We start from the raw sequence: 52,547 nt of genomic DNA on the forward strand, positions 1-52,547 counted from the left end.
TGCGGCATCCTGTTCGCCCTGGTCGAGTTCTTCCACTGGCCGCTGCCCGACGGCGATCCGGCCCGCCCGTGGTCCGGGCGGGCCGTCAGAGGCGTTCGGGGACCGGGTTGCCGACGGCCTCGATGGCACGGCGGACCGGGACCTTCAGCAGGACGACGAAGCCGATCACGAAGAACACCAGCAGCGAGATGATCGCCGAGCGGTAGCTGCCGGTGAGCTGGTAGGCGAGGCCGAAGACGAGCGGGCCCATCCAGCTGGTGCCGCGGTCGCTGATCTTGTAGAAGCTGAAGTACTCGGCCTCCCGGCCCGGCGGTATGAGGTGGGAGAAGAGGGAGCGGGAGAGCGCCTGGCTGCCGCCGAGCACCAGGCCGATCATGCAGGCCAGGACGTAGAACCAGACGGGCTGGTGGGCCGGCATGAAGTAGCCGAGGGCGAGGGTGACGACCCAGCCGACCAGGGAGCCGAGGATGGTCCGCTTGGCGCCGTACCGGTGGGCGATCCGGCCGAGCAGCAGGGCGCCGCCGATCGCCACGACCTGGACCAGCAGCACGGCGGTGACCAGCGAGGTCTGCTCCATGCCGAGTTCCTCGCTGCCGTAGAGCGAGGCCTGGGAGACGACGGTCTGGATGCCGTCGTTGTAGCAGAGGAAGGCGGCGAGGTAGAGCAGGGTCAGCGGGTGCTCGCGCATGCCGCGCAGGGTGCGGGCGAGTTCGCGCAGGCTGCCGCCGACGGGCTTGCCGTCGGGCTTGCCGCCCTCGGCGGCGGAGGCCTCCGCGGCCGGGGCGATGCCCGCCCGGGAGGGCAGCCGCAGCATCGGGACGATGGTGAACAGCGCCCACCACAGGCCGGCCGAGGCGAGGCAGATCCGTACGGCGGTGCCGGAGTCCAGGCCGAACGCGTCGTGGCCCTGGAACAGCGCCAGGTTGGCGATCAGCAGCAGCCCGCCGCCCGCGTAGCCGTAGGCCCAGCCCTTGGAGGAGACCTTGTCGCGCTCGTCGGGGGAGGCCAGGCCGGGCAGGTAGGCGTAGGAGAGCGCGACCGAGACGGCGTACGAGATGTTGGCGACCACCAGCAGCGCGCCGCCGAGGAGGTAGCGGTCGCCGCCGAGGAAGAACATCCCCATCGTGGCGAGCGAGCCGATGTACGCGAAACCGCACATCAGCTCCTTGTGCCGCCCGGTGCGGTCGGCGACGGTGCCGCTCAGCAGCATCACGGCGACCGACAGCAGCACGGAGAAGGACACCGTGTACGGGAAGAACGATCCTGCGCGGATCGTCAGGCCGAGCGGGTGCACGTTGCCGGCCGCGTCGGCGGCCTCCTTGGCGACGGTGGTCAGGTACGGGCCGAGGAAGACCGTCAGGACGGTGGCCGAGAACGCCGCGTTGGCCCAGTCGTTGATGTACCAGCCGAACTGCATCCGGCGCAGGGACCGCCCGTCGTCGGCGGGGGCCGGGGTGGACGGGGCCGGGGTGGCGGAGGGGTCGGTCGGTGGGTCGTCCGGCTGGTGCGTCGCCGGGTTCGTGGTGCTCATGGGGTTCCCATCACCGTGCTGGAGCCCGTGCTGCCGTCCGTCCAGCAGCCGCGCTCGCCGAGGACGTCCCGCAGGACGTCGATGCGATCGGCCATGATGCCATCCACACCCAGGTCGAGGAGAGCCCTGATCCGTGTGGGATCGTCCACAGTCCAGACGTGCACCTGGAGGCCGAGCCGGTGGGCGGTGCGGACGAAGGCCCGGTCGACGACCCGTACGCCCCGGTGTCGCTCCGGCACCTGTGCGCACAGCCCGGCGAAGGGTGCCCCGGGTGCGGAGGGCCGCAGGAACGATTCGGCCAGCGAGCGCAGTCGGAGCCGCGCCACCTCGCGCGGGCCGAGCGAGGTGGCCAGCCGCGGACCGGCGGCGGCGCGGACGGCGGCCAGCCGGGAGTCGGAGAAGCCGCCGACGCAGACCCGGTCCCAGGCGTCGGTCCGGCGGATCGCCTCGACCAGCGGGCCGACGGCCGGTGCCGCCTTGACGTCGATGTTGAAGCGGGCCCCGGGGAAGGCGCCGAGCAGGTCCTCCAGCAGCGGCACCGGCTCCGTCCCGCCGATCCGGGCCCGCCTGACGGCCTCCCAGGGCAGCTCCGCCACCGCCCCCGCGCGGTCGGTGACCCGGTCGAGGCGGGAGTCGTGGAAGGCCACCAGGACGCCGTCGGCGGTCGCGTGGACGTCCGTCTCCAGGTAGCGGTACCCGAGCGCGACGGCGGCCTCGAAGGCGGCGAGGGAGTTCTCGGGGCGCCCGAGGTCACCTCCCCGGTGGGCGAAGGCGAGCGGCCCGGGATGGTCGAGGAAGGGGTGCATGTGGTGCTCCGAGCTGCGGACCAGTACCAGCGCGTTACAGTATTACGTACCCTGTCAAGCAGTAACGATGTGGTCTACCGCCGGCCCTCCCCGCGCGGGGCGACCTGCACGACGGCGTGCCGCCCGTCGGTGCGCCACGGCGTCCCGGTGCCGTCGAGCCGGGCCAGGGCCGCCGCGTCCAGGCCGACGACCACGTCCGACTTCAGCGTCCGCAGCGCCGCCACGGCCGAGGGGAAGTGCCCCGCCGCCCCGGCGAACGGGGTGGTCGGCGGCCAGAGCCGGTCGCCCACCAGACGGCGGTAGTTGAGGTCCCCCTTGACGATCGTGAGCGCCGCACCGGCGAACTCGGCGCGCAGGTCGGCCGGCAGGTCGTGGAACGGCAGCGGCGCGCAGAAGAACGGGTGCGTACGGACCTCGAGCGCGCCCCCGCCCAGCGCCCGCCACAACCGGCCCCCGACCGCCGCGGCGGCCGGGAAGGGCGCGCCGCGCAGCCGCCCGACCGCGGCGAGGACATCGGCCATCGTCGCGTCCGACACGAAGTACGGCTGCGGCTTCACGTACAGCACGACCCGCGCCGCCAGGCCGTGGGTCAGCAGATGGTCGATCAGCACCAGGTCCGGCAGCAGCTCCCGGCCCGCGTTGTCCGCCACGACGCACACCGGGCCGCCCTCGCCCCCGGCCCGCTCCAGCGCGGCCCGCAGCAGGGCGCCGTCGTCGGCGGCCAGGTCCGGGGCCGCCGCCCCCTCCGCCCCCGCGGTGATCCGGAAGCTGAGGTCCGCCCGGTTGCCCCACAGCGCGGAGGACACCAGCGCCCGCGCCCGCCGGGGCTCCGGCAGGCCGTCGAGCCCGTCCAGCGCGGCCAGCTCCTCGTCCACCGCCGCTCCGCCCAACTCGGCGCCCTTGAAGGGCGCGAAGGGATCGACGCCCTGCCACGCGCCGGGCCGGAAGTACCCGGTGGCCTCCAGCAGCCGGCGGTAGAAGTAGCTCTCCGCCCACAGGAACGGCGCCTCGCCCCACGGCCGGCCCCACAGGCCCTCGCCCCAGGCCAGCCACCGCTCGCCGTCCGGGGCGTCCGGCCCCAGTGGCTCCAGCACCCCGGCGGTGCTCTCCGCCAGCAGCCGCTCGACCGCCGCCCGCTCGCCGGGGCCGTACGGCAGCGCGTCGAGCACCTGCCGGACGAGCCTCGGGTGGCGCTCGTGGAACACCCCGTGGGCGAAGGAGCCGGGGACGTCGCTGCGGATCACCGGCGGAGCGCCCGCCGGGCCCGGGCTCGACGGGCTCGACGGGCTCGACGGGCTCGACGGGGTCGACGGGCTCGACGGGGTCGGCTTCGACAACACGATGGGGGCTCGTCTCTCTCGTCCTCGACGGCCGGAGCCACTGGCACGGCCGGGTCCGGGTGGGCCCGGGACCAGGTGGGGCCGAGTCTAGGACGTGTCGGTCAGCCGCCCCCTCCGGCGCGGACGTCCCGGCGCAGGCCGAGGATCTCCGCGACGGCGTCCAGCCACCGGGCGAGCAGCTGGTCGCCGTCCACGGTGGTGACGGTGGTGGCCGCCGAGCCCAGCCAGTCGCGGGCGAGCCGGGCCGGCTCCGGGCCCGGCAGCGGCTCGGCGAGGTCCGCGGCGTAGCGGGCACCGCCGCCGCGCACCACCTCGGCGAGGAAGGCGATCGACCGGGGGAGCACCCCCAGGCGGTCGGCGGCCAGGGCGGCCGCGATGGCGCCCTCGCCGAACAGCGCGGACCGGTGCGGGCCGGCGAAGGCCAGGCCGTAGCGGAGCATGGCGGGGACGTCGAGCTGCCGCAGTTCGTCGTCGCCGCGGGGGCGGAACCGGTCGTCGGGGTTCATCGGACCGTCACCGTGTAGGTGTTGCGCACGACCTGTTTCCTGTTCTCTTCGGTGGGGGCGGGGAGGTTGCAGTAACCGCGGAAGCAGTTGAGGAGGGTGACGGCGGTGGTCCCGCGGCCCTTGGCCTCGAAGGTGTAGAAGCGGGTGCCGCCGACGCCGTCCGCCGTCCTCGACCGCTCCGGGACATCGAGCTTCTCCTCGATCTGCGCCGCGACCGCGGCGTCCGGGGCCGGGGCCACGACGCTCCAGCGGTCGCCGATCGAGGCGTTGTCCGGGACGGCGATGGTGAAGCGCTCGCCGACCGCGACGCTGACCGAGCGCTCCTGGGCGTCGAGAACCCGGCCCCGGTTCGGCCCGTCCTGCCCGCAGGCCGTCAGGCCGAAGGCCAGAACGGCCACCAGCGCCGGCACCCGCACCAGAGCCGGCACCCGCACCAGAGCGGGCACCCGCGTCCGCACGCGGGCCGGAGCCCGCACCGGCGTTCCCGTCGACATCCGTACCACCCCGGTCACTTCGGGAGGTGGACGGCGTAGGCGGTGGGCAGCCGGTCGTCCGAGGCCCCGGCCATGCGGCCGTTGACGAAGTCGTCCTCGCTGACCCAGGTGGTGGTGCCCCACGGGTTGTAGATCTGCAGCATGTCGCCCTCCTGGCCGACGATCATCATGGCGTGGCCGGAGCGCTTGCCGTCCTTGTCGTAGCCCTCGACCCCGACCGGCACCGGCTTGCCGTCGGCGACGGCCTTCTCGATGTCCGGCAGCAGTTCGCGCCGGGCGTCGGAGTCCGGCATCGGCTTGTAGTCGAAGTCGGCGCCGGTGTGCGGGCTGACCTCCTTCTCCAGCACCTTCTCCTTGCCGTCCGCCCCCATGCCGTCCCAGTTCGCGCCGCCGCCGCCCTCCTCGTGCACCCGGTGCTGCTCGGCCAGCAGCCGCTGCCGGAAGGCCGCCGGGTCGTCCTCCTGGCCGGACGGGCCGCCGGTGAGGTCCAGCGCGTAGAGCGGGTCGACCATCGCCCGGGCGGTGACGGTGGAGGAGGCGACGCAGGTGCCCTCGGTGTCCGCCTGCTGCCAGGCGGCGCCGTCGAAGGTCACCCCGTCGGTGTTGACGTTGGAGCCGTTGTCCCGGTGCCCGCCGCTGGTGGTGTCGTCGTCCTCGGTGTACACGGGCGTCAGGTGGGTCCGGAGCCACTCCGGGTCCTTGCCGTGGATCTTGCCCTGGAAGGCGCGGATCTCGTCCAGGTTGTGGCCGGAGGCCAGCGCCTTCATCAGATAGGCGCGCTCCTGCGGGGACTTGGAGTCGGCGAGCAGCTTCTCGAAGTCCGCCCGGTCCTTGTCGTTCATCTTGTCGAGGTACTCGCCGGACCGCTTCATGTCGTTGGCGGTCAGCAGCTCGTTCAGCTCGGTCGGACCGTCCGGACCGGAGGTCTCGGCCAGCACCAGCTTGTCCGCGGCGGTGACCCCGTTGGTCTTCATCCGGCCCGCGCGGGCCTCGGAGGCCAGCTTGTTCAGGTCGCGGGCCGCCGCCCGGGCCGCCTCGTCGGCGCGCTTGGCGGCGCTCAGCATCGCGTCGACCTGGGGTATCGCGGCCTGCTGCGCCTTCTTGCGGGCCGCCTCCTCGTCGTCGTCCTCGAACCAGTCGTCGAACCAGCCGTCCTCGCCGCCCAGCGAGCCCAGCACCTCCTGCAGGGCGGACCGTGCGGCGCCGTCCTGGCCCTGGGCGTTGCGCAGCGCGTCCGCGAGGCGGAGCAGGGCGATCCCGCCGTTGTGGAGCGCGGTGGTCTGCTGGTCGACGGCGCGGGCGGCGGCCGCCACCACCTCGCCGGCCTTCGCGCCGGTGGAACCGGTCCAGACGTCCGGCAGCCCGGAGGTGGCGACCGCCTGGACCTCCTGGTGCAGCTGGTCGGAGTCGGCTGCCGCGTTCTTGTAACGGTTGCCGGTGGCCTCGATGGTGCCCGGGTCCCCGACCGGCGCGTGGACCGCGAGGGCGCCCTTGATCGCCGAGATCAGGTCGTTCTTGCTGTCCGCCGAGCGGACGTCCTTCAGCCGTTCGCCCAGCGCCTTGCAGCGCTGCGTGGTGGATTCGCCTGCCATGGCGGCTCGTTCGCCCCTCTGTTCCCGTTGCGCGTGGTGCCGTTCCCGCCGTTGCCCGGCGGGAGGGCGTCGGTTGCCCGCTCGGCCGCTCGGCCGCTGCCGGCGAGTCGCGGCGTACGCCGGTGGGCGGGCCCGCCCGATCGGGCCTCAGCCGAAGGGCCGGTACTCGCCGCTGCCGGAGGCGGCCACGAGGCTCTTCACCACGGCGCCGTCGGCCGACTGGTAGCCGGCCGAGGAGCCGCGCACCTTGCCGGCCAGCTCGCTCAGCGCGCTCTTGATCGTCGCGGTCTCCGCCTGCCAGGCGGTGCTGAAGTTCCGGTACGCCGGGTCGACGTCCTCGCCCCCGAACACGTCCGGGCCGTAGCAGACCGGATCGCTGATCGCCGTGCCGATCGTGTCCTCGTCCCCGGAGGCCTTGTCCAGTGCCTTCGCCTGGTCCTCGGCCCCGCCGGCCCGGATCGCGTACCCCGACCCCTGCGCCATGGTTCACCCCTCGTGCGTCCCCCGTGCCGTCCGCGCGACGGCGTCCGAGCACCCTACGGGCCCTCCGTCACCCGGGCAATTCGTATCGTGCCTGGTGGGGGCGCTGTTGCCGATTCATGACACACCGTCGACCGGCCGGTGACCGGGGCCGCCCGCCCGGTGTACGGGGCCGCCCGCCCGGCGAGCGGCGCGGCCGTCCGGTCAGCGCGGCGCCGGTGTCCCGTCAGCGGTGACAGCGTCCTGCCCGCGGCCTGTCCGCTCGCTGCCGGTGTCCTGCAAGTGGCGTGCCCCAGGCTGGTGTCGGAACAAGGCAACCCATGGGAGGTCACCATGTCGAACAGCATCCGTCCGCGCCGCGGCCCGCGCACCACCTCGGTCCTGGTCTCCGGTGCGGGGATCGCCGGCACCGCCCTCGCCCACTGGCTGAACCGGTACGGCTTCCGCGTCACCGTCGTGGAGCGGGCCCCCTCGCTGCGCGGCGGCGGGCAGGCCGTGGACATCCGTGGCACCGCCCTGACGGTGATCGAACGGATGGGGCTGCTGGAGGAGGTCCGGGCCCGGCGCACCGGCCTGCTCGGAATGTCCGTGGTCGACGGGGACGGCCGGGAGCTGCGCCGCACCACCGAGTGGACGGCCACCGGCGGGCCGATCGGAGGCCCCGACGTGGAGATCCTGCGCGACGAACTCGCCGAGCTGATCGTCGGAGCGGAGACGGGCACCGAGCAGGGGACGGGCACCGGACCGGAGGCGGGCGCCGGAACGGCCGGGCCCGGCGTCGAGTACCGCTTCGGCGACTCGATCGAGACCCTGGTGCAGCACACGGAGGGCGTCGACGTCCGGTTCCGCGGCGGTGCCGAGCGGTCCTTCGACCTGGTCGTCGGCGCCGACGGCCTGCACTCGAACACCCGCCGCCTCGTCTTCGGCCCCGAGGAGGACTACCTCCAGCCCATCGGCACCTACGTCGCCGGCTGGAGCGCGCCCAACCACCTCGGCCTCGACCGCTGGGAGGTCGCCCACCAGGACGGCGACGACCCGAACTGGTTCTGCATGGCGATGACCGTCCGCGACAACAGCGAACTGCGGGTCTTCGTCGGCTTCCACACCGACGAGCCGCTCGCCGACATGCTCCCGCGCGACCCGGACCGGCAGCGCCGGCTGGTGGCCGAGCGCTCCGCCCACGCTCGCTGGGCGCTGCCGGACTTCCTCCGCGCGATGTGGGAGACCGACGCCTTCCACTACGACGTCATCGCCCAGATCCGGATGGAGAGCTGGTCCAAGGGCCGGGTCGCCCTGCTCGGCGACGCCGGCTACTGTTGCTCCCCGGCCACCGGTCAGGGCACCAGCGTGGCCCTGACCGCCGCCTACGTCCTGGCGGGCGAACTGCACGCGGCCGACGGCGACCACCGCACGGCCTACCCGGCCTACGAGCGGCGGCTGCGCGACCACGTGGCCGCCAACCAGGCGATCCTCGAACTGACCGGGGACCGGAAGGCCCGGTCCGAGACCGTCGCGAACCTCGGACCGGCCGACCCGGCGCTGGAGGCGGTGTTCCGGGCGGCCCTGGACTACGACCTGCCGGTGTACTGACCGCCCGTCACACCCCCGCGCGCCGGCCCGTGCCGGGCGGCCCGCAACCGGCCGTCCGGACACGGCCGTCCGGGCACGGGCCGCCCGGCCGCGTCGGCTACTGCGCGACCGGTGGGGAGAGCTCCGCGGCCAGCCGGCACAGCTCCGGGCCGTACTCGGGGTTGGCGAGCGCGGCGGCGAACTGGGCGCGCAGGTAGGCGGCCGGGTTGCCGGTGTCGTACCAGGTGCCGGCGATGACCTGCCCGTAGACCGCGCGCCGGGCCGCGTAGGCGTTGATGGCGTCGGTCAGGTACACCTCGTCCTCGGGCTTCTCGTGCCAGCGGAGCGTCAGTTCGCGCAGCTCGTCGACGATGCCGGGGGTGATGACGTAGCCGCCGATGGCCGCGTACGAGGAGGGGGCGTCGACCGGCTTCGGCTTCTCGACCAGGCCGGTGATCCGCAGCGAGCCGCCGCCGAGGTCCTCCTTCACCACCGGCACGCCGTAGCGGTAGGAGTCCTCGGGCTCCATCGGCATCAGCGCGAGCACCGGCGCGTTGGTCTGCTCGTACGCCCGGATCAGCTGCTGCGCGCGGGGGACCTCCGCCACGAAGACGTCGTCCGGCCAGAGCACCAGGCAGGGCTCGTCGCCGAAGTGGCGGGCGGCGTTGAGCACCGGGGTGCCGTTGCCGTACGGGCCGTGCTGGTAGAGGTAGCTGATGTGGCCCTTGCGGGACAGCTCGCCGACCTCCTCCACCGCCGCCGCGAAGGCCGCCTTGCCGTCCCTGCGCAGCTGTTCGACCAGGACGGGGTTGGGGCGGAAGTGCTCCTGGATCAGCCCCTTGTCGCCGTTGACGACGATGGTGATGTCGGTGATGCCGCTCTCGATCAGCTCGCGCACGGTGTGCTCGATCACCGGCTTGTCGCCGACCGGGAGCATCTCCTTCGGCGTGGCCTTGGTCAGCGGCAGGAGGCGGGAGCCGAGGCCGGCGGCGGGGATGACGGCTCGGCGGATCGTCCTGGGGGCCATGTGACGCTCTCTCGTTTCGTCGGTGGTGCAGCGCCGTGGTGACGCGGCGTCACGACCGACGCTATCAAGGCTCGGCGTCACGTTCAGTGGACGGCTGTCGTACGGGAGTTGGACCCCCGGCGGCCGTCCGCTGTCGCCCCCCCCGGCAGGCATCGCCGGACCTCGCCGTACCTCGCGGGCCGCAGCCGTGCCCGGCCCGGGGCCTTGCGCCCGCGGCCCGCGGCCCGTGGCGTGTGGCAGATTCTCCGTCGGAGGATGTCGAGACCGCGGCGCCCGCTCCGACCACCCGTCGACAGCGGCCCCGCGAGGGCCCCACGAACCCGAGGAGGACGAGATGAAGTTCCTGATCAGCCTGCACCTGAACCCGGCCGTGCTGGACGCGCTGACGGACGAGGAGAAGGCGGCGATCGGCGCCGGGCACGGCCGGTTCATCGAGGAACTGAAGGAGTCCGGCGAGCTGATCCTCACCCAGGCGCTGGTCGACCCGTCGCAGGCCGCCGTGGTGACCGTCCGCAACGGTCAGCCGGTGGTGACGGACGGGCCGTTCCTGGAGGCCAAGGAGTTCCTGGGCGGCTTCTACCTGGTCGACTGCGAGGACAGGGCGCGGGCGATCGAACTGGCCGCCCGCATCCCGGACTCCGCGATCGAGGGGCTGGGCGTCGAGGTGCGCCAGGTGATGTTCTCCGACGGACACTTGGAGGCATGACACAGCCGGACTTCGAGGACCTGCTGCGTGGGCTCACGCCGCAGGTCCTCGGCACGTTGGTACGACGGTACGGCCGCTTCGAGGGCTGCGAGGACGCGGTGCAGGAGGCCGTCCTCGCCGCCGCCGTGCAGTGGCCGTCCGAGGGGGTGCCGGACAACCCGCGCGGCTGGCTGGTGACGGTCGCCTCGCGGCGGCTGATCGACCGGCTGCGCGGCGACCGCGCGCGGCGCGAGCGGGAGTGGGCGACGGCGGCCGCCGAGGTGGTGCCGCAGGAGGTGCCGGACACCGACGACACGCTGCTCCTGCTGTTCCTGTGCTGCCACCCGGCGCTGACCGCCGCCTCGCAGACCGCCCTGACGCTGCGGGCGGTCGGCGGACTGACCACGGCCGAGATCGCCCGCGCGTTCCTGGTGCCGGAGGCGACGATGGCGGCCCGGATCACCCGGGCCAAGCAGCGGATCAGGGCCGCCGGGGGCTCGTTCGGGGAGCCCGGGCGGGCCCTGCCGGTGAAGGAGCGGGAGGAGCGGCTGCGGGTCGTCCTGCAGGTGCTCTACCTGATCTTCAACGAGGGCTACACCGCCTCCTCGGGCGGCGAACTGCACCGCCCGGACCTCGCCCGCGAGGCGATCCGGCTGACCCGGACGGTGCGCGCCCTGCTGCCGGAGGACGACGAGGTCACCGGGCTGCTCGCGCTGATGCTGCTCAACCACGCCCGCCGCGCGGCCCGCACGACGGCCTCCGGCGACCTGGTGCCGCTGGCCGAGCAGGACCGCGCGGCGTGGGACCGCGAGCTGATCGAGGAGGGAACGGCGCTGGTCAAGGCGGCGCTGGCGGGCCCGGGGCTCGGGCCGTACCAGCTCCAGGCCGCGATCGCCGCCACCCACGCCGACGCGGCCACCGCCGAGTCCACCGACTGGCGGCAGGTGTACGCCCTGTACCTGATCCTGGAGCGGATCGCCCCCAACCCGATGGTCACCCTCAACCGGGCGGTCGCCCTCGCCGAGACCGCGGGCCCGCGGGCCGGACTGGACCTCCTCGCCACCCTGGACGCGGACTCCCGGATGACCGGCCACCACCGGCTGCTGTCCGTCCGGGCGCACCTGCTGGAGCGGTCCGGCGACGCGGCGGGGGCGTACGAGCACTACCGGCGCGCCGCCCGGGGCACCGCGAGCCTCGCGGAGCGCCGGTACCTGGAGGCGCGGGCCGCCCGGGTGCGCCCGGCCGGGTGACCCCCGTCGGCTCCACCTCCCGGTCGCGCCGCGCCCCGGTGGAGCCCCGCCACGGTGGAGCCCCGCCCCGCCGTGACAGCGGCCTGGCAGGGCGCCGACGGCACGCCGACAGCCGGCCGACAGCGCCCGGTGGAAACCTCGGTGACGCCCGATCAGCACGTCGAACGAGAGAGCCGCCCGTGCCCCGACCCCGCCTCGCCACCGCCCTCCGCGCCGCCACCGCGGCCATCGCCGCGCTCCTGCCGGCCGGTCTGACCCCGGCCACCGCCACGGCGGCCGTGCCCGGCCCGCCGGTGCCGCGACTGGAGTGGCGGCAGACCTGCGCCGTGCCGCTGCCCGGGCCGGACCGGTTCGACTGCGACACCGCCCAGGTGCCACTGGACCACCGGGCCCCGCAGGGGGAGACCATCCGGCTCGCGCTGATCCGCCACCGCGCCACCGACCCGGCGCACCGCATCGGCACGCTGTTCTTCAACCCGGGCGGGCCGGGCATCCCCGCGACCCTGGCGCTGCCCGCCGTGTACGGCCTCTTCCCCGCGCGGGTGCGCGAGCGGTTCGACATCGTCGGCTTCGACCCGCGCGGCGTCGGCGGTTCCACCACCCTGGACTGCTTCCCGGACCCGGCCGCCGAAGCGGGCCTGCTCGCCGGGCTGCCGGCGGGCTTCCCGGTCGGCCCGGAGCAGCAGTCCGTGTGGGCCGGCACCTACGCGCGCTTCGGCCGGCAGTGCGCCGAGAGCGACCGGACCGGCCTGGCCGCCCACCTGTCCACCGCGGACGTCGCCCGCGACCTGGACCTGCTGCGCCGGGCGGTCGGCGACCGCCGGCTCAGCTACCTGGGCACCTCGTACGGGACGCTGCTCGGCGCCACCTACGCCAACCTGTTCCCCGACCGGGTCCGCGCGATGGTGCTGGACAGCGCCGTCGACCCGGTCGCCTGGACGACCGGCCGCGGCCCGGGGGACGGGGCACTCACCCCGTTCCTGCGCACCGGCAGCGACCTCGCCGCGGCCCGGGCGCTCGACGCCTTCCTCGACGCCTGCGCCGCCGCCGGCCCGGAGGGCTGCGCCTTCGCGGCGGGCGACGCCCCGGCGACCCGTGCCAAGTACGCCCGGCTGCTCGACCGGCTGCGCCGCACCCCGGTCGCGGTCGGTCCGCCGCAGCAGGCCGTGACGTACGACCTCGCCTCGGCGGTCTCGGCCGTCTCCACCCTGCTGTACACGGCCCAGCCGGTGGCCGGGCTCCCCGACAGCGGCTGGCCGGCCCTGGGCACCAGGCTGCAGCAGCTGTGGACCGCCCCCGACGCCCCGCCGTCGGCCGCGCCGACCGGCGGGGCACCCGGCCAGGCGCAGACCCTCGGCGCCCTGTGCGCCGACGCGGCCGGCCCGCCCGCCGGTGCCGCGTACCCGCCGCTGGCGGACCTCGCCGAGGCGCGCTCCGGCGCGACGGGCCCGTACTGGGTCTGGCAGACCCAGCGCTGCGCGGCCTGGCCCGCCGAGGCGGCCCGGGACCGCTACGAGGGGCCGTGGGACCTCCCGACCTCCGCGCCGATCCTGGTGGTGGCCAACACCGGTGACCCGGCCTGGCCCTACGAGGGCTCGCGCGCCCTGGCCGACACCCTCGCCCGCGGCCGCCTGCTGACCGTGGACGGCTACGGCCACACCGTCCTCGGCAACCCGAGCGGCTGCGCGGCCGGCTACGAGGAGCGCTACCTGATCGCCGGCCGGCTGCCCGCGCGCGGCCAGGTCTGCGCGCCGGACAGTCCGCCGTTCCCGGCGCGGGCCACCGAAACCGGGGCGACCTGACCGGGCCCGCCCCCCCGTGTGGGCCTGCGGCCCCCGGCCCCGGCCCCCGGCCCCAGGGGCGGAGGGCCGCGGCCGGTCAGCCCTTGCCGCCGGCCTTCAGCACCTGTGCCGCGGCCACGCCCGCCGCGCTGAAGCCGTGCCCGCCGCCCTCGACCTCGGCGGCGACGGCGAGGTCGCCGCGGTAGGCGATGAACCAGCTGTTGGTGGCCTGGCCGCCGGCCTCGACCGTGCCGGTCTTGGCGCCGATCTGGCCGGACAGTCCGGCCATCGGGGTCCGGGCGGTGCCCTGGGTGGCGGTCCTGGCCATCATGGCGCGCAGGTCCCGGGCGACGTCGGCGGGCAGCCGGCCGGGCGCCGCCACCCGCTTGGCGTCCTCCCGCAGCACGGGCTGGCGGAACGTTCCGCTCTGCACGGTGGCGGCGACGGAGGCCATCAGCAGCGAGTTGACCTGGATCCGGCCCTGGCCGATGTACGCCGCCGCGGCCTCGTCCCTGTTCCCGGGCGCCGGGATGGTGGCGTCCCGGCTCGGGACGCCGATGTGCCACTCCAGCCCGAGGCCGAACTGGTCGCGGGCCACGGTGGCGAGGGTGCCGGGCTGGAGCTTCTCCAGGCCCTTGTCGATGAAGCCGGTGTTGCAGGAGTGGGAGAAGTCGTCGGCGAGCGTGTAGGACGGGAAGTCGCCGCTCTCGTCGTTGTGCCAGGCGCGCGGGGAGTAGGTGGTCTCCTTGCACGGCACCACGGTGTCCGGGCCCACCCCGGCCTCCAGCAGGGCGGCCGCGGTGATCACCTTCATCGTGGAGCCGGGCGCCTGGCCGCCCGCGATCGCGCGGTTGAAGCCGCCCTGCGGGGAGTAGGCCATCGCCAGGATGTGGCCGGTGCTCGGCTGGACGGCCACCAGCGAGGCCGGATTGCCGTTCGCCGACTGCTGCTTGACCGCGTCCTCGGCCGCCTGCTGGAGGTCGGCGTCCAGGGTGAGCTTGACCTGCGGGGCGCTCTGCGGGGTCAGCACGAACAGCTGCTCCGGCTCGCTGCCGGCGCCGGCGGCGCCCGAGAGCACCACGGCCCGGCCGGTGACGGCGGTGGCGCCGTCCGGCGGGGCGATCTGGGGGAGCACGGTGCGCAGCGACGGGAAGGCGTCGAGCGGCCTGCCCTTGCGGTCGACGGGTTTGGCCGCGCCGTTGGGCAGGGCCTTCACCGCGATGGTCCGTCCCGGAGCGAGCTGGGGGTGGATCACGGACGGTTTCCAACGCACCACGGGCCGCCCGTCCCGGGAACGGACGAAGCCGAGCAGGCCGTCGTACTCCCAGGCGTTCGGGGTGTCCTCGAACTCGGCCTTCACCCGGAAGCCGACGGCCGGCTCGGACGGGCTGTCGGACTTCGCGGCGCCCGTCCCGGTGAGGGCGAGCGCGCGGGGCGCCACCTGCTCCTGGAACGCTGCCAGGGCTGCGCGGGCGGTCTCCGGGTGGTCCGTCAGGGCGGCGGCGGCCGGGAGGTCGCCGCGGCTCCAGGCCGCCAGGAACTCGGTGGCCGCGGCCTCGGCCTGCGCGGCGGTCGGCGGGTCCTGCGGGGTCTTCTCCACCGCGCCGGCCGCCTGGTGGCCGTTGCCGGACGGGCCGTTGTCGGTCACGGCGTTCAGCACGTTGTAGGCGCCGTAGCCGCCGACCGCCAGCAGGGCGGCGAACACCCCGCCGGCGGCCACCAGCACGACCCTGCGCGCGGTCGGGCCGCGCCGGCCCCCGTCGCCGTCCCCGTCCTCCTCGTCACCGAGGACGGCCGGCTCGGCCAGGTCGTCCAGATCGTCCAGGTCGTACCCGTCGTCGGCGGCGCCCCGGTCGTACTCCCGGCGGCCGTCGTGCCGGTCGTCCCTGTGTTCCTCGAACACGCTTCCATCCCCCCTGCGATCCTTCGTGTGCGGCGGGCACACCCCCTCCGGCATGTCGGCCCGCCGGCCCGATGGCCGGACGACGGTCCGTTCGGGCGCGGATCAGCCTATGCGGAGAGGGGTGGGCGGTCGACCGTCCGACCGGCCCACCCCACTGATGCGGCGCGCGCCCGGAAGGTTGCAGGCGCCGTCAGACCCAGGGGTCGGTGAAGGAACGGCCGGGGACGGGCTTGGCGATCAGGGCGATGGGGGTGAAGAAGCCGACCTGGCCGATGGCGAGCATCAGCGTGGTCAGCGCCTTGTCGTCGTAGTGCCCGGCGACCTCGGCGTACAGCGCGTCCGGCACCCGTTCACCGTGCGGGGCGGGCTGGAGGACGGCCTCGACCAGGGCGAGCGCGGCGCGCTCGGGGGCGGTGAAGTACGGGGAGTCCGGCCAGCCCGCCACCGAGGCGATCTGCTCCTCCGAGGCCCCGGCCTTGCGGAGCAGGCCGGTGTGCAGGACGGTCAGGTAGGTGCTGCCGGCGATCTGGCCGGCCCGCAGCTGGACCAGGCCGATGGTGGTGCGGGGCACGGACCGGTTGCCGGTGGCCCGGAACAGCGCGGCCGAGACCTCGGCGATCTCGGGCACGAGCTCCACCGGGTCCTGGGCCATGCGCGGGCGCGGCGGGACCTCGGCGGTGATCGGTCGGGTGTTCATCGTGGCGTTCCTCTTCTCGCGGGTGAACCGTGCGGTCACCGGTCCGACGGATCGCGGCGCGGATGTGTGACAGCCGGAGCCGCCGAGTTTCGCCCGGAGTGTCAGGACCGCCCGGTGCCCTACGCGCCGGCGCCCCGGCCCAGCACCGCCGGCGTCGGCCCGTCCGGCCGTACGGTGATGCTGTACGCCGCCCCCGTCGGCCGGGAGAGGAACGTCAACGGCCCCATCGGCAGCAGGAGTTCCAGCAGCGCCGTGGACTCGCGCAGCGCGAACCGGGTGCCCAGGCAGGCGCGGGCGCCGAGGCCGAACGGGAAGTAGGCGCCGAGCTGCCCGGGGCGGTCCGCGCCGGGGGCGAAGCGGGCGGGGTCGAAGCGCTCCGGGTCGGGCCACAGTGCGGGGTCGCGGTGGGTGAGGAACGGGCAGACCAGCACGTCCGTCCCGGCGGCGATGCGGTGCCCGGCGAGGACGTCGTCCTCGACGGCGTGCCGGGGGAGCAGCCAGGCGGAGGGGTAGAGCCGCAGCGTCTCGCTCACCAGCGCCTGCGGATCGGCGGACCGGGCCCCGGGGTCGCGGTCGAGCAGCAGGAAGAGCCAGGTGAGCGTGGTGGCCGTGGTCTCGTGCCCGGCGACGAGCAGGGTGACCAGCTCGTCGCGGATCAACCGGTCGGTGTACGCCGGGTCCTGTGCGCCCGCCTCGATCAGCACCCGGAGCACGCCGGGCTCCTCGGTCGGGCCGGCCGAGCGCGCCGCGTCGATCGCGGCGTGCGCCACCGCGTCGATCCGGGCGAGGTCCCCGGCGACGGCGTCCCGGGCGTCCGCCGCGTTGGTCGGCAGCGTCGGCATCGCCGCCACCACCCGTTCCACCGAGCGGAGTTCGTTGTCCGTGTGATCGTCCAGCGGCAGCCCGGTGAGCGCCCGCCAGACGGTGTCCAGGGCGAAGCCGCGCATCTCCTCGGCGACGTCGAAGACCTCCCCGGTACGCCGGTAGCCCTCCCAGCGCTCGGCGGTGCGGTGCGCCGCCGCGGCGATCCGCCGCTCGTAGCGGCGCATCCCGGTTCCGGTGAACTGGGACTGCAGCAGCCGCCGTTGACGCTTCCAGGGCTCCCCGGCGGCGGACAGCACGCCGTCCCCGACCAGCATCCGGGCGCGGTGGGAGCGCTTGACGTACCGGTCCGGGTGGTGGCCCAGGACGTGCTGCACCGCGGCCGGGTCGGTGACCAGCACGGTCGGCGTCGGGCCGAGCCGGAAGGCGGCGACGCCGCCGACGCCGCGCTGGGTGCGGGCCAGCAGGTCGACGAGCTGCGCCTCCTCGGCCCGCCACTGCTCGACGGCCTCGGCGGCCAGCTCCGGTACCGGGCGGGTGTCCGTGCTCACGGGGTGCTTCCTTCCGGTCTGCTGACGGGGCGTCCGTGCCGGATCCGACTCTATGTTAGGGCAGGCTCGGCCCGGGTTGCGCCGACCGGGCGGCGGGCCGGCCGTCATGCTCGACACCGCGCAGCGGCTCGCGCTGGACTGGCCCGGGGTGCGGGAGACGCCGCTGCCGGAGGAGGGCGCCGGGACGCACTTCCGGTACCGCTACGAAGGCCTGCGGCTGCTGGCGCAGTCCGACAACCGGATGTTCCTGATCCCGCGGCGGTGGATCTGGGCCACCGGCAACGTGCTGGTCCTCCCGATCGACTCCGGTGTCCGGGTGGCCTTCCACGCCGGCTGAGCGCCCACCCCGCACACGGCTGCGCCGCGGTCCGTCCCCCTCGACGGACCGCGGCGCAGCGGCTTCAGTGGGCTTCGGTGTGCCCCGGGGTCGTCAGCGCGGCCCGGTCACACCTGCTGCCAGAGCGCCGGGACGATCGGCGGCTCCCAGCCGACCTGGGCGGTGTGGGCCTGGAGGCAGCGGTAGCTGACCCCGTTGTAGGTCACGACGTCGCCCGCCTGGTAGGTGGTGCCGGGCGCCCAGGTGCCGCCGGGGTTGGTCGGGCCGTTGCCCACCACCAGGGAGAAGCTGGTGCCGTGGGTGGCCGTGCCGGTCCCGGTCAGGGTGATGGTGTAGGTGCCGGCCGCGGTCGAGGCGGAGGTGGCGACGGTGAGCGTCGCCGAGCCGCCGGACTGCACCGAGGACGGGCTGAAGGAGACCGTCACGCTGGCCGGGGCGCCCGAGGCGGTCAGGTTGACCGTCTGGGCCGAGCCGGAGGTGGTCGTGGTGGCGACCGTCGCGGTGGCGCTCTCACCGGGCTTGACGGTGGCGGTGGTCGGGTTCACCGAGAGGGAGAAGTCGTCCGCGGGTGCGGTGCCGCCGACCGAGGTCTTCCACAGGGTGTACGCCACGCCGTCCGCGTTGCGGTTCAGCACCGTCGCGTCGACGTTGCTGGTGGTGTCGCAGGAGGAGTGGTAGCAGGAGTCGTAGGAACGGCCCGCCGTGCCGCCCCACTTGGCCGCCTGCGCCGAGGTCTTGGTGGCGTCGGCGCCGGCCGCGTAGCCCGAGGTCGGGATGCCGGCCTGCTGGAAGGAGTAGTCGTCCGAGCGGCCCTGGCCCTCGACGTTCTCCTCCGGCTTGAGGTTCAGCGAGTCCCAGTAGGCCTTCATCGGCGCGGCGGCGGCGGAGTTGAGGTTGTTGATGAAGTAGCCGGCGTTGGGCGAGCCGACCATGTCGAAGTTGTAGTACGCCTTGATCGCGGAGCGCTGGGCGGAGCCCAGCTGGCCGACGTAGGACTGCGAGCCCTGCATGCCCTGTTCCTCGCCGGTCCACCAGGCGAACCGGACGTGCCGGGTCAGGCTGGGGTTCTGCTGGGCGAGCACGAGCGCGTTCTCCAGCAGGACGGCCGAGCCGGAGCCGTTGTCGTTGATGCCGGGGCCGGCCGAGACGCTGTCCAGGTGGGCGCCGAACATGGTGACCTGGTCGGCCGGGCCGCCGGGCCAGTCGGCGATCAGGTTGTTGGACTGGTAGGAGCAGGAGGTGCAGGTCTGCTCGGTGACGCTGTAGCCGGCCGCCTGCAGCTTGCCCTTGATGTACGCCAGCGACTGGCTGTGCCCGGCGCTGCCCGCCCGGCGGTTCCCGCCGTTCTGGTTGGCGATGCTGTTCAGCTGGGTCAGGTGGGCCTGCACCTTGGCGACGTCGATGTCGGGCGCGGGCCCGCCGGGGTTGCCGCCGCCGCCGACGGTGAGGCTGTACTGGGCGGTGTGGGTGGTGCTGCCGGCGGTGCCGGTGACGGTGATCTGGTACGTCCCGGCCACGGCCGCCGCGGAGGCGGACAGGCTCAGGGTGGAGGACGAACCGGCCTGCACCGAGGAGGGGTTGAAGGTCGCGGTGACGCCGGACGGCAGGCCGGAGGCGGTCAGGGCGACGGTCGACGCGGTGCCCGAGGTGACGGCGGTGCTCACCGTGGAGGTGGTGGTCGCGCCGGGCTGGACGGAGCCGGACGTCGGGCCGAGCGACAGCGAGAAGTCGTTGTTGCCGGACGGCGCGCAGGTCGGGTCACCGCTCTGGGCGGGAACGCTGACGGCGTCCCAGGCGGCCTTCGCCCGGTTGAAGAAGGTGCAGGTCGGGTCGAGGCTCTTGGCCGCGGTCAGGGTGGCGGTGCGGTACCGCTTGTAGGTCATGCCGCTGGTCTTGAGCAGCATGCCGCCGTAGAAGACCCGGCCGGCGTCCTTGATGCCGATGCCGGTGACGGAGGAGTTGTTGCAGGTCGGGCTGGTGGGCTTGCCGCCGCCGGGGTTGGAGCCCTCGGCGAGCAGGTAGAACCAGTGGTTCAGCGGCCCGGCCGCGGCGTGCTCCTCGGTCTGCGGGATCGACGCCGAGTAGCAGTTGGGGTTGTTGCTGACCAGCGACGGGTTGTACATGTTGCGGATCGGCCCGTTGCCGACCAGGTTGATCATCTCGCCGACGGTGTAGTCCGGGGAGTCGTACGGGGCGGGCTCGTTGGCGTACGCCTCGGTCAGCGCGCCCATGATGTCGCCGGTGGCCTCGCCCAGCCCGGACTCGTTGTTGGCGCCGCCGGGCGTGTACTGGTCGATGCCGTGGCCGAACTCGTGGCCGACCACGTCGATGGCGGCGATCCACTTGTTGGCCTGGCTGTGGCCGATGGATATCGTGGAGCCGTCCCAGTAGGCGTTGACGTCGCTGAGGCCGACCTTGACCGGCCAGCTGCCGCCGTTGCCGTTGTGCCCGTTGCGACCGAGCCAGTCGCGGAGCATGTCCCATTCCTTCTGGGCCGCGAACATCGAGTCCGCGCAGCCGGTCTCCTTGCTGGTGGCGCTGCCGGTGCCCCAGGAGTCGCTCGACTTGGAGAACACCTGTCCGGTGCTGTAGTCGGAACAGGACAGCCCGGGGCGGTTGGGGTCGCGCAGCGAGTAGGAGCTGCCCGAGCCGGTGGTGCTGATGGTGACGGGGGAGGGGCCGTTCCACTCGCTGTTGATGGTGCCGGCGCGCACGTCGTCGTAGCTGTCGACCACCTCGCCGGTCGCCGCGTCGACGAAGACGTGCAGGGTGCTGGGCGCCGAGGCGGTGCGGCCCTTGAGGACGGTCTCCCAGGCGAGCCTGCTGCTGCCGTCCTTCACCCGGACGACCAGTCGGCGGGAGTCCACCGAGTCCACCGTCGCCAGCTTGGTGCGGGCGGTCCGTTCCGCCTGCTCCGCGCTCACCTGCGGCGTGGTCGAGCCGCCGACCGGGCCGGGGGCGGCGGACTGCAGGGCGCGGACCTTGCCCTGCCCGTCGGCCAGCACCACCGCGTCGCCGCCGACCACCGGCAGGCCGCGGTAACTGCGTTCGTACGCCACCGAGTACAGACCGCCGACCCACGGGGTGACGGCCTTGCGCTCGTACGTCTCGTCGGGGCCCTTGGCCAGGGCGTCCAGTCCCGCCGCGGCCGCGGCGTCGGCCGCGTTGACGGCGGCGGCCAGCGCGCTCGGCGGCGCGGGAGAGGGGGCGGGTGCGGCGGTGGCCGGCCCCGCGGTGGCGGCGATCATGCCGGCCAGTACGGTCAGGGTGGTCGCCGTGGTCAGCAACCGGCCTGCGGAAACTCTGCGTTGCATCGAGGCTCCTCGCATGTGGGGGTCCTCGACCGCGGACGGGCATGGCTGGTGGCGCACCGCCGGGCCGCTACTGGGGGACGGCCGGGGCGGGCCGTCCGCGCTCGGGTGCCCGAACCCTCACACGGCGTCATGCTCGGGTCAATGCCCGGTGCGCTCCGGGCAACGGGTTGGCAAATTCCGTCAAGCCCGCCGCCCCGGCTTTGCGTCAAGCTGGGGTTTTCCTCAAGTGGTTGAGACCACGTCATGTACGGGACGGGTGGCGATCGAGTACCGTCCTCGTCATCGGAGTCGTCGGAACCACTGGAATCGTCGACAGGCCCCGCGACCGGCCGGGGGACGATGCGCCCGGGGAGGAAGCCGTGCAGCGGAACCGGGTGGCCCCCGCGTCGGCGGTGTCGCCGGACGACCGGGGGCAGGACGCCTGGCGGGAGTTCGGCGCCCGGTTGCGGCACTGGCGGCGGCGGGCCGGCCTCACCCAGGCGCAGCTCGGCGCCGGCATCGGCTACGACCACACGGCGGTCAGCAAGATCGAGCACGGGGCCCGCCGGGTCACCCCCAGGGTCGCCGACCGGATCGACGACCTCCTCGGTGCCGCCGGCGAGTTGAGCGCCGCCTGCCAACGCGCCGAGAGCGCCGAACTGTGCGATCTGGAGGCCTTCTCGCCCGCCCTGCTCCGGCCCCCGCTGCCGGGCGGGGCACCGGTCGGCCCGCCCGTCGCTCTCCCGGCCCCCGCCCCGCTGCGACTGCCGGACTACGGCCTGCTCTGCCCGCTGCACGGAGCCGAGGGCTGCGTGGTCCCCGAGCCCGGCGAACTCGCGGCCCTGCACGCCGAGTTCTGCGCCGCTTCGGTGCTCGCCGACCCGGCCGCCGCCCGGCCGCTGGACGGCCTCACCGTGCACGCCCTGACCGGGCTGCTCGCCGCCCACCTGCGCTCGGGCGAGACCGGCGACCGGCCCGGCCTCGCCGCCGCCGTCGAACGCACCCTGCACGCCGTGCTCGCCCGGCTCGCCGCCGCCCCCGCCGCACAGCGCGGTCCGCTGGTCCGACTGGCCGCCGAGCACGCCCACGCGGCCGGTGCGCTGCGGATGCAGAACGGCCGCAACGCCACCGCGATGGCCTGCTACGACCGGGCCCTCACCTGGGCCGGGCTGGCCGGGGACCAGGCCACCCAGGTCGGCACCCTGAGCGACATGAGCATCCTGGCCCGGCTGGACGGCGACCCGCTCGCCGCCCTCGGCTACGCCCGCGAGATCGAGCGGGTGGCCCCGGACCGGCACTGGGCCGGGGCGATGGGGCGGGTCAGCCGGGCCCGGGCGCACGCGCTCACCGGTGACGTGCGGGCGACCGTCCGCCAGATCGGCCTGGCACGGGCACACCTGGACCACATCGGCGCGCAGGACGAGCTCGACGTGCCCTGGCTCTCCATCGCCTCGATGCGGATGCGGGTGGAGTCCGCCGCGGCGGCCGCGCTGCGCGACCTCGCCGTCGCCACCGACGACCCCCGGCTGGCCCGCCGGGCGCTGGACGCCACCGAGACCGCCCTCGGCCTGCTCGGCCCGGACCAACTGCCCTCCAGTCGACTGCTCTTCGTCGTCCGGGCGGCCGACTGCCACGTCTGCGCGCACGATCCGGCGACGGCCGTGGAACTGCTCGGCCCCGCCCTGGAGGCGACCGGCGCGACCGCGCTGCCCGCGCTGGTCGAGTACGAGTTGCGCGGTCTGCGGGACCGTCTCGCGGCGCACGCGCCCCGTGCCGCACGCCGATTGGCGGAGCCGGCCCGCTCCTGACCCGGTTCGCCTCCGGCCCGCTCGGCCCCCGGCCCGGCCCGCTGTCCCGGCGCTCGTGGCGAGGGCCGCCGGGTTTGGCCGGATCGAGAGCGGCGCAGGGCGGCGCAGAAGGGGCGCACATCGGCGCTCACTGGCCTGCAGAGCCGCCACCGCGCACCGTCAAGTCCCGCTACTTTTCGAAAATGCGCCCCCTTTGCGCCGTCCAGACGTCAACTTCGTGCGCGTATAGTCCGCCGATCGGGTCATTCATGGAGTTAACACGTCGAATGACTGTCACGGCGCGCGTCTGCCGCTAGAGTCTCTGACGTTTCCAGTCGTTAGTCCGCGAAGAACGGGGGGCGCGTGCTGTCAGCCATTGCCCGCCGGCTCGCCCATCCGCTGCTGCTCCTGGGTGTGCTGTGCACTGCCGTCGCAACCCTGCACTTCCACTGGGCGTCGGACCGGGTCTCCCCGCTCTTCCTGGTCGCCGTCCTCGGCTACCTCGCGCTCCTGGAACGGGTGATCCCGTACCGGACGGACTGGCACCCCAGCCGACGTGAACTCGGCTGGTACGGCGTCTACTTCGTGCTGAGCATGGTCGGCGGAGGGCTGGCCCAGGGGCTGGTGGCGACGCTGGTGGAGACGCTCGGCCCGGCCCACCCGGCGCTGCCCTTCGCGGTGGAGATCCCACTCGCGCTGCTGGTCGGCTCGCTCGGCGACTACCTCGTGCACCGCTGGTCCCACCGCAACCGGTGGCTCTGGCGGCTGCACGGGGTGCACCACGTCCCGGACAAGGTCAACGTCGCGAACAACGGCGTCAACCATTTCCTGGACGTGTTCGTCGCGCAGTCCGTGGTCCAACTGTCGCTGGCGCTGATCGGATTCTCCCCGGATTCAGTGTTCGTGGTCGGAATATTCGTCCTGGCTCAGGGGTATTTCGTCCACGCCAACATCGAAGTCCGAATCGGCCCGCTCGGCCACATCCTGGCCGGGCCGGAACTCCACCGCCTGCACCACAGCACCGACCTCGCCGAAGCCGGCCACTACGCCTCCGACCTCTCGCTCTGGGATCACCTGTTCGGGAGCTTCACCTGGCGGCCGGGCCGAGTGCCGAAGGCCGTCGGCCTCACCGACCCGGCCGCGTTCCCCGCCACCGGCGAACTCGGCGCCACCCTGCTGCACCCGTGGCGCCGGCCGAAGACCACCGAACAGTCCGTCTGAACCAGGCCGGAGAGGCCGTTCCCACTTGCCCGTGTCCCCGGCGTCACGCCGTCACCCCCGGATTGGATCATGACCTCCTCGCCCTTCGCCGTGCCCCGCGAACGCATCGCGATCACCGGTATCGGCTGCCGCCTGCCGGGACACGCCAACGACCACCGCTCCTACTGGCTCAACCTGATCGAGGGCCGGGACTGCCTCACCGAGACTCCCGCCGACCGCTACGACACCGGCACCCTGGGCAGCAGGGACCGGGCCAAGCCGGGGCGGCTGATCGGCGGCCGGGGCGGCTACATCGACGGCTTCGACACCTTCGACCCGGACTTCTTCGGGATCAGCCCGCGCGAGGCCGAACACATGGACCCGCAGCAGCGCAAGCTCCTGGAGGTCAGCTGGGAGGCCCTGGAGGACGGCGGCCTGCGCCCCGATGAGCTGGCCGGCCGGGAGGTCGGCGTCTACATGGGCGCCTTCACCCTCGACTGGAAGATCCTCCAGTTCGCCGACCTCGACTTCGCCACCATCGCGGCGCACACCGCCACCGGCACCATGATGACGATGGTGTCCAACCGGATCTCGCACTGCTTCGACTTCCGCGGGCCCAGCGTCTCGATCGACACCGCGTGCAGCTCCTCCCTGGTCGCGGTGCACCTCGCCTGCCAGAGCCTGCTCCGAGGCGAGACCGAACTCGCGCTGGCCGGCGGGGCGTTGCTGCACATGGCGCCGCAGTACACGATCGCCGAGACGAAGGGCGGCTTCCTCTCCGCGGACGGCCGCTCGCGCGCCTTCGACGCCTCCGCCGACGGCTACGTCCGGGCCGAGGGCGTCGGCGTGGTCGTGCTCAAGCGGCTCTCCGACGCGCTGCGCGACGGGGACCCGGTGCACGCCGTCATCCTCGGCACCGGCGTCAACCAGGACGGCCGCACCAACGGCATCACCGTGCCCAGCGCGGACGCCCAGGTCACCCTGATCGAGCGGGTCTGCGAGGAGGCCGGGGTGCTGCCCGGCAGCCTCCAGTACGTCGAGGCGCACGGCACCTCCACCCCGGTCGGCGACCCGATCGAGGCGGCCGCCCTCGGCCGGGTGCTCGGCATCGGCCGCCGCGCCGGGGACCGCTGCTACGTCGGCTCGGTCAAGACCAACATCGGGCACACCGAGGCGGCGGCCGGCGTCGCCGGGCTGATCAAGACGGCGCTCGCGATCAAGCACCGCCGCATCCCGCCGCACCTCAACCTGGAACGGCCCAACCCCGGCATCGACCTGGACGCCCTGCCGTTCGAGATCCCGACCGCCCCGGTGGAGTGGCCCGAGCACACCGGTCCGGCCCGGGCCGGCGTCAACTCCTTCGGCTTCGGTGGCACCAACGCCCACGTCCTGCTGGAGGAGCCGCCGCGGCCCGGGCCCGCCAAGCCGGTGGCCGGCCCGGCCCGCACGGTGCTGCCGCTGAGCACCAAGGACGCCGCCGGACTGCCCGAACTCGCCGCCGCCGTACGGCAGGAGCTCGCCGACGGCACGGCGCCGGCCGACCTCGGCCACACCCTGGCGCACCGCCGCCAGCACCTGCCCGAGCGGCTCGCGGTGGTCTACTCCACCCGGGAGGACCTGGACGAGGCGCTGGCCGCGTACGGGCGCGGCGAGGAGCATCCGCGGGTGGTCCAGGGCCGCGCCCGGGAGCGCCGGCAGCGCCGACTGGCCTGGGTGTTCACCGGCATGGGCCCCCAGTGGTGGGGGATGGGCCGGGGGCTGTACGAGCACGAGCCGGTCTACCGCGAGGCCGTGCAGGCCGTCGACCGGGAGATCCGCGCCCAGGCCGGCTGGTCGCTGCTGACCGAGCTGGGCCGGGACGAGGCGGACTCCCGGATGGCCGAGACCTGGCTGGCCCAGCCCGCCAACTTCGCCGTCCAAGTGGGTCTTTCGGCGCTCTGGCGGAGCCACGGCCTGCGCCCGGACGCGGTCGTCGGACACAGCACCGGCGAGGTCGCCGCCTTCCACGAGGCCGGGGTGTACGACCTGGCCGACGCCGTGCGGGTGGTGCTGGCCCGCAGCCGGCTCCAGCAGCGCCTGGCCGGCACCGGCACCATGCTCGCCGTCGGCCTGCCCGAGGCCGAGGCGGAGCGCCGGATCCGCCCGTTCCGCTCCCAGATCTCGCTCGGCGCGGTCAACAGCCCCTCCGCGGTGACCCTGGCCGGGGACGCCGAGGCGCTGGCCGAACTGGCCGAAGGGCTGCGGGAGGAGGGCGTCTTCGCCCGCCTGCTGGACGTCGAAGTGCCCTACCACAGCGTGCGGATGGACCCGATCCGGGACGAGCTGGTGGCCTCGCTCACGGCCATCAAGCCGCAGGAGGCGCGGCTGCCGCTCTACCTGACGGCCCGCGAGGGGCTCGCCCGGGGGCCCGAGCTGGACGGCGAGTACTGGTGGCAGAACGTCCGCAACCCGGTGCGCTTCCGGGCCGCCGTCGAGCGGATGGCCGAGGACGGGCACGGGCTGTTCCTGGAGCTGGGGCCGCACCCGGTGCTCGGGCACGCGATCCGGGAGTGCGCGGAGCAGTCCCACAGCCTTCCCTCGATCCGCCGGCAGCAGGACGAACCCGAGCGCTTCGCCCGTAGCCTCGCCGAACTGCACACTCTCGGCGTCGAGTTGAGCTGGGCCGCGCTGCACCCGGCCGGCCGCCCGGTGCCGCTGCCCGGCTACCCGTGGCGGCGCGACCGGTACTGGGTGGAGCCCAAGCCGGTCGAGCAGGTCCGGCTCGGGCAGCTGGACCACCCGCTGCTCGGCCGCCGCACCGCGAGCGCCCAGCCCGGCTGGACCGTCGCCCTCGACCCCGAGCGGCTGCCCTACCTGGCCGACCACCGGATCGAGGGCCAGGTGGTATTCCCGGCCGCCGGATACCTGGAAATGGCCGCCCAGGCCGTCCGCACCCTGACCGGCGGCACCGAGGTGACACTGGCCGAGGTCGAGCTCAACCGGGCGCTGTTCCTCTCCGAGACCGAGCCCGTCACCGTCCAGTTCGGCTACGCGCCCGAGGACGCCCGCTTCACCGTTGCCTCCATCCCGGCCGGCGGCGAGCCGGGCGTGCACGCCTGCGGGCGGGTCCGCACCGGCCAGCGCCGCGCCTACGGGCCCGCCCTGGACCCGGACGCCCTGCGCGCCCGCGGGCGGCACCTCGACGGCCCGGACTGCTACCGGCAGCTCGCCGACCGCGGCTACGACTACGGGCCCGCCTTCCGGACCATCACCGAGGTGTGGGCCGGCCCCGGCGAGGCGCTGGCCCTCCTGCGGCCCACCGGGCGGCTCGGCCCCGACGCGGCCGACCACCACCTCCACCCGGTGCTGCTGGACGGCTGCTTCCAGACCCTGCTCGCCACCCGGCTGGAGACGCCCGAGGGCGGCAGCGTCCGGCTGCCCGTCTCGATCGAGGAGGTCCGGCTCGACGCGATCGGCGACCGCCCGCTGTGGGTGCACGCCACCGTCACCCGGGACAGCGGCGAGGAGCTCGTCGGCGACCTCGCGCTCTACACCGAGGACGGCACCCCGGTCGGCACCGTCACCGGGTTCAAGGTCGCCGACGTCGCCCAGGCCCCGGCCTCCGTCGGCCTGGCCACCATCGACGGCTGGCTCACCGAGGTCGACTGGATCGACGCCCCCGCGGCTGCCACCGAGGAGACCCCGGGCGACCTGGTGCTGTTCGCCGACGGGAACGGCCTCGCCGAGCGGCTGGCCGCCCTGGCCGCCGCGCGCGGCACCCGGTGCCACCTGGTCCGGCCCGGCGCGCGGTACCGGCACGGCGAGGACGCCTCGACCGTCCGGCCGGACTCCGCCGAGGACGTCCGGCGGCTGTTCGCCGACCTCGACCCAGGTTTCGGCACCGTCGTCCACCTCTGGAACCTCGACCAGCCCGCCCTGGCCGCCGCCACCGCCGACCGCCTCGGCCCGCTCGCGACCCTCGGCGCCTACTCGCTGATCACGCTCGCCCAGGCCCTGCCCGACGCCCGCCCGGACGGCCGGCTGCACATCGTCACCCGGGGCACCCAGCCCGCCGCCCCCGGCGACCGGGTCGAACCGCTCGGCGCCCCCGCGTGGGGCATCGGCCGGGTGCTCTGGCAGCAGGAGCTGGTCGCCCAGCGCGGCACCCTGGTCGACCTCGACCCGGCCGTCGACGCCGCCGACCAGGCCGAGGCGCTCCTCGCCGAACTCGCCGCCCGGGACGAACAGGAGATCGCCCTGCGGGCCGGCGGCCGGCTCACCAGCCGGCTGCGGCAGGCCGAGGGCCTCACCCGCCCGCTGCCGCCGGTCCTGCGCCCCGACGGCAGCTACCTGGTCACCGGGGCCTTCGGCGCCCTCGGCCGGCTGCTCTGCCGCACCCTCGTCCGGCGCGGCGCCCGACGGCTGATCCTGGTCGGCCGCACCACCCTGCCCGAGCGCTCCGCGTGGGCGTACACCGACCCGGACACCCCCGCCGGCGAGCGGATCGCCTTCCTGCGCGAACTCCAGGCGCTCGGCGCCGAGCCGCTGCTCGCCCCGGTCGACGTCACCGACGAGGCCGCCCTCACCGACTGGCTCGCCGACTACCGGCAGCGTCAACGCCCCCCGATCCGCGGCGTGTTCCACCTCGCCGGGCAGGTCAAGGACACCCTGCTGGCCCAGATGGACCGCCCGTCCTTCGACGCCGGCTACGCCCCCAAGGTGATCGGCGGCCACCTGCTGCACCGGCTGCTGCGCGAGGAACCGCTCGACCACTTCGTGCTGTTCGCCTCCGTCGCCTCGCTGCTCACCACCGCCGGGCAGACCAACTACGCGGCCGGCAACGCCTTCCTGGACGCCCTGGCCCACCACCGCCGGGCCCAGGGGCTGCCCGGGCTCAGCCTGGACTGGGGCCCGTGGGCCACCGGCATGATCGAGGAGCTGGGCCTGGTCGCCCACTACCGCGACGCCCGCGGCATGAGCTCGCTGCCGCCGGACGCCGGAACGGCCGTCCTGGAACGCGTCCTCGGCCAGGACCGCGCCCAGCTGCTGGTCGCCACCGTGGTCGACTGGCCGACCTTCCTCGCCTGGTACCCGGCCCCGCCGCCGCTGGTCGCCGACCTCGCGGCGAGCGCCGCCGAGCAGGCCCCGGCCGAGACCGGCGGCTTCCTGGACGCCTACCGTGCGGCCGGCCCGCAGGCCCGCCGGGAACTGGTCGTCGAGCGCCTCACCGCCGCCGCGGCGGCCGTGCTGCGGATCGGCGCCGAACGGATCGACACGGAGACCAGGCTCGGCGCGCACGGCCTGGACTCGCTGCTCGCCATGGAGCTGCGCGCCCGGGTGCACGGCGAACTCGGCGTCGCCCTGCCGGTGGTGGCCCTGCTCAGCAACGGCACCGTCGGCGACCTGGTCGACCTGCTCACCGAGGGCCTCGCGGAGCGGCTCGCCGACGCCGGCCCGACCGAGGCCGAGGTGGAGCTGTACACCGACGAGTCCCGCTTCCCGCTCACCCACAACCAGCAGGCGCTCTGGTTCCTGCGCCTGCTGCACCCGGACGGCTTCGCGTACAACATCGGCGGCGCCGTGGAGGTCCGCGCGGAGCTCGACCCGGAGCTGATGTTCGCGGCCTTCCGCCACCTCGTGGCCCGGCACCCCGAACTGCGCGCGGCCTTCACTGCCGAGGAAGGCCGCCCGGTCCAGCGGATCCGGGAGGAGGCGGAGGCCGACACCGGGCTGTTCGACGTCGAGGGCCGGCCGTGGGAGGAGATCCACGACCTGATCGTCCACGAGTACCGGCGGCCGTACGACCTCGCCGAGGACCCGCTGGTACGGCTGCGGCTGTTCCGGCGCGGGCCGGACCGCTGGGTGCTGATGAAGGCCGTCCACCACATCGTCTCGGACGCGATCTCCACCTTCACCTTCATCGAGGAGCTCTTCGAGGTCTACGAGGCGCTGCGGCAGGGGCGCACCCCGGAACTGCGCCCGGTGCCCGCCCGCTACCTGGACTTCCTCAACCGCCAGAACCGCTTCCTGGCCGGGCCCGAGGCCCGGCGGATGCTCGACTACTGGCGCGGCCACCTGCCGGCCGAGATGCCGGTGCTGGCCCTGCCCACCGACAAGCCGCGCCCGGCGGTGCAGACCCACAACGGCGCCTCCGAGTTCTTCCGGCTGGACGCCGAACTCACCGCCCGCGTGCACGAGTTGGCCCGTGCCAACGGTGCCACCCCGTTCATGGTGCTGATCGGCGCCTACTACCTGCTGCTGCACCGCTGGTCCGGCCAGCCGGACATCGTGGTCGGCAGCCCGGTCACCGGCCGCACCCAGGAGGAGTTCGCCTCCGTCTACGGCTACTTCGTCAACCCGCTGCCGCTGCACGTGAGCCTGGCCGGCGAGCCGACCGTGGCCGAACTGCTGGCCCGGGTGCGCGAGAGCGTGCTCGGCGGGCTCGACAACCAGGAGTACCCCTTCCCGCTGCTGGTCGAGCAGCTGGGGCTGCAGCACGACCCGAGCCGCTCCGCGGTGTTCCAGGCGATGTTCATCCTGCTCACCCACAAGGTCGCCGTGGAGCGCTTCGGCTATCGCCTGGAGTACATCGAACTCCCCGAGGAGGAAGGCCAGTTCGACCTCACGCTGTCCGCCTACGAGGACCGCGCCGACGGCTGCTTCCACTGCGTCTTCAAGTACAACTCCGACCTCTTCGAGCCCGCCACCGTCCAGCGACTGGCCGCGCACTACCGCAACCTGCTGGACGCCATGACCCGCGCCGCCGAGGGCGAGCCGGTCGGGCGGCTGCGGATGCTGGACGGGGCCGAACGCCGCGAGATCCTCAGCGGCTTCAGCGGCGCCGAGCGGCGGATCGAGCACGACACCCCGGTGCCGGAGCTGATCGCCAAGGCCGCCGCCGAGCGGCCGGAGGCCGTCGCGGTGGTCGCGCCCGGCCGGGACGGCGCGCGCCGACTGACCTACGCCGAACTGGACCGTCAGTCCCAGCGCACCGCCGTCCGGCTGCGCGAACTCGGCGTTGGTGAGGGCTCCGTGGTTGCGGTCTGCCTGGACAAGACGCCCGAGCTGATCAGCACCCTGCTGGCGATCTGGCGGGCCGGCGCCGCCTACCTGCCGCTCGACCCCGGCCACCCGGCCGACCGGCTCGCGTACCAGGTGGAGGACGCCGGGGCGGCCCTGGTGGTGGTCGACCACCGGTGCCCGCCGGCGGCCGAACTCCCCGCCCGGATCGTCACCCTGGAGGAGCTGGACCGGCCCGTGACCGGCGGCGCCGTACCGCTGCCCGCGGCCGACCCGGCCCGGGCCGCCTACCTGATCCACACCTCGGGCTCCACCGGCCGCCCCAAGGGGGTCCGGGTTGACCACCGCAACCTGGCCGCCGTCACCGCCGGCTGGCGCGCCGAGTACCGGCTGGACACCGAGGTCCGGGTGCACCTCCAGATGGCCGGCACCGCCTTCGACGTCTTCTCCGGCGACCTCGCCCGGGCGCTCAGCACCGGCGGCACCCTCGTCCTGGTCGACCGCGAGCTGCTCTTCGACACCGCCCGGCTGTACCGGGTGATGCGCGAGGAGGCCGTGCACGGCGGCGAGTTCGTGCCCGCCGTGGCCCGCGCACTGCTGGCCCACTGCGAGCGGGAGGGCCTGACGCTGGACTTCCTGCGACTGCTGGTCGTCGGCTCCGACTCCTGGAAGGCCGCCGAGCACCAGCGGGTGCGCGCCCTGTGCGGGCCGCGGACCCGACTGGTCAACTCCTACGGGCTGACCGAGGCCAGCGTCGACAGCACCTACTACGAGGGCGCGACCGACCGGCTGGAACCCGGCCGGATGGTGCCGATCGGCCGGCCCTTCCCGAACAGCGCGGTGTACGTCCTGGACCCGTACGGCGAGCCCGTCCCGGTGGGCGTGCCCGGCGAACTGTGGATCGGCGGCGCGGGTGTCGCGGCCGGCTACCCCAACGACCCGGAGCAGACCGCCCGCCGCTTCGTCACCCTGGAGCTCGACGGCACACCGCTGCGGCTCTACCGCACCGGCGACCTCGGCCACTGGGACGCGGCCGGCACCGTGCACCTGCTCGGCCGGATCGACAACCAGGTCAAGGTCCGCGGCCACCGGATCGAGCTGGGCGAGATCGAGGCCCACCTCACCGCCCGCCCCGAACTCGCCCAGGCCTGCGTGGCGGTCCGCCAGGACGCCCGCGGCGAGGCCGTCCTCGCCGCCTACGTGGTGCCCGCCGAGGGCACCGTGCTGGACCGCCGCGAACTGCGCCGCCACCTGGCCGAGCACCTGCCCACCGTGATGATCCCCTCCTACCTCACCGAACTGCCCGCCCTGCCGCTCACCCCGAACGGCAAGGTGGACCTCGCGGCCCTGCCCGAGCCGAAGGCCGACACCGCGGGCGCCCAGCACGAACCGCCCGTCACGCTCTACGAGACGAAGGTCGCGGAGCACTGGCGGAACCTGCTCGGCCTGGACGAAGTCGGCCTCCAGCACGACTTCTTCGAACTCGGCGGCAGCTCGATCCGGCTGATCGAGCTGATCCACCACCTGCAGAGCGAGTTCAACATCAGCATCCCGGTCGGCCAGCTGTTCAAGGTCACCACCCTGCACGGCATGGCCCGCACCGTCGAGCAGATCATCACCGGCGAAGTGGCCGGCGGCGAGCCCTACCTCTGGTTCAACGCCGGGGCGCCCGCGGACCGCACGGTGTTCTGCTTCCCGCCGGCCGGCGGCCACGGGCTGGTCTACCGCCAGCTCGCCGCCCACCTGCCGGAGCACCGGATCGCCTCCTTCAACTACCTGACCGGCGACGACAAGACCGCCCGCTACGCGGACCTGGTCGAGGAACTGCACGCTCCCGGCCCGTACGTCCTGCTCGGCTACTCGCTCGGCGGCAACCTCGCCTTCGAGGTCGCCAAGGAGCTGGAACGGCGCGGACGCGCGGTGGCCTCGGTGCTGCTGGTGGACGCCTACCGGGTCACCGAGGCCTTCGACCTCGGCGAGGAGCACCTGGCCGTCTTCGAACGCGAACTCCACGAGCACCTGCACCGCCACACCGGCTCGCGGATCGTCGCCCAGGAGACCCTCGAACAGGCCAGGGACTACCTGGAGTTCAGCAGTCGAACGCCCAACACCGGCACCGTGACAGCCCAGTTGGACGTGATCTGCGAACGCGAGCGGCTGTCCGTGCACGTGGGTGGCGAGCCGGGCTCCTGGCACGGCGCCTCCGGCACGGGCACCGCGGTGTACGTCGGACACGGCGCCCACGCCGAGATGCTCGACGGCGACTTCGCCGCCCGCAACGCCGAACTGGTGGGCGCCATCCTGGCCGGAGGCACCGCCGATGTCCGCGGCTGACCGCGGACCGGACTGGTCCACCAGGGAGCGGGCCGCCGCCGGCCCGCCCCGGGTGATCGTGATCGGGGCCGGCCTGGCCGGCCTCGCCACCGGTTGCTACGCGCAAATGAGCGGCCTGGAGACCAGGATCTTCGAGAAGCACGTGCTGCCCGGCGGCTGCTGCACCGCGTGGTCCCGGCACGGCTACCTGTTCGACTACTGCATCGACTGGCTGATCGGCACCGCCGAGGGCACCGGGGCACACCAGGTCTGGAGCGAACTCGGCGCCCTGGACGGCAAGTCGGTGACCCGCTTCGACACCTTCAACCGGGTCGTCGACGAGGACGGCCGGGCCGTCACCTTCTACGGCGACCCGGACCGGCTGGAAGCCCACCTGCTGGCCGTCGCGCCCGGCGACGCCAAGCCGATCAGGGCCTTCTGCAAGGACCTGCGCCGCTACGCCGCGATCGACCTGCCCTGGGACCTCACCCCGCCACCGCTGCGCACCACGGCCGAACGGCTGCGCACCCTGCGCACCGTGCTGCCCGCGTTCCGGCTGTTCTGGCGCACCGCGACCACCCCGATGAGCGGCTTCGCCGAGCGCTTCCAGGACCCGCTGCTGCGCCGGGCCTTCCCCAACATGTTCCTCCAGGAGCCCGAGGGCTTCCCGCTGCTGCCGTACCTGTACACGCTGGCGGCCGCCCACAACGGCAACGCGGGCTTCCCCGAGGGCGGTTCGCTCGGGCTGGCCCGCTCGGTGGAGGAGCGCTACACCTCGCTCGGCGGGGTGATCGGCTACCGCTGCCGGGTCGAGCGCGTCCTGATCGAGGACGGCCGCGCGATCGGCGTGGAACTCAAGGACGGCTCGCGCCACTACGCCGACCACGTGGTGGCCGCCTGCGACGGCCCGACCGTGCTCGACCGGCTGCTGGAGGGCCGCTACTCCAGCCCCGCCACCGAGAAGCTGTACGGCGAACTGCTGGACAAGCCGGGCAACCTGTACCCGGCCGTGGTCTCCGCCTTCGTCGGCATCGACGGACCCCTGCCCGAGGGCGAGCCGCACAGCACCACCTACCTGCTGACGCCCGAGGACGGCGAGCGGCTGCCCGGCTCGCTCCAGCGCAGCCTGGTCGTGCAGCTGCGCTCCTCCTACGCGGAGGGCTTCGCGCCCGCGGGCAAGTCGGTGCTGCACTGCACCTACTTCAGCGACTACCGCTCCTGGAAGGACCTGCGGACCGTCGACCGCCGCGGCTACCGGGCCCGCAAACAGGAAGTCGCCGCGTTCGTCCGGGAGTTCCTGGACCGGACCTACCCCGGGCTCGGCCGGCGGATCGAACTCGTCGACGTCGCCTCGCCGGTGACCACCGAGCGGTTCACCGGCAACACCTACGGCAGCATCCTCGCCTGGCAGGCCTTCTCCGAGGCCGAGGACGCCGCCAACCGCCTGGTCAACCGGGACCGGATGCGGCTGCCCGGGCTGAGCGGCTTCTCCATGGCGGGCCAGTGGACCGCGCTCGGCGGGCTGATCCGGGCCGCCACCAGCGGGCGGTTCGCCGCACAGTACCTGTGCCGGGAGCTCGGGCTGCCCTTCCGGGCCTGGCCCAGCGACAACCGGGACCCCTGGCACGCGGGCAAGTGGGGCCGCCTGCCGCAACTCGACCGGGCCACCGTAGGAGTGCCGGAGTGAGCGCGACGACCACCAGCGGCCGGCAGAGCATGGTCATCATCGGCGGAGGGCTCGGTGGACTGTCCACCGGGTGCTTCGCCCGAATGAACGGCTACCGCACCCGGATCCTGGAGATGCACGAGATCCCCGGCGGCTGCTGCACCGGCTGGGACCGCGGCGAGTTCACCTTCGACTGCTGCATCAGCTGGCTGCTGGGCAGCGGACCCGGCAACGAGATGCACCAGATCTGGCTCGAACTCGGCGCGCTGCAGGGCAAGCGGATGCGCAACTTCGACGTCTTCAACGTGGTGCGCACCAGGGACGGCCGGGCGGTGTACTTCTACTCCGACCCGGACCGGCTGGAGGCCCACCTGCTGGAGCTGGCCCCGGAGGACGCCCGGCAGATCCGGCAGTTCTGCGCCGGTCTGCGCAAGTTCCGCCTGGCGCTGGCCCGTTACCCCTTCCTCAAGCCGGTCGGGCTGATGGGCCGGTGGGAGCGGATGCGGATGCTCGCCTCCTTCCTGCCGTACTTCAACGTGATCCGGCGTTCGATCACCGTGCTGATGAGCGACTATTCGGCGCGGTTCAGGAGCCCGCTGCTGCGTGAGGCGTTCAACTTCATCCTGTACGAGAAGCACCCCAACTTCCCGGTGCTGCCCAACTACTTCCAGCTCGCCTGCCACGCCGGGCAGTCCGCCGGGGTGCCGGAGGGCGGCTCGCTGGGGCTGGCCAACTCGATCGAGCAGCGCTACCGGCGGCTGGGCGGCGAGATCAGCTACAACACCAAGGTGAGCGAGGTCCTGATCGAGGGCGACCGCGCGGTGGGGGTGCGGCTGAGCGACGGCCAGGAGGTGCGGGCGGACATCGTGGTGGCCGCCTGCGACGGCCGGACCACCATGATGGACCTGCTCAAGGGCCGCTACCTGAGCGACACCTACCGCCGGCTGTACACCCAGACCATCACCGAGCCGGGCATGGTCTTCCCCGGCTACGTGACCGTCTTCCTCGGCCTGCGCCGGCCCTTCCCGGCCGGGGACCCGTGCACCACCTACCTGCTGGAGGACGAGGTCGCCGAGCGGCTCACCGGCATCCGGCACCCGAGCATCAACGTCCAGTTCCGCAGCCGCCACTACCCGGAGCTGTCGCCCGCCGACACCACCGTGGTGTACGCCAGCTACTTCTGCGACATCGCGCCCTGGCGGGAGCTGAGCACCGGACCGGAACAGGAGCCCCGGGTGCGGCGCGGCGAGGAGCTGCACACCCTGCCGGTCGGCCGGGGGCGGGAGTACCAGCGGGCGAAGCGCCGGGTGCGTGACACCATCGTCGAGTTCCTGGACGGCCACCACCCCGGCCTGCGCGAGGCGGTGGCCGTCAAGGACGTCTCCACCCCGCTCACCCAGGTCCGCTACACCGGAAACTACGACGGCACGGTGCTGGGCTGGCAGCCGTTCGTGGAGAGCGGCGAGACCCTGGAGGATGAGATCAAGCGCAACGGACCGGGGCTGCCCGGACTGGCGAACTTCTACCTCTCGGGAGTCTGGGCGACCACCGGCGGGCTGATCCGGGCCGCGGCCGCCGGGCGGCACGTCGTCCAGTTCATCTGCCGGGACGACGGCAAGGCCTTCACCGCCGAAGTGGACGACAGCGCACCGCTGCCTACCCTTCTCATCGAACCGGTCGGCCCCGCCGACCGGCAGTTTGGAGTCACCTCGTGAGAATCGAGAAGTGGGTCGTCCAGGAGCACGAGAACGGCGTACCGGACGTCGAGCGGGTGTACCGGAAGGTCGTGGAGGAGGTGGACGTCCGGCTCGCCGCGGACGAGATGCTGCTGCGCACCCGGTACGTCTCGGTCGACCCGTACCTCCAGGGCATCGCGCTGGACACCCCGCTCGGCGACCACATGGGCGCGGACTCGATCATGGAGGTGCTGGAGGCCGGGCCGGCCGCGCGCTTCGCGGTCGGCGACCTGGTGCAGGGCTTCGGCGGCTGGCGCACCCACCTGGTCAGCGACGGAGAGCCCAGGCTCTGGCAGACCGGGACCTTCCCGATGGTCTTCCCGGCGTTCCGCCGGCTGGACCCGGCCGACTACGACGAGGCCCTGCCGCTGTCCACCGCGCTCGGCCTCCTGGGCGGGCCCGGGATGACGGCCTGGGGGACGGTCGAGAAGTTCCTCGACGTGCGCCCCGGGGCGACGGTGCTGGTCAGCGGGGCCTCCGGGGCGGTCGGCTCACTGGTCGGGCAGCTGGCCAAGCACCGGGGCGCACGGGTGATCGGCACTACGGCGACGCCGGAGAAGGTCGAGTGGCTGCGGCAGCTGGGCTTCGACGGGGTGCTGGTCTACCACGACGGCGACGGGCCGGACCGGTTGGAGAGGGAGCTGGCCGACCTCGCGCCGGAGGGCATCGACCGCTACTTCGACAGCCTCGGCGGAACGCTGACCGACGTGGTCTTCGGCATGCTCGCGGTGGACAGCCGGGTGGCCGTCTGCTGGCAGTGGGGGAGCCAGGTCGGCGGGGACTGGACGGGGCCGCGGCTGCTGCCGATGATCATGTTCCCGCGCACCACGATCCGCGGCATCTTCTCGATGGAGTGGTTCACCGAGGAGAACTGGGCCGCGCTGCGCCGGGACCTCGGCGCCCTCGTCGGCAGCGGGGCGGTGACGTACCGGCAGACCGTGCACCACGGCTTCGACAGTATCCCGGCGGCCTACCGAGGCCTGTACGTGGACCGTTCGGGCAGCCGGGGGAAGGTGCTGGTCGAGCTCTGAACGGGCGGCTCGCGCGAGGGCCCTTCGGCGAACGCGCCGAAGGGCCCTCGGCGCGCGGTCAGTTCAGGGTGAACCAGGTGCTGCGGGACTTCTTCCACTCGGGGTGGGTGAGGTCCTTGGCGGCGGTGGAGTCGCCGTAGAGGTCCGCGGAGCCGTCGTCGGTGATCAGCTGGGCGCGGGCGCCGGGGGCGTCCAGGTCCGGGACGTCCGGGACGGCCTCCCAGGCGCCGTAGTCGCTGGTCGGCAGGTCGATCAGCTTGGTCGGCTGGGAACCCGGCTGGCCGTTCCAGCGGTAGAGCGCGTACGGGGCGGAATTGTCCTCGGCGGCCCAGGAACCGGCCACGATCAGGTACTGGCCGAGGCCGTTGCGGCGGATGTCGCGGACGGACAGCCCGCCGAGGTTCAGCTCGATCGGGTCGCCGAAGGTCGCGTGCGCGGCCGAACCGTTCACCAGGGACGGGAAGTTGGTGACCGGGACGAGCAGCGCCCGGCCGCCGGTGACGGCCGGGGTGAGCGGCGCGCGGAAGCCGATGTACGCGGTGCTGGTGCTGCCGGGGGCGAACTCCAGGCCCTCGACGTTGAACCCGTCGATCTGCTTGGGCGCCTGGCCGTCCGCCGCGCCGGCCGCGAAGCCGTAGCGCTTGCCGTGGGCGTTGTCCCAGCTGATCAGGTCGTCGCGCAGGCCGTGGTACGAGCCGGCCAGGGACAGCTGGGTGTCGGCGCCGGACCCGGTGACGGTGGTGGCGAAGACGGTGTGCCGGTCCGGCTTGACCACGCCGTCCTTGTTGTTGCCGAGCGAACCGGTCCAGTAGATGGTGTTGCCGACCCGCGTCGCGGCCTCGATGTCGATCTCCTTGGAGACGCCGAGGGCCGAGCTGAAGTCCCAGGTGCGCACCGGCGCACCGGAGTTGTTGCGGTCGTACAGGCGCAGGGTGTTGGACTCGTCGTCGCCGACCACGAGGTAGCCGCCGCCCGCGTCCACGGCGGCCGAGGCGTCGCTGGAGCCGGTCAGGTAGCGGCTGGTGGCGGAGGACCGGACGGCGGGGGAGGCGGCGTAGTGCAGGGTGCGGGTGGCGCTCTTGCCGCCGAGGCCGGTGACCTTGATGGTGAGGTCGGCGTAGCCGACGCCCTGGGCGGCGACCGCCAGGGTGCGGGTGCCGCCGGTGCCGCTCACCGTGACGTCGCCGGTGCGGGCCACGGCGCTGCGGGTGGTGGCGGAGGCGGCGACGCTCAGGTCCGAGGCCGCGGCGCCGGACTGGGCGACCGTCACGGACACGGTCGGGTCGCCGGTGGCGCCGACCGCGCCGGACAGGTACCCGGCCGAGAAGGTGATCGTCGGGGTGCCGTACGAGACCGCGCCGGCCGGGAGGGCGGGCAGGGCCAGCACGGGCACCGCCGCGACGGCGACGGCGAGCGGCAGCAGGCGGCGGAGGGGACGCGACACGGTGGCTACCCTTCGGCAGACGGGGGGAGTTGACGGAGGGTGCAAGCCTGGTGGCGCTTGGCGAACACCGACCCTACGGCGACCTTACGACGATGGACGGGCGGGCGAACAGCAGGCCCCGGACGGCGGTCAGGCGGTGATGCCGGCCGCGCGCAGACGGCGCTCGACCGCGTCCCAGTCGGGGGTGACCGGCTCCGTCCGGCGAGTGCCGACACCCTTGTCCTTGAATCCGCTCGAGGTCGACACGCAGACCACCGGGCCCTCGGAGAGGTCCGGTGTGCCGAGGCTGCGCAGACCGGCCAGGCCGGCTGCCGCGGACAACTCCGTCCAGAGCCCGGCCCGGGCCAGCTCCCGCTGGGCGTCCGCGAGTTGACCGTCGTCCAGGGTCAGTGCCCGGCCGCCGCTCCCGCGCACCGCCAGCACGCCCCGGTAGCCGCTCACCGGGGAGGCGATCGAGTACGCGTCGCTCGGGCCGACCGTCACATGAGCGGCGGGCAGGCCCTCGGCGATCGCCCGGGCGAGCGGACCGGAGCCGGCCGTCTCGCAGGAGTGGATCCGCGGCACCCGGTCGGTCAGGCCCAGCCGGCGCAGCTCGGCGAAGCCCTTCCAGACGCCGAACAGCAGCTCGCCGTAGCCGGTCGGGACGAACACCGCGCTCGGCAGGCCGACGTCCTGGAAGATCTCGTACGCGACGGTCTTGTAGCCCTCGGGGCCGAAGGCGTGCCCGGTGTGGGTGGTGGTCAGGTTGCTGACCGGGTGCAGGCCCAGCCGGTCGACCGCCTGGCGCAGCAGCGGCCAGCGGGCCTCCCACGGCACCGGGAGCACCACCGCGCCGTAGGCGTTGAGGAAGGCGTCGACGTTCGGCGGCAGGTCCGGGCCGGTGAACACCACGCAGGGCAGACCGGCGCGGGCGGCGTAGGCGGCGGCGGAGGCGCCGTGGTTGCCGGAGGAGGCGACCGCGAGGCCCGGCGCGCCGACGCCCACGGCGGCGCTGGTGGTGCAGCGGTTCAGCCGGTCCTTGTGGCTCCACGTGGGGTTGCGGGACTCGTCCTTGACGTACACCCCGGGTTCGATCTCCACCAGCGGGGTGGCGCCCTCGCCCAGGCCCGGCGCGAGCAGCGGCGGCAGCAGCGGGGCCCAGCGCTCCAGGCCGGTGCGCACCGGGGCGCCGTGCGCCGGGGCGGACAGGCCCGCCGGGTCGGCCTTGTCGTAGGCGTAGTCGACCTCGACGGGGTACGCGACCTCCTCGGTGCCGGTGCGCGGGCAGCCGGCGGTGAGCGGCGGCCAGAGCGGGTACTCGAGGGAAGGGTCGCCGAGGGAGCGCTGGCCGGTCGCGAGGGAGTCTTCGGTTGGCATGTCCGGAGCCTAGCCGGGCGAGCGCGGGGCGGTCCGGCGGTTCGCGGGGGTGGTTCGGTGGTGGTGCGGTGGCCTAACTCTGGCGGATCGCCGAGATGTCGAACTCCAGCACGACCTTGTCGCCGACCAGGACGCCGCCGCCCTCCAGCGCCGCGTTCCAGGTGACGCCGTAGTCCTTGCGGCTGATGGTGACCGAGCCCTCCAGGCCCACCCGGAGGTTGCCGTACGGGTCGACCGCGTTGCCGGTGTACTCGAAGTCGATGGTGACCGGGCGGGTGGTGTCCTTGATGGTGAGGTCGCCGGTGACCCGGTACTCGCTGTCGGAGCGCACCTCGACCGCGGTCGAGCGGAAGGTGATGTCGGGGAAGTTGGGCGCGTCCAGGAAGTCGTTGGTGCGCAGGTGCTGGTCGCGCTGCTCCACTCCGGTGTCGATGCTCTCGGCCTTGATCACCACCTGGCCGGAGGAGCGGGACGGGTCGCCGCCGTCCAGGTGGGCGGTGCCCTCGAACCGGTGGAACGCGCCGCGGACCTTGGTGACCATGGCGTGCCGGGCGACGAAGCCGATCCGGGTGTGGGTGGGGTCGAGGACGTAGTCGCCGGTGAGCTCGGAGAGGTTGGCGGTCATGGTCGGCTTGCCTCCTGGTGCGGGACCCGGGCCTCGGCCCGGGGACGGTCGGGCGGTCCCCGGACCACGCTAGGGGCAGTTCCGCCGGGCCGCGCGCCGGGCCGGGCCCGTGGGGCCTAAGCGGGGCGCGGGGTGGGAAGGACCGGGAGGGACGCCGGAGGACGGGAAGACGAGGGGGCCGGATTGGACAGCGGGACGGGCGCGATGGTCGAGGCGGTCGGCGAGGCGCGGCGGCAGCTGCGGGAGAACGCGCTGCCGAAGGCGCGGGACAGCGGCCGGGAGCGGGTTCCGGAGAGCGAGGAGGCGGCGCTGCTGCGGGCCATCGGTGGGCTGATGGAGGCCATCGTCGACCTGGCGGACGCCGCCTCGGACCGGATGACCACGCCCGACAGCCGCAGGACCTACGTCAGGGTGGTCGACCGGTTGCGGGACCATCCGCGGTACCTGGTCGAGGACGCGGAGGCGATCGCGAAGCGGGTCGGCGCGGCGGAGTGACCGGCTGCCGGTGCCCCGGGGAGGGGCACCGGCAGGGCGGCTCGGCGGTGGGCGGGGCTCAGCGGTGGCTGGGGAACTGGACCACCTGCTGGTAGGTGGGGCGGTTCTGCCAGGTGGTCTTGGCGTCCGTCACGCCGCCCAGCGGGCGCTGGATGATCGTGTCGGCGCACCACTGGTCGCCGGCCGCGCAGTCCGCGTCGCCCGGGTAGACCTGGGCGGAGGTCTGGGCGGCGGCCTGCTTCAGGGTGTTCAGCAGGACCGTCCGGCAGGCCGCGAGGGCGCCCCCGCCGCAGAACGGGCGGGCCAGCGGGCCCGCCACGTGGTCGCCGAGGACGGCCCGCAGGTCCTTGTCGAGGTAGCTCCACCAGCCGTACTGGAAGGACGAACCCTTGTGGGGGATCGCCTCGTTGGCACTCACCGGGCCGCCGCCGGCGCCGGTCTGGCCGCCGGAGGGCGACTCGTTGATCTGGAGGGCGCCGGTCAGCGCGCCGAACAGCGGGTCGCCGAGGCCCGGCCGCATGACGCCGTCGGCCACCAGCGGCCACCAGGCGTCCATCACCCGGATCGCGGTGGCGTCCGCGTAGCCGTGGCTGCCCGGTGAAGTCTCTTTCCGCTGCGCGCCGTTGGCGAGCCAGGCCTCCAGCTGCTGCAGGGCGGTGAGGGCGGCCTGGTCGGTGACGGGCGCGCTGCGCAGCACCCGGATCAGGTCGGGCAGCACGTCCTCGGCCCGGAGGTCGGCCAGGGCGGCGCTCTCCATGGCCTGGGTGAGCGAGACCCGGCTCGCCCTGCCGCCGTTCGCGAGCAGGGACTTGACCCGGTCGTCCAGCAGGTTGCCGCGGTGCACCGAGCCGTTGCCGAAGCCGGCCGAGGTGTAGCCGTTCGCCTGCTTGTTGTTCCAGGAGACGTAGTAGTCCTGGTTGACGGACTGCGGGTGCTCGGCCGCCGGGGTGTACCGGGCGGTGTTGGCGACGGGGTCGAAGTCAGCCCACTCGTAAGCGGGTTGGGCCTGGATCGGGAGGCCGGGGTCCACCCCGGCGGCGCGGACCGGGTTGCTGCCGGAGTTGTAGTACGCGATGTCGCGGGAGTCGGCGTAGAACCAGTTGAAGGTGTAGTTGATGTCCTGCGCCGCCTGCTGGAAGCCCGCCGCGTCGCGCACGGCGCCCGGGTCGTTCAGCTCCTGGAAGCCGATGATGGAGTCGGCCTCGTGCCGGTAGGTGGAGCGCAGCGAGGTGAAGGCGACGGGGGCGCCGCCGACCGTGCCGCGGGCGCTCACCAGGCCGTACCTGGAGCGGAGCATCACCAGGGTGTAGGAGCCGGCCGGGGTGGAGTCGGCCGTGGTCGGCTTCCACGCGTTCTTGCGTTCCAGCCGGTCGAAGGGCAGGCACTGGCCGTGCCAGAGGTAGGAGTCGGCGGCGGTGGTGACCGGGGATCCGTCGGTGGTGCAGAGCGGGACGGCGTAGGTGTCGGTGATGTCCTGGCCGGCGGAGGTGGCGCTCCAGGCGTAGTCCTGGCCGCGGCCGAGCTGGACGTAGAAGCTCAGACCGGCGAAGGCGGCGCCGCGGGCGCTGATCCCGGGGCCCTGGATCTCCTCCAGCATCAGCAGCTGCGGGGCGAAGTAGCCCGTCTGCGGGCCGAACACGGCCACCGGGTGGCCGTCGTCGGTGTGCGCGCCGGAGACCAGCAGGGCGTTGGACATGCCGTGCTTGGTGCTCAGCAGGTTCCCGGGCAGGACGCCCTGCGCCGCGGTGGTGAGGGAGCCGGCGGAGCCGGTGGCGTCGTAGACCACCCGCTCGGGGACCACCGAGCCGGGGTCGGGCGGTGCCTCGCCCCGCGGGCGGTCGGGGACGGTCGCGTACGGGAAGCTCTGCCCGTCGTGCAGGGTCTGGACGGCCTCCGGGTCGTCCGCCTCGCGCAGCGACGTCCAGACCGCGTCCCCGGCGTCCTTGCCGTACGCGGCCTCGGCCGCCGACTTGACCTGGGCGGAGGCGAGTTCGCCTCCGCCGCCGGAGCCGAAGAGCGCGCCGACCACGGAGGCGAGGGCGACCAGGTCGGTCAGCTTGAACGGCTCGATCGAGCCGGCGTTGGTGATCGGGTCGATGTGGCCGGTGAGGTCGTACTCGCCCGGGAACGTGCGGGCGTCGTAGGACTCCTTGGCGTACTGGTTGATGCCGTCGAGGTAGGCGTTGGCGTCGGCGAGCGCCTGGGTGGCCCGGCCGCCGCGGGCGGCGATGGCGTCGATCTGCTGCTGCAGCTCCGCCTCGGTGTACGGCGCGGCCTGCCAGAACGTCTGCTCCAGCTGGCGGTTGGCGGCGGCGCCGCCCGCGAAGCCGGAGAGCTGGCCGCGGCCGACGTGCCGGAAGAGGTCCATCAGCCACAGCCGGTCCTGGGCGGCGGCGTAGCCGGCGCCGAACTCGGTGCCGTAGCGGGTGGTGCCGGTGATGTGGGGGACGCCGGTGGCCTTGTCGCGCACGATGGAGACGTCCGGGCGCGGGCTGGTGGTGCTGGCGACCTGGTCGGCGGGGACGCCGAAGGAGGCGTCGTTGAAGAAGTCGCGCAGCTTGGCCTCGGTGAGGCCGGGGTAGCCGGCCGCGAGGGCGGCGTACGGGCCGAGCTGGTCGTCGGTGTGCGCCGGGCGGGTGCCGAAGGCCCGGTTGAGCAGGATGTCGGCGAGGGTGGCGTTGCCGTTCTCGCCGGGCGGCAGGATGTCGGAGCAGTGGCCGCCGCAGTAGTCGTTGGCGGCGGCGGCGGCCGCCGCCGCGGGGGCGGGCGCGGCGTTGGCGGTGGGGGTGGTGGTCAGGGCCGCGGTGACGAGCAGGGCCGAGGCGAGGGCGGCGGCCGGGAGTCGGAGGGAGTGGGGGCGGGGGCGTTGGCGTGACCGCAAGGCGGACTCCTCCGTCGAAGTCTCACGGAACAGTCGACGGTAGGGGTGCTACTGGCCGGTTGGCTAGTGGCGTGCATGCCATTTCCCGCGCGGGCGTGCGGAGTTGGGGGTGCGGTGGCCCAGGGGTCGGCTGGTGCCCGCCGCGTGGAGCGGGCGGGGGGAGCGACGGCGCCGCACCGACCGGGCTCAGTCCGGTGGGTGCGGCGCCGGGTCGGCGGGCCCCTGGTGAGGGGCTCCGGTCAGGGCTTGAGCACCAGGCGGATCGGGTTGCCCTCCTTGTGCTCCAGCGCCTCGACCGCGCGGGCGGCCTCGGACAGCGGGAAGGTGCCGCTCACCGAGCGGGAGAACTCCAGCCGGCCGCCGCGGACCAGGTCGACCAGGTCCGCGACGTCCTGGCCGACCGAGCCGTAGTGGCCGAGGATCTGCTGGCGCAGGTAGCTGAACCGGGTGCCGTTGGTGACGGTCAGCGGCTTGTCGGTGAGGCCGACCAGCACCAGGCGGCCGTGCTCGCCGAGCGCGGCCGCGGCCTGCTCGCGCACCGGGGCGACACCGGCGAAGTCGAAGGCGACGGACAGCGGGCGGCCGCCGGTGGCCTCGCGCAGCAGCCCCTCGAACGCGGGGTCGGCCGGGTCGAGCGCGGCGTCGGCGCCGAAGGCCAGGGCGCGCTCGCGGGCGGCCGGCAGCGGGTCGACGGCGACGATCGGGAAGGCGCCGACGGCCCGCAGCAGCTGCACGCCGTGGGCGCCGAGGCCGCCGACGCCCCAGACGCCGACCGCCTCGGCCGGGCGCACGGCCCCGGTGGTGGTGATGGCGGCCCACGGGGTGGAGACGGCGTCGGGGATGAAGCAGGCCTGCTCGAAGGGGAGCTCGTCGGGGATCGGCACCAGGGTGGAGGCGGTGGCGAGCGCGTACTCGGCCCAGCCGCCGTCGTAGTCCACGCCGCGGGTGTGGACGGCGCCGTCGCGGGTCTCGCCCGCCTGCAGCAGCACCCGGTCGCCGACGGCCGCGCTGGTCACGCCCTCGCCGAGGGTGTGCACGGTGCCCGCGACCTCGTGGCCGAGGGTGACCTTGTCGCCCTTGAGGTAGAGCGGCTTGAGCATGCCCTCGATCAGGTGGACGTCGGAGAGGCAGACCCCGGCGGCCTCCACCTTGATCAGTACCTCGCCCGGGCCGGGCACCGGGACGGGGACCTCCTCCACGGCGAAGGCGCCCTTCGCGACGTCGAGCCGGCCGGCGAGCATCGTGGCGGTCATCGGGACTTCCCTTCTCACGGGGGCGGCGGGTCGGGGGAGTGCCCGCCGCTCCGGAAGTTACTTGTTATCCAACAAGCAAGTTCACCGTAGCATGGTGGCATGTCTACGCACGATGAGGGCCGAACCGGCGGAGCCGGAACGGCTCACGGGGCGCCGGCGCGCCGCACCCAGGCCGAGCGGCGGGCCCGGGCCGAGTCCGCGCTGATCGCGGCCGCCGCCCGGCTGATCGCCGAGCACGGCAGCACCGGGGTCACGCTGGCCAGGGTGGGGGAGGAGGCGGGCTTCAGCCGGGGCCTGGCCACCCACTACTTCGGCTCGAAGGCCGCGCTGCTGGCGCGGTTGCAGGAGGCGGCGCTGGCCGAGGCGATGGCGGCGGCCGCGCCGGAGCGCAGCGGGGCGGGAGCGGTGGACGAGCTGTGCGGGTTCGCGCGCGGCTGCCTGGAGGGCGTGCGCAACCCGACCGACCTCGGCCGGGCCTTCGTGGTGCTGGGCGCCGAGGCGCTCGCCGGCGCCTCGGAACTGACCGCCGCGGTGGCGGAGTTGGACGCCAGCACCCGGGAGTGGGCGGCCGAGGTGGTCGGGCAGGGGCAGCGGGACGGGGAGCTTCGCCCCGGCGTGGACCCGGGGGCCTTCGCGCTGGCCTTCGTGGGGCTGGTCAAGGGGCTGGTGGTGCAGGCCGCGGCCGCCCCGCGGTCCTTCGACGTGGGGGTGGCGGTCGCGGAGTCCGAGCGGTGGATCCGGCTCGCGCTCACGGCGGGCTGAGGGCGCGCCGGAGGCCGAGGTCCGCCACATCGGCCACGCCGACCCGGCCGCCCGGGGCGACGTCTTCTACGACTTCTACGACGGCGAGCGCTTCGCCGCGGTGAACGCCGCCCTCGCCTCGCTCGGCGCCGACGGGGTCGAACGGCTGCCCGGACCGCGGCCGGCTGGTGCCCACCTGCCCTGCCTGTGGCTGCTGCTCGCGGCGGTGGGGCGGTTGCCCGTCCGCATCGCGTCGCTGTGTCGCCCTGGGGTGTCGTCCTTGGACCGGACCTGCCGCGGCACCTGCCCCGGAGCTGGCAACCAAGTCAGTATCTTTACTGAGTTAAGTTATGCTGGCTCTGGGCGGCAGGCGAGCCGCCGTGCCAGGAAGGAACGCGAACGATGACCTCGGACCCCCGGAACCTCGACCGCGAACTGGAACGGGAGCGTGCCTACGTCGAGATCTGCCGGGTGGCGACGGCCCGGCAGGTCGAGGACGCGAGCCACCAGGTCGTCGCCGGGGAGGACGTCTCCGGCGACGGCGCCAGTGCGGAGGCGCTCGGCCGGTACCTGCGCACCCGCGCCAAGCGGATGAAGGAGCTGCCGGAGAGCCCGTCGTTCTTCGGCCGACTGGACTTCGGCGACACCGCGGAGGCCGGGGAGCACCGGGGGCAGCGCTACTACGTGGGCCGCCGGCGGATCTCCGAGGACCCGACGGTGCCGCCGCTGGTGGTCGACTGGCGGGCCCCGGTGTCGCGGGCGTTCTACCAGGCGAGCGCCCACGATCCGCTCGGGCTCGCGCGCCGCCGCCGGTTCGGCTGGGCGCCGTCGAGCCCGGGGGTGCCGGAGGACCTGACCGGGCTGGAGGACGAGCCCCTCGACGGGACCGGTTCGGCGGGCCGGGGCCCGGTCGGTGACGGCGGGGGCCGCGCTGCGGCGGACGGCGGGGGCGGCGGTGCGGGCGACGGCGCGGGCGGCCTCCTGGCCGCCGAGATCGAACGCCCCCGCACCGGCCCGATGCGGGACATCGTCGCCACCATCCAGCCGGAGCAGGACGCGCTGGTGCGGGGCGGGCTGAGCGAGTCGGTGTGCGTGCAGGGCGCGCCCGGCAGCGGCAAGACCGCCGTCGGGCTGCACCGCGCCGCGTACCTGCTGTACAGCTTCCCGCAGCGGATCCGGCACGGTGGCCTGCTGGTCATCGGCCCGAACCGGACCTTCCTGCGCTACATCGCCGAGGTGCTCCCCGCGCTCGGGGAGATCGACGTCACCCAGAGCACCGTCGAGGACCTGGTCGCCACCCGCTCGGTCGGCGCGGTCGACGACGAGCGGGCGGCCGCGGTCAAGCAGGACGGACGGATGGCGACGGTGCTGCGCCGCGCGCTGTACGGCCGCATCCGGGCGACGGGCTCGGACCCGCTGGTCGTCCCCGACGGCTCGTACCGGTGGCGGGTGCCCCCGGAGCGGCTGGACCGGACGGTCGCCGAACTGCGCGAGCAGGCGCCGCCGTACGCGATCGGCCGGGAGAGCCTGCGCACCCGGGTGGTGGCGATGCTCCAGGACCAGGCCGAACGCCGGTCCGGCGTCAGGTCCGGCGCGTGGTCGCGGAAGATCGGGCGCTGCGGGCCGGTCGCGGCCTTCCTGGAGTCCGCCTGGCCCGTGCTGCGCCCGGAGGGAGTGGTCGCCGCCCTGCTGAGCGACCCGGCCGTGCTGGCCGAGGCCGCCGACGGGGTGCTCGACCCCGGGGAGCAGGCGGCGGTCCTGTGGCGCCGGCCGCCGCGTTCGGAGCGGAGCGCGAAGTGGTCCGAGCACGACCTGATGCTCCTGGACGAGGTGGCCGGCCTGATCGAGCGCCCCGCCGGGTTCGGTCACGTCGTGGTGGACGAGGCCCAGGACCTCTCCCCGATGCAGTGCCGGGCGATCGCCCGCCGCAGTGCCTTCGGCTCCCTGACCGTCCTCGGCGACCTCGCCCAGGCCACCGCCCCGTGGGCCGCCCGCAGCTGGCCCGAGCAGCTCGCCCACCTGGGCAAACCGCAGGCAGCGGTGGTGCCGCTGACCACCGGCTTCCGTGTCCCGGCCGCCGTGACGGCGCTCGCCAACACCCTGCTGGGCGCGTTGGAGGTGGACGTGCCGCCGGCCGTGTCGTTGCGCCGGGACGGCGAGCTGACGGTGCGACGGGTGGCCGGGGGCGACCTGGACGCGGCGGCCGTGGCGGCGGTGCGGGCCGCGCTGGAACGCGAGGGATCGATCGCGGTGATCGCGGCGGACGGCGCGGTGGCGCGGGCCGCCGAGGCGCTCCTCGCCGCGGGCATCCCGACCGGGGCGGCCGAGCAGGTCGGCACCACGGCGCGGGTGACGGTGCTGCCGGCCTCGGTGGTGAAGGGGCTGGAGTACGACCACGTGGTGGTGCTGGAGCCGGCGGCCATCGTGGAGGCGGAGGCGCGGGGCCTGCACCGGCTGTACGTGGTGGTGACCAGGGCGGTCTCCCGGTTGGACGTCCTGCACTCCCGTCCGTTGCCCGCGCCGCTGGGCGGGTGACGGTGGGACGGGTGTCGGCCGGGCGGCCGGGCGGGTGGGTGCGGTGGGCGCGAGGGTGCGGGATCGCGCCAATTCGCGCCCCCGCCCGGGCAATTCGGGAAAGCGGACGCCGAACTGTCGGGCGCCCGGGAGGATTTCCGTATGCCTACGATCATCAGACTGACTGGAGCCGGTCTCGCCGCAGCCCTGTCCCTGACCGCCGCCGCGACCCCGGCCGGGGCGGCCGATCTCCCCGCCGAGGCCCCCGCCGCCACCGTCATCGAACAGCGGGTGGTCCTCACCCAGGCCGGGAACTACCCCACCGAGCAGAACCGGCACGGCGTCTTCTCGGTGTCCTGGCGCGTGTTCGGCACCGAGGACCTCGGCGGGCCGACCCACTTCACCGTCGACCTGCCGCCCGGCGTCACCACCGGCGGCGCGATGTTCTACTCCACGCCGTACGACTACACCTTCACCGAGACCGTCTCGCCCGACGGCCGCCACCTGGAGGCCGTCCTGTACGGCAACCGCCGCTCCGGGACCGAGGAGTTCATGAAGATCCCGGTCGTCGCGGAGGGGACCGGCCCGGTCACCGGCGCGATCACCGCGAGGGTGGCCAACGCCAACGACACGATCCCGACCGGGCACGTCTCCACCTACCTGCTCGGCATCGGCCTGCTGCCGCCGACGATCGGCTCGCAGCCCCGGATCGACGACGTCAGCGCCACCACCGGCCCGGGCGCGGGCGGCACCCCCGTGACCGTCACCGGCGTCGGCCTGGAGGGCGCGATGGTGCTGGTCGGCGGCGTTCCGGCGCCCGGCACCTGCACCGGGACCGTCTGCACGGTGACCACGCCCGGCGGCTCGGGCAGTGCCGCCGTGACGGTGGCGGGACCGGGCGGGACGGCCCAGGCCCCGGCGGCGTTCGACTACACCGGCGCCCCGCCGCCGCCCCCGCCGGCCCCCGTGCTCTCCGGACTGAACACGCCCTCGGGCCCGGCGGGCGGCGGCACCGCGGTCATCGTGACCGGCGCGAACCTGGCCGGTGCCACGGTCTCCTTCGGTGGCCGGCCCGCCACCCGGCACTCCTGCGGACCCCAGCTGTGCACGGCCACCGCCCCGCCGGCCGACCGGCCCGGCCCGGTGGACGTCACGGTGACCACGGCGGGCGGCACCGGCGGCCCGCTGACCTTCAGCTACACCGCGTAGCCGGAGGCCGGCCCGGCGGCGGGTCCGCCGCCGGGCGGTGCGCGGACGGCCGGACGCGCTCGACCGGCGAAGCGCGGCGCGGCGCGGCCCGGTCGGGCGTCCGGCGGCCGGGCAGGGTGTGCCGGCGTCGGTCGGCCGGTCGGTGCCGACCCCGGGAGGTCACTACTGTCAGGATCCACCACATGCGAAACAAGTGATTTGAAAAATTCTTCAAGTTCATACATGCTGTCGTGCCGTTGACCCGGTAGGAGGCGCGTCCTGGCGCCGACGGGCACAGGGAAGGGGCGGTCGTGACCGCGGGAACCGGCGAACGGCGGCCGACCGCAGGCCGGTCGGAGGCGAGCGCGGGATGAGCCTCGCAGCTGTCGTGGGCGACCGGGTGCGGGCCGTGCTGCCCACCCGGGCGATCCTCGCCACCATGGGCCGTTCCCCGCGCAAGGACCTGCTCGCCGGCCTCACGGTGGCGATCGTGGCGCTGCCGCTGGCCCTGGGCTTCGGCATCTCCTCCGGGGCGGGCGCCGAGGCCGGGCTCGCCACCGCCGTCGTGGCCGGGGCGCTGGCCGCCGTCTTCGGCGGCTCCGACCTCCAGGTGTCCGGGCCGACCGGCGCCATGACCGTCGTCCTCGTGCCGATCGTCGCCCGCTACGGCACCGACGGCGTGCTGACCGTCGGCCTGCTGGCCGGGATGGTCCTGGTGCTCCTCGCCCTGCTGCGGGCCGGGCGCTGGATGGCGTACGTGCCGGTGCCCGTGGTGGAGGGCTTCACGCTCGGCATCGCCGGGGTCATCGCCCTGCAGCAGGTGCCCGGCGCGCTCGGGGTGCCCAAACCCGAGGGCGACAATCCGGCGGTGGTCGCGGCCCGGGCGGTGCGCGACTTCGCCGTCGCGCCGCACTGGGCGGCCGTCGGGGTGGCGTTCGCCGTCGCCGCCGTGATGCTGGTCGGCGTGCGGCTGCGGCCCGCGCTGCCGTTCTCGCTGATCGCCGTCGTCGCCGCGACCGTCACCGCCGAGCTGGCCGGCCTGCCGGTCGCCACCATCGGCCACCTGCCCGCCGGCCTGCCCGCGCCCTCGTTCGGCTTCGTCGACCTCTCCGCCGTCCCCGCGCTGCTGCCCTCGGCGTTCGCCGTCGCCGCGCTGGCCGCGCTGGAGTCCCTGATGTCCGCGACGGCGGCCGACGCGATGAGGGTGTCGGGCCGGCACGACAGCGACCGCGAGCTGTTCGGCCAGGGCCTGGCCAATCTGGCCGCCCCGCTGTTCGGCGGCGTCGCCGCGACCGGCGCGATCGCCCGTACCGCCGTCAACGTGCGCTCCGGCGCGGCCTCCCGGCTCGCCGCCCTGGTGCACGCCGCGGTGCTCACGGTGATCGTCTTCGCGGCCGCGCCGCTGGTCGCGGGGATCCCGCTGGCGGCGCTGGCCGGGGTGCTGATCGCCACCGCGGTCCGGATGGTCGAGGTCGGTTCGCTGCGGGCGTTGGCCCGCACCGGGCGCGGCGAGGCCGCCGTGCTGGCCCTGACGGCCGTCGCCACCCTGGCCTTCGACCTGGTCACCGCCGTGGTGCTCGGGGTGCTGGTCTCGGGCGTCCTGGCGCTGGCCGCCGTCGCCCGGGCGGCCCGGGTCGAGCAGGTCCCGCTGCGGGCGCAGGCTCCGGCCGCGGACCACCACGAGGAGGAGCTGGCGCTGCTCGCCGAGCACATCGTGGCCTACCGGATCGACGGGCCGCTGCTGTTCGCGGCCGCGCACCGCTTCCTGCTCGAACTCACCGAGTCCGCCGAGGTCGAGGTCGCGATCCTGCGGATGTCGCGGGTCAGCGCGATCGACGCCAGCGGCGCGACCGTCCTCGGCGACGCCATCACCGCGCTGCGCCGGCGCGGCACCCTGGTGCTGGTCTCCGGCGTCCGCGACGAGCACCACCGCCCGCTGGACGCCCTCGGTGTGCTCGACGGGCTGCGTGCCGACGGGCACGTCTTCGCGACCACCCCCGAGGCCATCGCCCACGCCCGAGCCCACCTGCACGGCCGGGCGGTGCCCGCCGACCGCGCGCACGCCGCCGAGGACGGCCGTGCCGCCGGCCACGGCCTCACCGCCACCGGGGCCGCCGAGCGGCTCCGGCACCCCTGCTGACCTCCTCACCCGTCCCGAGGGCCACCTCCGAACACCCTGGATAATCTGAACTCATGAGCGACAACCTTCCCCCGTGCCCGCAGTGCTCCAGCGAGTACACCTATGAGATGAACGCCCTCATGGTCTGCCCCGAGTGCGCCCACGAGTGGGTGCCCGGCGGCGCCGACCAGGCGGCCGGAGCGCCGGCCGGCGAGCGGGTCGTCAAGGACGCGGTCGGCAACGTGCTGAGCGACGGCGACACCGTGACGGTGGTCAAGGCGCTGAAGGTCAAGGGCAGCGTCTCCGGCATCAAGGCCGGCACCAAGGTGCGCAACATCCGCCTGGTGGACGGCGTGGACGGGCACGACATCGACTGCCGGATCGAGGGCTTCGGCGCCATGCAGCTCAAGTCCAGCGTGGTCAAGAAGGCCTGACCCCCGCGGGCCCGTACGGCCGCGCCCCGCCGAGGCCACCCGTGCGGGGGGGAGCGGGGAGCGGCCCGGGGTGGTTCGTCCGCCTACGGGAGCCCCCCGGG

34 protein-coding genes are annotated in these 52,547 nt (G+C 74.3%); 17 read left to right on the forward strand and 17 right to left on the reverse strand.

What is annotated here, in order from left to right:
- Positions 1-85: 85 nt before the first annotated feature.
- The 7 genes from ACWD4P_RS22650 to ACWD4P_RS22680 form a co-directional block, all read right to left on the reverse strand.
- Complete coding sequence (locus ACWD4P_RS22650) at positions 86-1,531, reverse strand: MFS transporter (protein WP_449780811.1); 1,446 nt, start codon at positions 1,529-1,531, stop codon at positions 86-88.
- Positions 1,528-2,337: a glycerophosphodiester phosphodiesterase gene (locus tag ACWD4P_RS22655; RefSeq protein WP_359831382.1), complete on the reverse strand. Its 810-nt coding sequence runs from the start codon at positions 2,335-2,337 to the stop codon at positions 1,528-1,530. Before ACWD4P_RS22655 ends, ACWD4P_RS22650 begins: the two co-directional genes overlap by 4 nt.
- Positions 2,338-2,411: 74 nt before the next feature.
- Positions 2,412-3,581 (reverse strand): damage-control phosphatase ARMT1 family protein, encoded by a 1,170-nt coding sequence (locus tag ACWD4P_RS22660; protein WP_359831384.1) that lies wholly within the window; start codon positions 3,579-3,581, stop codon positions 2,412-2,414.
- A 197-nt stretch (positions 3,582-3,778) separates the two neighbouring features.
- The gene (locus ACWD4P_RS22665) at positions 3,779-4,183 is read right to left on the reverse strand and encodes a hypothetical protein (protein WP_449780812.1); all 405 of its coding nucleotides are present in this window, start codon (positions 4,181-4,183) and stop codon (positions 3,779-3,781) included.
- A complete protein-coding gene (locus ACWD4P_RS22670; RefSeq protein WP_449780813.1) occupies positions 4,180-4,677 on the reverse strand; it encodes a protease inhibitor I42 family protein in 498 nt (165 codons plus the stop codon). Before ACWD4P_RS22670 ends, ACWD4P_RS22665 begins: the two co-directional genes overlap by 4 nt.
- Before the next feature lie 14 nt (positions 4,678-4,691).
- Entirely contained in the window at positions 4,692-6,269 is a 1,578-nt protein-coding gene (locus ACWD4P_RS22675) for a peptidoglycan-binding protein (RefSeq protein ID WP_359821044.1), read from the reverse strand.
- Positions 6,270-6,416: 147 nt separating this feature from the next.
- Entirely contained in the window at positions 6,417-6,752 is a 336-nt protein-coding gene (locus ACWD4P_RS22680; RefSeq protein ID WP_359821041.1) for a hypothetical protein, read from the reverse strand.
- 330 nt (positions 6,753-7,082) lie between these two features.
- Between ACWD4P_RS22680 and ACWD4P_RS22685 the strand changes: the two genes are divergently transcribed.
- Entirely contained in the window at positions 7,083-8,339 is a 1,257-nt protein-coding gene (locus ACWD4P_RS22685) for an FAD-dependent monooxygenase (protein WP_449780814.1), read from the forward strand.
- Positions 8,340-8,436: 97 nt separating this feature from the next.
- Here ACWD4P_RS22685 and ACWD4P_RS22690 read toward each other — a convergent pair whose 3' ends face one another.
- Positions 8,437-9,345 (reverse strand): UTP--glucose-1-phosphate uridylyltransferase, encoded by a 909-nt coding sequence (locus ACWD4P_RS22690; RefSeq protein ID WP_359821036.1) that lies wholly within the window; start codon positions 9,343-9,345, stop codon positions 8,437-8,439.
- 334 nt (positions 9,346-9,679) lie between these two features.
- Here ACWD4P_RS22690 and ACWD4P_RS22695 point away from each other — a divergent pair, with 334 nt between their 5' ends.
- From ACWD4P_RS22695 to ACWD4P_RS22705, 3 genes are all read left to right on the forward strand, one after another.
- Complete coding sequence (locus ACWD4P_RS22695) at positions 9,680-10,051, forward strand: YciI family protein (protein WP_359821034.1); 372 nt, start codon at positions 9,680-9,682, stop codon at positions 10,049-10,051.
- Complete coding sequence (locus ACWD4P_RS22700) at positions 10,048-11,280, forward strand: RNA polymerase sigma factor (RefSeq protein ID WP_449780815.1); 1,233 nt, start codon at positions 10,048-10,050, stop codon at positions 11,278-11,280. The genes ACWD4P_RS22695 and ACWD4P_RS22700 overlap by 4 nt, the downstream gene beginning before the upstream one ends.
- A gap of 179 nt (positions 11,281-11,459) precedes the next feature.
- On the forward strand, positions 11,460-13,082 hold the full coding sequence (locus ACWD4P_RS22705; protein WP_449780816.1) for an alpha/beta hydrolase: 1,623 nt from the start codon (positions 11,460-11,462) through the stop codon (positions 13,080-13,082).
- Between the two features lie 76 nt (positions 13,083-13,158).
- Here the strand turns inward: ACWD4P_RS22705 and ACWD4P_RS22710 are convergent, their stop codons facing one another.
- The 3 genes from ACWD4P_RS22710 to ACWD4P_RS22720 form a co-directional block, all read right to left on the reverse strand.
- A complete protein-coding gene (locus tag ACWD4P_RS22710) occupies positions 13,159-14,964 on the reverse strand; it encodes a penicillin-binding transpeptidase domain-containing protein (RefSeq protein ID WP_449780817.1) in 1,806 nt (601 codons plus the stop codon).
- A 190-nt stretch (positions 14,965-15,154) separates the two neighbouring features.
- On the reverse strand, positions 15,155-15,661 hold the full coding sequence (locus ACWD4P_RS22715; RefSeq protein ID WP_359821026.1) for a carboxymuconolactone decarboxylase family protein: 507 nt from the start codon (positions 15,659-15,661) through the stop codon (positions 15,155-15,157).
- Positions 15,662-15,780: 119 nt separating this feature from the next.
- Complete coding sequence (locus tag ACWD4P_RS22720) at positions 15,781-17,034, reverse strand: cytochrome P450 (protein ID WP_449780818.1); 1,254 nt, start codon at positions 17,032-17,034, stop codon at positions 15,781-15,783.
- Between the two features lie 106 nt (positions 17,035-17,140).
- Between ACWD4P_RS22720 and ACWD4P_RS22725 the strand changes: the two genes are divergently transcribed.
- Positions 17,141-17,371: a hypothetical protein gene (locus ACWD4P_RS22725; protein WP_449780819.1), complete on the forward strand. Its 231-nt coding sequence runs from the start codon at positions 17,141-17,143 to the stop codon at positions 17,369-17,371.
- Positions 17,372-17,478: 107 nt separating this feature from the next.
- Here the strand turns inward: ACWD4P_RS22725 and ACWD4P_RS22730 are convergent, their stop codons facing one another.
- The gene (locus ACWD4P_RS22730) at positions 17,479-20,685 is read right to left on the reverse strand and encodes a M28 family peptidase (RefSeq protein WP_449780820.1); all 3,207 of its coding nucleotides are present in this window, start codon (positions 20,683-20,685) and stop codon (positions 17,479-17,481) included.
- A gap of 359 nt (positions 20,686-21,044) precedes the next feature.
- Here ACWD4P_RS22730 and ACWD4P_RS22735 point away from each other — a divergent pair, with 359 nt between their 5' ends.
- The 6 genes from ACWD4P_RS22735 (at position 21,045) to ACWD4P_RS22760 (ending at position 37,396) form a co-directional block, all read left to right on the forward strand.
- Positions 21,045-22,472 (forward strand): helix-turn-helix domain-containing protein, encoded by a 1,428-nt coding sequence (locus tag ACWD4P_RS22735; protein WP_449780821.1) that lies wholly within the window; start codon positions 21,045-21,047, stop codon positions 22,470-22,472.
- A gap of 342 nt (positions 22,473-22,814) precedes the next feature.
- Positions 22,815-23,672, forward strand: coding sequence for a sterol desaturase family protein (locus ACWD4P_RS22740; protein ID WP_449780822.1), 858 nt, complete (start codon positions 22,815-22,817; stop codon positions 23,670-23,672).
- 69 nt (positions 23,673-23,741) lie between these two features.
- A complete protein-coding gene (locus ACWD4P_RS22745) occupies positions 23,742-32,984 on the forward strand; it encodes a non-ribosomal peptide synthetase/type I polyketide synthase (protein ID WP_449780823.1) in 9,243 nt (3,080 codons plus the stop codon).
- Entirely contained in the window at positions 32,971-34,650 is a 1,680-nt protein-coding gene (locus ACWD4P_RS22750; RefSeq protein ID WP_449780824.1) for a phytoene desaturase family protein, read from the forward strand. The genes ACWD4P_RS22745 and ACWD4P_RS22750 overlap by 14 nt, the downstream gene beginning before the upstream one ends.
- 29 nt (positions 34,651-34,679) lie before the next feature.
- A complete protein-coding gene (locus ACWD4P_RS22755) occupies positions 34,680-36,344 on the forward strand; it encodes a phytoene desaturase family protein (protein ID WP_449780835.1) in 1,665 nt (554 codons plus the stop codon).
- Positions 36,341-37,396, forward strand: a complete 1,056-nt coding sequence (locus ACWD4P_RS22760) for a zinc-binding dehydrogenase (RefSeq protein ID WP_449780825.1) — start codon at positions 36,341-36,343, stop codon at positions 37,394-37,396. Before ACWD4P_RS22755 ends, ACWD4P_RS22760 begins: the two co-directional genes overlap by 4 nt.
- Positions 37,397-37,454: 58 nt before the next feature.
- On the opposite strand, the gene ACWD4P_RS22765 is transcribed toward ACWD4P_RS22760, so the two are convergent.
- The 3 genes from ACWD4P_RS22765 to ACWD4P_RS22775 all read right to left on the reverse strand — a co-directional run bounded on the left by ACWD4P_RS22765 (position 37,455) and on the right by ACWD4P_RS22775 (position 40,821).
- Positions 37,455-38,840, reverse strand: a complete 1,386-nt coding sequence (locus ACWD4P_RS22765) for a hypothetical protein (RefSeq protein WP_449780826.1) — start codon at positions 38,838-38,840, stop codon at positions 37,455-37,457.
- A 129-nt stretch (positions 38,841-38,969) separates the two neighbouring features.
- Positions 38,970-40,196, reverse strand: a complete 1,227-nt coding sequence (locus ACWD4P_RS22770) for a threonine synthase (protein WP_449780827.1) — start codon at positions 40,194-40,196, stop codon at positions 38,970-38,972.
- Between the two features lie 73 nt (positions 40,197-40,269).
- Complete coding sequence (locus tag ACWD4P_RS22775; protein WP_449780828.1) at positions 40,270-40,821, reverse strand: YceI family protein; 552 nt, start codon at positions 40,819-40,821, stop codon at positions 40,270-40,272.
- 183 nt (positions 40,822-41,004) lie between these two features.
- Between ACWD4P_RS22775 and ACWD4P_RS22780 the strand changes: the two genes are divergently transcribed.
- Positions 41,005-41,316 carry a hypothetical protein gene (locus tag ACWD4P_RS22780; RefSeq protein ID WP_359821944.1) on the forward strand — a complete coding sequence of 104 codons (312 nt, stop codon included), beginning with the start codon at positions 41,005-41,007 and terminating at the stop codon, positions 41,314-41,316.
- Between the two features lie 58 nt (positions 41,317-41,374).
- Here the strand turns inward: ACWD4P_RS22780 and ACWD4P_RS22785 are convergent, their stop codons facing one another.
- Together ACWD4P_RS22785 and ACWD4P_RS22790 are read right to left on the reverse strand one after the other, a co-directional pair.
- The gene (locus ACWD4P_RS22785) at positions 41,375-44,197 is read right to left on the reverse strand and encodes a penicillin acylase family protein (RefSeq protein ID WP_449780829.1); all 2,823 of its coding nucleotides are present in this window, start codon (positions 44,195-44,197) and stop codon (positions 41,375-41,377) included.
- 239 nt (positions 44,198-44,436) lie between these two features.
- Complete coding sequence (locus ACWD4P_RS22790; RefSeq protein ID WP_449780830.1) at positions 44,437-45,450, reverse strand: zinc-binding dehydrogenase; 1,014 nt, start codon at positions 45,448-45,450, stop codon at positions 44,437-44,439.
- 99 nt (positions 45,451-45,549) lie between these two features.
- Here ACWD4P_RS22790 and ACWD4P_RS22795 point away from each other — a divergent pair, with 99 nt between their 5' ends.
- The 5 genes from ACWD4P_RS22795 (at position 45,550) to ACWD4P_RS22815 (ending at position 52,446) form a co-directional block, all read left to right on the forward strand.
- The gene (locus ACWD4P_RS22795; RefSeq protein WP_449780831.1) at positions 45,550-46,212 is read left to right on the forward strand and encodes a TetR/AcrR family transcriptional regulator; all 663 of its coding nucleotides are present in this window, start codon (positions 45,550-45,552) and stop codon (positions 46,210-46,212) included.
- 381 nt (positions 46,213-46,593) lie between these two features.
- On the forward strand, positions 46,594-48,726 hold the full coding sequence (locus ACWD4P_RS22800; RefSeq protein ID WP_449780832.1) for a HelD family protein: 2,133 nt from the start codon (positions 46,594-46,596) through the stop codon (positions 48,724-48,726).
- Positions 48,727-48,867: 141 nt separating this feature from the next.
- Positions 48,868-49,914: an IPT/TIG domain-containing protein gene (locus ACWD4P_RS22805; protein ID WP_449780833.1), complete on the forward strand. Its 1,047-nt coding sequence runs from the start codon at positions 48,868-48,870 to the stop codon at positions 49,912-49,914.
- A gap of 349 nt (positions 49,915-50,263) precedes the next feature.
- Positions 50,264-52,033, forward strand: coding sequence for a SulP family inorganic anion transporter (locus tag ACWD4P_RS22810; protein ID WP_449780834.1), 1,770 nt, complete (start codon positions 50,264-50,266; stop codon positions 52,031-52,033).
- A gap of 53 nt (positions 52,034-52,086) precedes the next feature.
- Positions 52,087-52,446 (forward strand): zinc ribbon domain-containing protein YjdM, encoded by a 360-nt coding sequence (locus ACWD4P_RS22815; protein ID WP_359821960.1) that lies wholly within the window; start codon positions 52,087-52,089, stop codon positions 52,444-52,446.
- Positions 52,447-52,547: the final 101 nt, after the last annotated feature.

The sequence above is a fragment of the Kitasatospora sp. NPDC002543 genome (assembly GCF_053594915.1).

What these genes read in the sequence shown, in the direction of transcription:
- ACWD4P_RS22745 (WP_449780823.1), top strand. Translation starts at nt 23,742, where the DNA reads ATGACCTCCTCGCCCTTCGCCGTGCCCCGCGAACGCATCGCGATCACC.
- ACWD4P_RS22800 (WP_449780832.1), top strand. Translation starts at nt 46,594, where the DNA reads ATGACCTCGGACCCCCGGAACCTCGACCGCGAACTGGAACGGGAGCGT.
- ACWD4P_RS22655 (WP_359831382.1), bottom strand. Translation starts at nt 2,337, where the DNA reads ATGCACCCCTTCCTCGACCATCCCGGGCCGCTCGCCTTCGCCCACCGG.
- ACWD4P_RS22775 (WP_449780828.1), bottom strand. Translation starts at nt 40,821, where the DNA reads ATGACCGCCAACCTCTCCGAGCTCACCGGCGACTACGTCCTCGACCCC.
- ACWD4P_RS22730 (WP_449780820.1), bottom strand. Translation starts at nt 20,685, where the DNA reads ATGCAACGCAGAGTTTCCGCAGGCCGGTTGCTGACCACGGCGACCACC.
- ACWD4P_RS22690 (WP_359821036.1), bottom strand. Translation starts at nt 9,345, where the DNA reads ATGGCCCCCAGGACGATCCGCCGAGCCGTCATCCCCGCCGCCGGCCTC.
- ACWD4P_RS22670 (WP_449780813.1), bottom strand. Translation starts at nt 4,677, where the DNA reads ATGTCGACGGGAACGCCGGTGCGGGCTCCGGCCCGCGTGCGGACGCGG.
- ACWD4P_RS22770 (WP_449780827.1), bottom strand. Translation starts at nt 40,196, where the DNA reads ATGCCAACCGAAGACTCCCTCGCGACCGGCCAGCGCTCCCTCGGCGAC.
- ACWD4P_RS22795 (WP_449780831.1), top strand. Translation starts at nt 45,550, where the DNA reads ATGTCTACGCACGATGAGGGCCGAACCGGCGGAGCCGGAACGGCTCAC.
- ACWD4P_RS22750 (WP_449780824.1), top strand. Translation starts at nt 32,971, where the DNA reads ATGTCCGCGGCTGACCGCGGACCGGACTGGTCCACCAGGGAGCGGGCC.
- ACWD4P_RS22815 (WP_359821960.1), top strand. Translation starts at nt 52,087, where the DNA reads ATGAGCGACAACCTTCCCCCGTGCCCGCAGTGCTCCAGCGAGTACACC.
- ACWD4P_RS22700 (WP_449780815.1), top strand. Translation starts at nt 10,048, where the DNA reads ATGACACAGCCGGACTTCGAGGACCTGCTGCGTGGGCTCACGCCGCAG.
- ACWD4P_RS22790 (WP_449780830.1), bottom strand. Translation starts at nt 45,450, where the DNA reads ATGACCGCCACGATGCTCGCCGGCCGGCTCGACGTCGCGAAGGGCGCC.
- ACWD4P_RS22650 (WP_449780811.1), bottom strand. Translation starts at nt 1,531, where the DNA reads ATGAGCACCACGAACCCGGCGACGCACCAGCCGGACGACCCACCGACC.
- ACWD4P_RS22685 (WP_449780814.1), top strand. Translation starts at nt 7,083, where the DNA reads ATGTCGAACAGCATCCGTCCGCGCCGCGGCCCGCGCACCACCTCGGTC.
- ACWD4P_RS22755 (WP_449780835.1), top strand. Translation starts at nt 34,680, where the DNA reads ATGGTCATCATCGGCGGAGGGCTCGGTGGACTGTCCACCGGGTGCTTC.
- ACWD4P_RS22675 (WP_359821044.1), bottom strand. Translation starts at nt 6,269, where the DNA reads ATGGCAGGCGAATCCACCACGCAGCGCTGCAAGGCGCTGGGCGAACGG.
- ACWD4P_RS22715 (WP_359821026.1), bottom strand. Translation starts at nt 15,661, where the DNA reads ATGAACACCCGACCGATCACCGCCGAGGTCCCGCCGCGCCCGCGCATG.
- ACWD4P_RS22725 (WP_449780819.1), top strand. Translation starts at nt 17,141, where the DNA reads ATGCTCGACACCGCGCAGCGGCTCGCGCTGGACTGGCCCGGGGTGCGG.
- ACWD4P_RS22695 (WP_359821034.1), top strand. Translation starts at nt 9,680, where the DNA reads ATGAAGTTCCTGATCAGCCTGCACCTGAACCCGGCCGTGCTGGACGCG.
- ACWD4P_RS22680 (WP_359821041.1), bottom strand. Translation starts at nt 6,752, where the DNA reads ATGGCGCAGGGGTCGGGGTACGCGATCCGGGCCGGCGGGGCCGAGGAC.
- ACWD4P_RS22810 (WP_449780834.1), top strand. Translation starts at nt 50,264, where the DNA reads ATGAGCCTCGCAGCTGTCGTGGGCGACCGGGTGCGGGCCGTGCTGCCC.
- ACWD4P_RS22665 (WP_449780812.1), bottom strand. Translation starts at nt 4,183, where the DNA reads ATGAACCCCGACGACCGGTTCCGCCCCCGCGGCGACGACGAACTGCGG.
- ACWD4P_RS22805 (WP_449780833.1), top strand. Translation starts at nt 48,868, where the DNA reads ATGCCTACGATCATCAGACTGACTGGAGCCGGTCTCGCCGCAGCCCTG.